We start from the raw sequence: 56,901 nt of genomic DNA, 5'->3' as shown, positions 1-56,901 counted from the left end.
CGCCGTGCTCACGCCCCGCTCAGGCGTGGCGCACGGCCTCGCCCAGCTTGAAGATCAGTTCGTTGATGGCCACGGGCTTCAGCATGTAGTCGAACGCGCCCAGTTCCATGCCCGTCAGCGCCGCGCCCAGGCTGGCATGCCCGGTCAGCAGCACCACCGGCACCTCGGGCCGCAGGGCCTTGATGCGCCGCAACGTCTCCAGCCCGTCCATGCCCGGCATCTTCACGTCCAGCACCACGGCGTCGTAGACGCCCTGCTCCACGCGCGCCACCGCGTCCGCGCCGTTGTCCGCCGTGTCCACCTCCATGCCGCGCCGCGCAAGCCGCTTGTGCATGAGGTCCAGAAATTCCGTTTCGTCATCCACGATGAGAATCTTCATGGCTCTGCCCCGTATGGTTCCCCAAAATCCTATGCTTCGCGCCGGTGGAAAGCGGGGCTCTGCCCCGCGCCCCGCAAGGGGACCGCGTCCCCTTGACCCCTTTTTGGGCTACTCCCCCCGTTGAAAAGTTTGGGGGGATGGGGGTCCGGGGGAAGGAGACCCTTTCCGAAGGGTCCCTTCCCCCGGTTGAATCGGCGCAGGCTCTACCGCAAGTTGAGCAGGGTATCCTGCGTGAAGGCGGGCGGCGCGGTGGGCAGAAGCACGGTGAAGGTGGCCCCGTTGCCGGGGGTGCTTTCCGCCACGATGCGGCCGCCGAGTTTTTCCATGATCGAGTAGCAGATGGCGAGCCCGAGGCCGGTGCCTTCGCCTGCCTTCTTGGTGGTATAGAACGGGTCGAAGATGTGTTCGAGCACGTCGGGGGAGATGCCGCCGCCGGTATCGGTGACGGCCACGAACACTTCATGGCCGCTTTCGGTGGCGCCGGTGCGCACGGTGATGACCCCGCCCTGGCCCACGGCGTCGATGGCGTTGTCCAGCACGTTCAGGATCACCTGCTGCACCTGGGCGGTGTCGGTGGTGATGGCGGGCAGTTCGGCGTCGAAGTCCTTGTGGATGGTGATGGAGCGGTGCAGGGCTTCGCTTTCCAGGAACTTCACGGTCTGCTCGGTCAGCACGTTGAGCGGCACGTTCTCCTGCATGGGTTCCATGCGGCGGCCGAAGCCCAGCATGCGGTGGGTGATACCCTTGGCCCGGTCCACGTGCTGTTCGATCTTGTTGGCGGCTTCCTCGATCTCGTTATGGTGGGCCATGCGCGCGGGGTCTTCCTCGGACAGCAGGTCGCGGATCCACCCGGCGTTCTCGCGGATGAGCATGAGCGGGTTGTTCACCTCGTGCGCCACGCCGGCGGCCAGCTTGCCGAGGGCGGCCATCTTGCTGGACTGCATGAGCGAGGCGTCGAGCATGGCCTGCCTGCGGTCGGCCTCGATGACCTTGTCCACGATGATCCGGGTGGTGAAGAAGGTGCCCAGGCAGATGACCACGGCCCCGCCCAGCAGGAACAGCACCACGATGAGTTGGGTGTGCACCAGCGGCGAAAGAGGTTCGCGCGGGTCGTCCATGACCACCAGCAGCCAGGGCATGTTTTCGAGCCAGGTCATCCCGGTGACCATGGGGCGGCCTTCGGTGTTGGCGATGGTGTCCACCACCACCCCGCGCTTGGCCCTGTCGGGCGTGGTCATGCGCAGGGCGGGCCGGGTCATGATGGCGCCGTTGTTGCGCGAATCGGATTGCAGGGTGCCGTCGGTGCCCAGCAGGAAGGCGTCGCTGTTGGTGCCGGAGTAGGCGCGGTGCAGCATGGCGCTGACCGCGGCGGAATCGATGGTGGCCCGCAGTATCCAGGCCCGGCCGTTCTCGCGGCGCATGACCGCGATGATGAAGTGCGGAAAGCGGCGGAACCCGGTGAACACGTCGCTGACGTACTGGCCCTTCAGCATCACCTCGTGGAACCACGGCTCGTCGCGGTAGTTGGCCGCCTCCAGCGAGTACGGCCCCACGTAGGCCACGTGCTCGCCCTGGTCGTTGATGACCCCGATGTCCACGTAGGAGCGGGCGTTGGACTGGATGACCCCGAAGATGGTGCCCAGTTGGGCGGGGTCGGACAGTTCGCCGAACGAGTGGGTCCAGGCCAGGCTCTTGATCTGCGAGACGCGCTCGGCCAGGAAGGTGTCCAGCGCGCGGCGCTTGCTTTCCGTCACCGCCTCGATGCCCGAGACCATGCGTTCGTGGTAGGTCTTGGAAAACTGCAGATGGATGAAGAAGCCCAGCGCGAAGAGCGGCACGAGCGAAAAGGCGAGCATGGCGAAGGTGAGCCTGCGCCGCAGCCTGGTGTATCCGCCGATGTCCATCCAGCCTCCGTGGGCGGGCCGCCCCGGCGAAAGGGGGGCCCGGAAAAAGGCCGCCTCGGGCGAGGGGTCTTGGGGCAAGGGAGGAAAGCGCCGCCCGGCAGCGGACGATACGTCGGCCACGGCGCGAAACCGTTGCGCGTGCGACACATTCGTTTCGGCAGCGGCACGTCGGCACGCCGGGGCGGCAACCCCTCTCCCCCGGTGGCACATCCGTGGAACACGGGCCGCGCGGGGGTCACCCCATGTGCGACAATTACCCGATCATCCAGCATTTTACAATCGCAAGGAGCGTCCGGACCGCCGGAACGGGGAAACATCCGTTTCGCGCCCCACCCGTTTCCGCCCTGTGGCCGGGGCCGCGCCCGGCGACGGGGGATCAGACCGGGGCGGCCGGGTCCACGGCCCGGCGCGGGCGCGCGGCTTCAACAGATGCGGCCTGATCGGCCTCTTCCAGCAGGCGGCGGCAGTCGGCCAGCATGGCCGCGCGCCGCTCGGCCAGTTGCGGACCGTCGTTCATAATCATGTCCAGTTGGCGGGTGTGGATGGTCATGTACCCGGCCACCAGCAGCATGCGCAGGGCCTGCACCTCGGGCAGGTTCTCGATGCGGGCCGACAGCGCGTCGCGCCGCACGGTGCAGGCAAAGCCGAATTCCTTCAGCAGCCCGGCCACGAATTCCACCCGGCGCACCCGGCGCTCGATGTTGGCGGCCCCGCCGCGCAACTGGAAGACCACGTAGTTCTCGGGGGTGCGTTCGCCCACCAGCGATTCCACGGCCACGAAATGGAACCCGAAGCGCGAGTGCAGGCTGCAATAGTTGCGCGAAACCATGAAGTAGTTGCGCTCGGTGAAGAACGCGGTCTGGGCCGCCGGGTCCAGATGCGGATTGGCCGTGGCCTCGAACATCACCGACAGGAACCCCTTGGCGTCCACCGGCGGCGGCCCCTGCCACGGCACGGCGTTCATGCCGCGCCACAGGGCGCGCATGGGCACCGAGGTTATCCGCGCGATGGGCACCAGCGGGCCGTTGACCTCGCCGTCGAAGCCGTCGTCCAGGTTGACCACCCAGAATTGCTTGGGCACGTCGCATTGCAACTGCTTGACCCGCTGCGGCGCGTGGCGCTGCTGCGAGCCGAAGCGGAACATCTCGGCCACGGCCTTTTCGTGGCAGAACCGCCCGAGATCATGGAAGGTGCGGCAGTTGGCCGACTTGAAGTCCGGCGAGTCCGGATCCAGGGTCAGGGGCAGCATGTGGTGGGCGGCGGCGTCCAGGGCCTGGAGCACCGGGCTGCCGGGCATGAAGTTGCATTCCGGCGGGGCCGATTCGACGAAGGCATCGACGCGGCCGGGGTAGATCACGCCCACGTCGCCGTGCACGGTGACCACGGCCCCCTGCTCCAGCAGGTCCAGCGGGCTGCCCTGCCGGAACGGCCCGAACACGGCGGGCTTGCCGAATTCGCGCGCCACGGCGGCCAGTTGGCTGGAAATGCGGCCCCGCTCGGCCACCACGGCCCCGGCGCGGTCCAGCAGCATGCCCCATTCGGCCAGGTCGCGCCGCACCACCAGCACCGCGCCGTCGGGGAAGGAGCGCACGTCGTCGCGTTCGCGCACGATGTGCACCGGCCCGGCCACCACGCCCGGCCCGGCGGTGACCCCGCCGTCCAGCAGGGCCGGGGGCGGACATTCGGTCTGGGCCGCGTCCTCGGCCTCCGATTCGGCGTAGCTTTCCGGCAGGTGCGAGCGCGGCGCGGGCAGTGGACGGGCATGCAGCAGCGAGACGGAGCCGTCCGGCTCCAGCAGCCAGTCGATCTCCTGCGGCAGGCCGTAGCGTTCCTCCACGGCCAGCGCCAGTTCGGCCACGGCGCGGGCCTCCGTGTCATTTAGAACCGGCAGAACCGGTCCGGCGTCCGCGCCAGTTCCGGGGGCGATGCTGCGCAGCCGAACCGAGCCGCCCGCGCGGCACACGTGGTAGGCGTCCACGTCGTGCGCGCCGTCCTCCACGGCCTCGGACAGACCGCGCGCGGCGAACACGTGCACCGAGGTGTCGCGGGCGTGCAGGGGGTTGCCGGTGTAGGCGATGCCCCCGGCCACGGGGTCTTCCACGGCAAAGCAGCCCACGCACACGCAGGTGCCCGCGTCGCGCAGGCCCCGGTTGCGGCGGTAGGCGATGGCCTGGGGCGAATACTTCAGGGCCAGGGTGGCGCGCAGCGCGTCGAGCACCCGCTGCCGGTCGGCGTCGTCAAACAGCGGGATGGACGGCCCCCACAGGGTCATGCCGCCCGCGTCGTCGTCGCCCCCTTCCCCCGCGCCGGTGGACCCCTGCGGCCACACCCGGCCGCGCAGCAGCAGGCGCATGTTGCGCCCCCGCGCGCCGGGACGGGCGGCCACACGGGTCCGCAGGGCGGACAGGGCGTCCATGAACGCGTCGGCCACCTCGCCGGGCACCTCGGCCGCCAGGATCAGCCCGGCGATGGAGGGCGAAAGGTCCATCAGGTTGTCCGGCCGGATGCCGCCCGATGCCTGCACCCGCCGCCCGATCTCCTCTTGCAGGCCCTGATGGCGGAACAGCCGCTGGCAGGCGGCGGCGGTGACGATAAACCCGTCGGGCACGCCGCCGCCCGGCCCGCCCGGTCCGCCAGACGCGCCGCCCCCGCGCGGAGCCAGGGCGTCCCGCAGCCCCCCCAGGCGGGTCAGGGCCGGGTCGGCAAGGTCGGGCTGGGCAAGGTCCGGATGGCCGAACGGCAGGGCAAGGGGGCCGTCCATGGTGGCCGGGCGGCCGTAGACGATGGCCGAGACCTCGGCCTGGATGGCGTCGAAGCGGGCGGAAAGCTCGGGGTAGCGGCCGGGGGCCAGTTCATCCAGCTGGCGGATGCACTGGAAGACCTGGGTGGTGATGCGGGTGCACAGCGAGCGCACCGTCTGCATGCCGAAGGGATGGACGCAGCACAGGGCCAGTTCCATCTCGGTCATCACTTCCTGGAGCTTGGCCCAGGCGTTGAGCACCAGCTTGAAGCGGTGATGGCGCGCCGCGAAGGCCTCTTCGGCGGCGGCGCGTTCCTCGTCCCGCCGCTTGCGGCGGAAGGGCAGCCAGCAGAACAGCCCCATGGCGTTTTCCCGGGTCGGAGTATGGTTTGGACGTTCCCTGCGGCTACGCGCCGCCGCGCCCGCGCGCCGCAGCCCTGCGGTCGAGCTGGCCCTGGGTGTAGGCGTCCTCTATCTTGAACAGCAGTTCGTCGAAATCCGTGGGTTTCATCAGGTAGCCGAAGGCCCCCAGGCGCATGCCCTCCACCGCCACCTCCATGTCGGCGTGGCCGGAGAGCATGATCACCTCCACCCCCGGAAATTCGGTGCGGATGCGCTCCAGCGCGCGCATGCCGCCCATGCCGGGCATCTTCACGTCCATGACCACCACGTCGGCCCCCTGGCGGGCCAGGTGTTCCAACGCTTCTTCGCCGCTGGCCGCCCGCGCGGCCGGAAAGCCGCGCTTGCCCAGGCGCAGGGCCAGCATTTCGGTGCTTTCGGGCTCGTCGTCCACCAGCAGGATGCGCGGCAGGGATCTGCCGGCGCCGGATTGGGCGTCACCGGATGAAGCGTCTGATGTCGGCGTGTCGGTCATGGGGCCTCCCGGCGTCAGGCTGGCGGTTCCCGGCCCTGAGGGGGGCGGGGCAGGTCCGCCCCGCCTTCCTACCGCTCTTTGGCATGGGCCACAAGGTGGCTTGACGCACGGCAGCGGTCCTCCCTCCCCGGCAGCCTCCCCGGCAGACCACGCCCCGGCCCGTCTCGTTGTTCCCGCGCGCGAATTGGGCTAGAACCGCCCCTGACCCACTGACACGACGGACACCGCAACCTTACATTCGGCCCACGGATTCGCCATGGTGAACTGGATACTGCCCCGGGTGGTGCGCTTTCGCCCCAGCCTGCGCGTGCGCATCGGCCTGCTGCTGGCCGCGCTGGCGGCCACGTCCATGGCCGCCGCCGCGCTGCCGCTGCTCATGGCCAGCGGGCGGCTGTCGCTGCCCACGCCCTTCGGCACCTGGACGGCGGACCCGGCCACCGACGCCCTGGGGCTGATGCTGCTGGTCCTGTTCCTGGCCGGGCTGCTGGCCGTGGTGGTGTTCCGCCAGGTGCTGGGGCCCATCCGCCGCCTGGCCCTGGAAGGGCTGGAGGACGCCGAGGCCTACGGCAACGAGGTGGAAGTGCTGGACCGCCGCCTGCGCCACCTGCTGGACACCATGCACCGCACCCAGGTGCAGCTGGAGGAAAGCCACGAAACCCTGCGCCAGACCGAAAAGCTGGCCCTGGTGGGCAAGCTGGCGGCCGGGGTGGCCCATTCCATCCGCAACCCGCTGACCTCGGTGAAGCTGCGCCTGTTCGCGCTGGAACGCAGTCTGAAGCTGGGACCGGACCAGCAGGACCAGCGGGAGGACTTCGAGGTCATCGCCGCCGAAATCCGCCACCTGGACGCCATCGTCACCAACTTTCTGGAATTCTCGCGCCGCCCGCGCCTGCGCATGCAGCCGGTGAGCCCTTCGGACGTGGTGGACATGACCCTGCAACTGCTCAAGCACCGCATAGAATCGTTCAACGTGGCGGTTTCCGTGCACCGCGCCGAACGCCTGCCCGAGGTGGACGGCGACGCGGAGCAGCTCAAGGAAGCGCTGGTCAACCTCATCCTGAACGCGTGCGAGGCCATGGGCTACGACGGCACGCTGGACATCACGGAAGAAAAGGGCATCATCAATCCGCTGGGCCGGGCCGTGGTCATCCGCATCGCGGACAGCGGCCCCGGCGTGCCCCAGCACATCCGCGAGGAAGTGTTCCAGCCGTTCTTCAGCACCAAGGAGGAAGGCACCGGCCTCGGCCTGCCCATCGCCCGGCGCATCTTCGAGGAACACGGCGGCTGGCTGCACCTGCACTCGGCGCACGGCAAGGGGGCCACCTTCGTCATCGTGCTGCCCGCCCGCAAGGACGACTCATGGCTAAGATCCTGATCGTCGACGACGAACTGCAACTGCGCCAGAGCTTCCAGCGCCTGCTGGCCGGGGAAGGCCACGACGTGCGCGCCGCGTCCACCGGCGAGCAGGGGCTGAAGCTGGTGCGCGAGGAATTGCCCGACCTCGTGATCATGGACGTGCGCATGCCGGGCATGGACGGCCTGACCGCCCTGCGCGCCATGCGCGAGATAGACGCCCGCCTGCCGGTGGTCATCATGACCGCCTATTCCACCACCGAGACCGCCATCGAGGCCACCAAGATGGGGGCCTTCGACTACATCCTGAAGCCCTTCGAGATACCGGACATCCTGGCGCTCATCGAGCAGGCCGTGGAGGCGGGCCGCCGCATGCGCGCCCGCGTGGACATGATGGCCGACGGCGCGGACGGCGAGGGCGGCGGGCAGGACCCGCTGGGCGAAGCCCTGGTGGGCACCGGCCGGGCCATGCACCAGGTGTACAAGGCCATCGGCCGGGCCGCGCCCACCGACGCGCTGGTGCTGGTGCGGGGCGAATCGGGCACCGGCAAGGAACTGGTGGCCCGCGCCGTGTACCAGCACAGCCTGCGCGGCCAGAAGCCGTTCCTGGTCATCAACTGCGTGGCCATTCCGGACACGCTGCTGGAAAGCGAGCTGTTCGGCTACGAGAAGGGGGCCTTCACCGGGGCCACCAACCGCCGGGTGGGCAAGATAGAGCAGGCCAACGGCGGCACCGTGTTCCTGGATGAAATAGGCGACATGCCGCTGGGCATCCAGGCCAAGCTGCTGCGCCTGTTGCAGGAAAAGCAGATCGAACGGCTGGGCGGCCGCCAGCCCATACCCGTGGACGTGCGCATCATCGCGGCCACCAACACCGACCTGGAAGCCGCCGTGGCCGACGGGCGGTTCCGCGAGGACCTCTACTACCGGCTGAAGGTGGTCACCCTGTGGCTGCCCCCCCTGCGCGAACGCAGCGAGGACATCCCCCCCCTGGCCCGGTATTTCCTGGCCCGCTTCTCGCGCGAGATGGACATGCCGAACCCCGGCATCACCCCCGAGGCATTGGCCTACCTGGAAGCGCAGCCGTGGCCGGGCAACGTGCGCGAACTCGGCAACACCGTGCAGAAGGCGCTGGTGTTCAGCCGGGGCGGGCCGCTGGGCGAGCCGGACCTGAAGCAGGCCCTGGAGGCCAGCCGGGGCATCCGGCCCGGCAGCGAAGGCCCGGCCTGCGACCTTTCGCTGGCCGCCGACCAGACCATGCAGGAGCTTATCCGCCGCACGCTGAGTGAAAGCGACAGCGACAACGTGTTCGATGCGTTGATGGACCACGTGGGGCGGCTGGTGGTGCGCGAGGCGCTGCACCTTACCGGGGGCAACCGCACCCGCGCCGCGCGCCTGCTGGGGCTTTCGCGCCCCACCCTGCTGGCCAAGATAGAAAAGTACGGGCTGCGCATCGAAACGCAGGTATCCTGAGACGTGGGGAGATGCGCCGGGAGGGGCGGCCCCGGCGATCCGGGGGCAGGAAACGGCGCGGCCCGCTCCGCATGCGGCGGAACGGGCTGATTGGGCGAACTCTCAGCCTCTTGTGCTGTGCCCGTTTCTCGGATAGTTGCAGGGCACGGGTCAAGACTGATATCTTATATTTATTGCAAGACCCGCCACCCAACCCGGGGGCCGATCACTCCCGAGACTACAAACAAATACGCATGCCTGTAAAGCCCGCCTTTCATCCTCTCTACCAGCAGGTCAAGGAATCGCTGATCCGCCGCATCGCCATCGGCGAATGGGCGCCGGGCACCTTCCTGCCCAGCGAACCGGCCCTGGCCGAAGAATACGGCGTCAGCCACGGCACCCTGCGCAAGGCGCTGAACGAGCTGACCGCCGAGCGGCGCGTGGTGCGCTATCAGGGCAAGGGCACGGCCGTGGCCACCTTCGACGCCGACGAGGCGTTGTTCCGCTTCTTCCGCATCGTCAGCTGCGAGGACAGGCGCACCCTGCCCATTTCGGAAGTGTACAGCGCAACCCCGGCCAACGCCGACGCCGAAGAGGCGGCGGCCCTGGACATTCCCGTGGGCGCGCCGGTGTTCCGCATCGAACGCGTGCGCTCGCTGGACGGCGTGCCGCTGCTCAACGAAAGCATCTCGCTGAACTGCGCGCGCATGCCCGGCATCGAGGCCATTCCGCACAACGCGCTGCCCAACACCCTGTACGATTTCTTCCAGAAGCGGTTCAACGTCACCATCGCCAAGGCGGATGAAAGCATCACCGCCGTGGCCGCCGACAGGACCGACTCCCAGCGCCTGGGCGTGCCCGTGGGGCACCCGCTGCTGGCCATCCGCCGCGTGGCCATGGACATCGAGGACAACCCGGTGGAACTGCGCCACACCCGTTGCGTGACCGCCAACTTCCACTACCGCACCAAGCTGTCGTAGCCGCGCGGGCCGCCGCCCGGCGCCGCGTGAAAGGGCCTTCCCGCCGGGGAAGGCCCTTTTGCGTTTCCCCGCGTGGCGGGGGTGCACCGCCGGGATGTTGCCGCCGGAAATCCTAGGGGCTGTTTCTAAATTGTCCTTTCGCCCGTTGGCTGCGTCAAACTTCGTCTGCCATGTCGGTCGAATACGGTAAGAGTATACTCCCTCATGGCAGGCTCGTTTTCCTTGCCAACGAACGAAAGTCCTAAGTTAGAAACAGCCCCTAGACCATGCCTGCGCGCCGCAGCAATTCCTCGTGCAGGGGCCGGGGCACGGGCACCCCTTCGCGCAGGGCGCGGCGCTGCAATTCGAACCGCCGGGCGCCGGGCAGGCGGGTGCCCGGCTGGTCCAGCACGTGGCCCAGCAGGGCGGCGGCCCGTTCGGCGAAATCGGCGCCGAAGGCATGCGGCGAAAGCAACACCATGCACTGTCCGGTGCGCGGCGGACCGCCTTCGGCGTCCAGGAACGACGTGGCCTCGAAGGCATGGTTGCTGCCGGTGAGCGACGCGGACAGCAGTTCCACCATCAGCGCCAGGGCCGCCCCCTTGGCCCCGCCAAAGGGCAGCAGCATGCCGCCCAGCGCCACGGCCGGGTCGGTGGTGGGCCTGCCGTCGGCGGCCACGGCCCAGCCCTCGGGGATGGGACGGCCCACGCGGGCCGCGTCCACGATGCGCCCGCGCGCCACGGTGCTCAGCGAAAGGTCCAGCACCAGCGGGTCCGGCCCGTCCGCTCCTGGCCCATCGGGGGAATCGGAGGAATCGGAGGAGCCGGGCGCGCCGGTTCCTTCCCCCCTGCCGGGCAGGGCCACCGGCGGGCAGGCGAAGGCCACCGGGTTGGTGCCGAACGAGGCGCGGTTGCCGCCCCACGGGGCCATGGCCGCCGGGGTGTTGGCGAACAGCAGCGCCACCAGCCCCTGCCGGGCCGCCCGTTCCACGTGCAGCCCGCCCACGCCGCAATGGTGCGAATCGGTCACGCCCATGACCGCGCAGCCCATCCGCTTCGCCAGGGGCACGGCCACGGCCAGCCCGGCGTCGATGGCCGGGTAGGCGAAGCCGCACGCGGCGTCCACGCGCACCACCGCCGGAAACGGCGTTTCCACGCGCGGCACGGCGTCGCCGCGCACCTTGCCCACCGCCGCCTGGTCCGCGTACTGCGGCAGGCGCGACATCCCGTGCGAGGGGATGCCCATGCACTCGGCCGCCACCAGCGCGTCGGCCACGCTGGCCGCGGCGTCGGGGCGCACGCCCACCCGTTCCAGCGCGGCGCGGCACAGTGTTGCGAGGTCTTCGGGCCTGACGATGACTGCCATGGTTGCTCCCGGGGCCGAGGCCCCTGTGTTGTTACGCGCGCAGCCGGTGCAACGCCTGCTCCAGTTGCGCGGCCATTTCCGACAGTTCGCGGATGGCCACGGCCGACTGCTGCATGCCGCCCGCCGTTTCCGCCGCGATGTCGCTGACCGACTGCACGGTGCGTCCGATCTGTTCGCTGGCGGCGGACTGCTGCTCCGCCGCCGTGGCTATGCCGTTGACCTGCGCGGCGGAGTCGCCCACGATGCGCACGATGGCGTCCAGCGCCTGGCCCGATTCGCGGGCGGACCGGGTGGCCTCGCCCACGGCGGCCACGGAGTGCTCCACCGCGTCCACGTTGCGCCGGGCCACGTCCTGGATGCCGCGCACGCTGCCGCCCACTTCCGCCGTGGCCTGCATGGTGCGCTCGGCCAGCTTGCGCACCTCGTCGGCCACCACGGCGAAGCCCCGCCCGGCGTCACCGGCGCGGGCCGCCTCGATGGCCGCGTTCAGCGCCAGCAGGTTGGTCTGGTCCGCGATGTCGGCGATCATCTCCATGACCTTGCCGATGGCCTCGGCCTTGACGCCCAGTTCCTGCATGTTGCGGCGCACCGCGTCGGAGCCCTCCGCCACCTTCTCGATGGCGGCGACGGTGCGGGCCACCACTTGGGCGCCCTCTTCCGCGTTGCGGCGCGAATCGTCGGACCCGCGGCTGGTGGCGGCGGCGCTGGCGGCCACCTCGGCCACGGCCGCGTTCATCTGGGTGATGGCGGCCAGGGTTTCGGCCATGCGCTGCTGCTGCACCTCGGCCCCCGCGCCCACCTGCTCGGCCTGGGCGGCCAGTTCTTCCGCGGCGGCGGCGATGCGCGCGGAAATGGCGTGGGCCTCGTCCGCCACCGAAAGCATGGTCCTGTTGGCCGATTCCACGCCCGTGCGGGCCTCGTCCGCCTGCTGCATGGCCAGGCGGGCCCGCTCCGACTCCTCGCGCGCCCGGCGCGATTCCTCTTCGGCGCTGGCAAGGTGGGCCTTCAGCGATTCCACCATGTCCACGATGTGGCCGTATACCCCCGTGTGCGGGCTGCCGTCGTCGATGGCGTAGTCGCCCTCGGTGACCCGGCGGGCGATGTCGGCCAGTTCGCCGGGGTCCTTGCCCAACTGGCGCATGGTGCCGCGCGGCAAAAGATACGCGATGACCGCGCCGACGCACGTGGCGGCCAGGGCCACCCCGGCCAGCAGCCAGGTGGCGGTGCGCGACGCGGCGGCCAGGGCCTGCCCGGCGTGCTCCATGGCTTCCCCGGCGGCGGCCTGGGCCGCCTCCAGCACCTGGCGCTGCTGCTCCAGCGCGGCGAAGCGCGCCTGCATGGTGCCCGCGCACAGGCCGAAGGCCATGCCGTACTCGTTCAGCAGCCCTTGCAACTGCCCCAGGCCCTCGGCCATGGCCGGGTCGTGCTGCCCCTCGCCCGCCAGCTCCAGTTGCTTGCGCACCTCGAACAGGTGGCGGTTCACCTTGCGCCGCAGGTCCTTGTCCGGCTGCACCAGAAACTGGCCCGCATGCACCCGCACGGTGCCGAAACCGGCCATGGCCGCGCCCAGGTGCCGGTAGGCGCCGAAGCGGGCCGCGTCGGGGGCGGCCTGCATGGCGGCGGAAAGCGTCTCTTCCAGTTTGGCTCCGGCGGCCTGCACGGCCTCGGCGTTGCGCACCAACCCCTCGCGCATGACCGAAATTTCCTGGGTGGAGGAAACCAGCTGCCCGAAGGCCGTCTTGAATTTTTCCAGGTTTTCCACCAGGGCCTTGCCGTCGGCGTCGGCCCATTCCTCGCTCAGGGTGCCCATGGCCCCGGTGACGATGGACAGGGCCCCGTCGAGATGCTGGCCGGTGACGTCGGCCTGCGCATCCTCTCCGAGCAGCATGTAGCGCCCCATGGACGCCTCGGCCGAGGACATGCGGCGCATGCCCGTCTCGATGGCCGTGGCGTACCCGCCATACCTGACCATGTCGTGCATCCCCCGCCACCCGATGCCGCCGACGACGACCGTCAGCAGGAGTACGGCCAGAAAGCCGAGATAGAGCTTGGTCTTCAGAAGCATGCTGCCCTCCGGAGTGTGTCTGCTGTTCCGCCGACGCGCCGCCGGAGGCGGAAATCCTCCACCGGCGCGCACCGCCGGTCCACACGGACCGGCCCCGCCTTGCTGCTGTTCCGCCCCCTTGCGTTGCAGGTTGCATGCATGCGGGCCGCTTGTCGGCCCAGGGCTCCCCATCCCCCCGGACGGGAGCCGCCTGCTTCTGTCGATGCCTCGCCGCCGGACCCGCCGCCATGAAGGCGGCGGGCGGGGCCGCACGGCCCGCCCGCCGCGTCAGGAGGAGGCAGGCATGCAATCCGTCTATTTTCTGTAGAAGAACGACGAGTTGGCGCTTTTCACCACGGCCACGCGCGGGTTCTTCATTCCGGCCAGCCAGCCGTCCACGGTCTGCTGCATGTCGCCGGGCACCAGATGGCATTCGCGCATCCGGTCCGGGTCCAGGTCGGAATGCACCACCACGTCGAAGCGGGTGGTGGACCGCGCGAACAGGAAGCCCTTGTGCGCGCCCATGCGGAACGCCCCGGATTCGAAGTCCTTCTTCAGCGAATGCGCGCAGGGAAAGCGCCGCACGTAGTCGTGGTACACCTCGTCCCCGATGCCCTGGCCGCATTGGGCCACCAGCAGCACCCTGGCCCCCGGCGCGGCGCACTGCACCGCCGTGTTCAGCCCCTTCTGGGCCTGGTACAGGCAGATGTCCTTGGGCGCGCCCCCGCACGAGGCGATGACGATGTCGTACGGCTCGTCGTAGGCCAGCCCGTACACCCCGGCCGTGACCTTGGCCGCGGCGCGCATGACCAGCGGGGGCCAGCCCGCCAGCACCGCCACCGGACGCTTGGCCGCGTCCAGCACCACGTTGACGGCCAGGGCCACCCCGGCCAGTTCGCCCGCCTCGTCCAGGTCGAGGCGCACGGGGTTGTTCTCTATGGCGCCCACGGTGGCGGCCGGGTCGCGCATCAGGCGGTGGTTGGCCTCGATCATGGCGGCCGAGGCGCAGCCGATGACCACGCCCTTGGCCCCGCCGGTGAAGCCCACGAACTGGTGCGCGTCCACCATGCCGATGACGATCCTCAGGTCCGCCGCGCCGTAGGCGGCGTTGACCTCCACCGGGGTGCCGCGCGTGGTGGCGCCGAAACGGGCCACCGGCGAATGCTCGGCGTCGTGGGCCACCACGCGGCAGCCCCGCAGGTCTTCCGGCAGCACGCGGGCAAGCTGGGCCTCGTCCGCCGGGGGATGCAGGCCGCCGCCCACCACCACCACCACGTCCTGCGGCTTCAGCGCGGGATACGCGGCGAACAGCCTGTCGAGCAGGGGCGGCAGCAGCAGGCGCACCGGCACGGGGCGCGTCTCGTCGGGCACGGCGATGGCCACGGAGCGCGGGGCCGGGCGGTCCTCCAGCCGGGGGCAGCCCAGCGGGTCGTCCAGGGTTGCATGCAGGGCGGCCAGGGGATCGGCCAACGGCTCCACGGGGTTCGGCTCGAACACGTCCACGTGGATGTCCTCGGGCAGTTCCAGGGGCACGTGGCCGTGCCCGTACTTCAGGTCGATGCGCATGGGTCGCAAACCTCTTGCATGAAATGTTGCCGCAACGGGATGCCCCGAAAAAGCCGAAGCCCCCGCCGCGCGGTACCGGCACGGGAACACGCACGACGGGGGCGGAACGGATGACGCCTACGGCCCACGCCGGGCAGCGGGCGCACGGAGGGTGGCGGGAGCGCCCAACAGCATCGCGCCCCCGTCACTCCGGGCCGCATCAGCCGTCATCGGAAACCCTGCCGCGCACCACGGCGCGGTGCAGGCGGGGATAGGCCAGCACGAGCGCGACCCCCAGGATCATGGCGCCGTATTCCACGACCGGAGTCTGGGGCAACACCGAATGCATGAACGGGTCGGTGACGATCATCTCGCCGCCCACCTTGCCCAGCACCGCAGCGCCGATGGTGATGATGATGGGGTAGCGCTCCATGAGCGTGGACAGCAGGTTCGAGGTGAACACCACGAAGGGAATGCTGAGCGCAAGGCCGAAGATGAGCAGGCCGAGGCTGCCCTTGGACGCGCCCGCCACGGCCAGGATGTTGTCCACGGACATGACGAGGTCGGCCACCACGATGGTGATCATGGCGTCGAACAGGCCCTTGCACTCGTGGCATTCCTTCTCTTCGCCGCCGCCTTCCATCAGCAGCTTGACGGCGATCCACAGGATGAGCGCGCCGCCCACCAGCTTGACGTAGGCGATGCCCAGCAGCTTGGCCGCGAAGAAGGTGATGATGATGCGCAGCAGCACCGCCGCGCCGGACCCGAGCAGGATGCCCATCATCTTCTGGCGATGGGGCAGGTTGCGCACGGCCAGCGCGATGACCACGGCGTTGTCCCCGGCAAGGACAAGGTCGATGAGCACGATGCTGAGCAGCGCGCTGAGAAATTCCCAGGTGAAGGCGATACCGCCGGGAAACAGGACTTCCATCATCTGACTCACTCCTTGGGATGATCCGCGAAAAAAGAGGCGCCCGGCGTGACGTACCCAAACGGCACGCCGGGCGCTTCAAGGCAGGGGTTAGTCGTCGCCGTCGGCCAGGGCCTCGGCTTCGCCGCTCTTGTACTGGGTCCACAGGCCGCGCACGAACGAGCCGATGGCCAGCACCATGAACACGCAGGCGATGGGACGGGTGAAGAACACCCCCCACGAGCCGCGCGACATGAGCAGCGACTGCGACAGCGAGGTTTCCAGCATCTGGGCCAGCACGCTGGCAAGCACCAGGGGGGCCATGGGGAACTTCAGCTTGCGCATCAGGTAGCCGATGATGCCGAAGATCAGGGTCACCCACACGTCGAACAGCAGGAAGCGGATGCTGTACGCCCCGAGCACCGCGAACACAAGGATCAGCGGCCCCAGCACGGGGAAGGGAATGAGGGCGATGCGCGCCCACATGCCCACCAGCGGCAGGTTCAGCACCAGGCAGATCAGGTTGCCCACGTACATGGAGGCGATGATGGCCCACACGAAGGTGGGGTCGGACTGGAACAGCAGCGGGCCGGGTTGCAGGCCGTACATCATCAGGCCGCCCAGCAGCACGGCCAGGGCCGGGCCGGTGGGCAGGCCGAAGGCCAGCAGGGGCACGAAGCCGCCGCTGGAGGTGGCGTTGTTGGCGCCTTCGGGCGCGGCCACGCCCTCGATGGCGCCCTTGCCGAAGCTTTCCGGGTTCTTGGACAGCCGCTTTTCCATGTCGTAGGCCACGAAGGTGGTCACGGCGGGGGAACAGCCGGGCAGCAGGCCCATGAAGAAGCCCACGATGGACGAGCGCAGCATGACCCAGCGGCAGCGGTACACGTCGGCCCACTTGGGCATCCATTCGACCTTGCGGTTGTCGAGCATGTAGGTGATGCGCTGCTCGACGTTGCAGAACACTTCGCCCAGGGCGAACAGGCCGATGATGACGCTGATGAAGTTGACCCCGGCCATGAGCTCGTCCGAGCCGAAGGTCAGGCGCCCCACGCCGGTCAGGGGGTTCTGGCCCACCAGGGCGGCGGTGAGGCCCAGGATGGCGCTGACCAGGCCCTTGAACAGCGCCTTGCCGGCCAGGCTGACCACCAGGGACAGGCCCATGACCATCAGGGCGAAGTATTCGGGCGGGCCGAAGTACAGGGCGAAGCCGGCCAGGGTGGGCGCGAAGAAGGTGAGGCCCAGCAGGCTGACCGTGCCCGCCACGAACGATGATATGGCCGATATGGCGAGCGCGGCTCCCGCTCTTCCCTGTTTCGCCATTTCGAAGCCGTCCAGGGCCGTGGGCACGGACGAGGCCTCGCCGGGAATGTTGACCATGATGGCCGTGGTGGAGCCGCCGTACATGGCCCCGTAGTAGATGGCGGCCAGCATGATGATGGCCGGGGTGGGCGGCAGGAAGGTGGTCAGGGGCAGCAGGATGGCGATGCCGCTGGAGGGGCCGATGCCGGGCAGCACGCCCACCAGGGTGCCCACGAAGCAGCCCACGAACGCCCACATGATGTTTTCGGGGCTCATGGCGATGGCGAACCCCTGGAACAGCAGGTCGAATGAGAAGAACATGCGCGGACTCTCCTATGCACCCAGCACGCCGAGCGGGAAACTAAGCGAGAGGTAGTGGATCATGAGGTAGATGAACACGGCAGTGCCGAGACCGGAGAGAATCCCGGCAAGCACGCTCATGCCGAGATAGGGCACGAGCACGGCGACGAAGATCATGCTGGCCACGGGCAGGCCCAGTATGTCGATGACGGCGATGTACACCACCAGCGCCACCAGGGTGACGCCGATGTGCCGCCACCCCTCGGCGTCCGGCCAGTCGATGGGAATTTCCTCGCCCTTGTAATTCATGGCCCGCACGACCAGCAGCACGCCGCCGATGGCGGTCAGCACGCCACACAGCAGCGGCAGCGCCTTGGACGGCAGGCGCTCGCCCATGAGGGCCGGGATGTTCATGGCCGCGATGGTCACGGCCACGCCCAACAGGCAGATGAAGATGCCGCTCACGATGTCGGCAGAGCGGAGTGTCCGCATAGAAGGCCCCCTCTCGGATGCACGAGGGGGGCGGGCCGGAGGCACCACCGGCCCGCCCCCCTCTTCGAGTTACTTTTTGATGGAGTTCGCCAGTTCGGTGTACTCGGCGGTCACCTTCTTGATGTACTCGACGCTGGCGGCATGGCCCATGGACAGGGGCACGAAGCCTTGGTCGCGCATTTCCTTCTGGATATCGGGATTGTTGGAGATTTCCAGGAAGGCCTTCTCAAGGGTGGCGATGGCTTCGGCCGGGGTGTTCAGGGGAACCCCCACGCCGCGGTCGATGGAGTCGACCATGTTGAAGCCCTTTTCCTTCAGGGTCGGCGCGTCGGGGAAGTGCGGGAAGCGCTGCTCGGTGGAGAACGCCAGCACGCGCAGCTTGTCCTTGAAGCGCACGAGGTCGTCGGAGTTGGCGAACACGGCGTCCACGTGGCCGCCGAGGATGGCGGTCATCTGGGGGGCCGAGCCGGTGAACGGCACGTAGCTGAAATGGACGTCCGCGAGCTTTTCAAGGCGCAGGGTGGCCATGTGGTGGCCGGAGAACGCCGCGGAGCCGCCGATGGTCACGCCGCCCGGATCCTTCTTGGCGGCGGCCAGCAGATCGTCAACGGTCTTGAACGGGCTGTCCGCGTTCACCGCAAGGCCGAGGGGCGTGCTCTGGAACATGGCCACGGGCACGATCTGCTCGGTCTTGTAGCCCACGTTCTGCTGCATGGGCTGCAGGATGATGTGCGGGGTGTTGATGGTGTAGAAGGTGTAGCCGTCGGGCTTGGTGCGGGTCAGTTCCTTCCAGCCCACCGCGCCGCCGCCGCCGACCACGTAGTCGACCACGATCTGCTGGCCCAGGCTCTGGTGCAGGTACTTCTGCTGGCGGCGGGCCTCACGGTCGGACTGTCCGCCCGGATCGAAGGTCACCACGTAGGTAAGCTGTTTGGTGGGAAATTTGTCTTCAGCGGAGGCGGAGGCGGTCCAGAGCATGGCGACGCACAGGAACGCGATGGCGAGGACGTTGCGGAGGCTGTAGCACCGGTTCTTCATGGCCTTTCTCCTGCCGGCCGGTCCGGCCGGGCTCGTTTGACCTGTTAACCTACAGTCCCAGACACGGAGGGGGAAACTCCCCCCGTGAACGACCACGGGGGGAGCAGGAGTACGAGACTAGGCGCTTTCGTACAGGCGGGTAAGCACGAACTCGCGGTGGCCCAGCACTTCGGCGGCGGTGTTGCGGCCGTTGGCGGTGCGGATGGCCATCTCCACCAGCTTGTCGCCCGCGCCGTCCATGGTCAGTTCCTTGCGCAGGATGCCGGAGACGTCCACGTCGATGTGCTCGCTCATGGTGCGCACCGTGCGCGGGTTGGCGCACAGCTTCACCACGGGAAGGATGGGGTTGCCGATGACGTTGCCCTGCCCGGTGGGGAACAGGTGCACCACGTACCCGGCGGCCGCGCACAGGGTGACCATTTCCGCCGCGGCGGACGAGGAGTCCATGAACCACAGGCCGGGGCCGGTGGGGGCTTCGGCCTTGTCCAGGCAGCCCACCACGGGGGCCTTGCGGCCGATCTTCTGGATGTTGCCCAACGCCTTTTCCTCGATGGTGGTCAGACCACCCTCGATGTTGCCCTTGGTGGGCTGCGAGTCGGAAAGGTCGCTGGTCTTGTGGTCGTCCACCAGCTTGGCGTAGCGGTCGAAGAAGAACTGGAACTGCTTGCGCACTTCGTCGTTGGCACAGCGCTCCGCCACCAGGTGTTCGCCGCCGGTCAGTTCGGTGGTTTCACCGAACAGCAGGGTGCAGCCCTGTTCGTACAGCTTGTCGAAGGCGCTGCCCACGGTGGGGTTGGAGGCGATGCCCGAGGTGGTGTCCGACTCGCCGCACTTGGTGGACACCCACAGGTCGCTGACCGGGCATTCCACGCGCTGCAGCTCGGAGGCCCAGTGCATGAATTCCTTGGCCTTGCGCGAGGCGTTGCAGATGGTGTTGTGGTCGCCGTTCTGCTCGATGGAGAAGCCCGCCACCGGCTTGCCGGTCTTGGCGATGCCTTCCACGATGCGGTTCGTCCACTGCGGCTCGATGCCGATGACCACCACCGCGGCCACGTTGGGGTTGCTGCCCATGCCGATCAGGGTCCGGAAGTGCAGCTCCAGGTCTTCACCGAACTGCAGGCGGCCATACGGGTGCGGCAGGGCCATGGTGCCCTTGACGTTGTTGGCGACGGCCTCGGAGGCGGCGTTGGAAAGGTCGTCCAGGGGCAGGATGATCACGTGGTTGCGCACGCCGACGCGGCCGTTTTCGCGGCGGTAGCCGAAGAAGGTATTCGCGGTCATGTTCCTACCACCTCTTGGTCTTGACGTTGTGGACGTGCAGGTGTTCGCCCTGCTTGATGGGAGCGACGACCTTGCCGATGTCGGTGCCGTACTTGATCACGGTGTCACCCACGGACAGGTCCTTCAGGGCCAGCTTGTGGCCGATGGGAATATCGTTGAGCACCTTGAAGGCGATGGTCTTGTCCTCTGCCATCACCCAGCCGGTCAGGTCCTGACCGGCCTTGACGCCTTCGACAACCACGACGCCGACGGAATCGCCGTCTTCGTGCACCAGAAATTGGATCGACATGGAGTTCCTCCTTGGGGAGCGTTGTTGAGGCATGTGTATGATGTCTTATGTAAGACTGTCAACGCGAAACTTGAGCTTTTTTGCCCAAGCCGCGCGACTTCACGCCAACAGGGCACAACACTTCATGTTTTTATGTCCCTCCCAGCCCTCCTTTCAGCAGGCTGGGGGTGGCGCTCCTTGTCATATTTTTCAACACGCTATTATTACTGATATTATCAATAATGATTGTGTGCTCGGTGAAATAAAGAACGATGCCGAGCCCTCGAATGGGGTGCTGGCTGACTAAACAATCAATATTGGCCCCTTGCAGTGGGCCGGTTCTGCCGGGCCGGGCAACCGCTGCGGCCCATGTGCTTTTTCTCCCATACGCCGTTGCCGTCCGGGAAATGCACATCGACCTATCTGGATGATTACCATCCACATGAACAGTCTGCACCACCAAATTTGCACTGCCTGTCACAACAGCACATCGGTATTATTGATTGCCGTATCGAGAGCGCGCACTCTTTTGGGGCGGATGTTTTTTGCGCGCGGGCAAGAAACGGGACGCGGACCCGTTTCCGGGTCCGCGTCCGCAAGGGGCGCCGCGCGTCAGGCGGTGCGCGCGGCGATGGGGAGGATGGCATGATCGGGGTGGCGGCACACGGACGCGGGACATACCGGCATGGGCTTGCGCTCCCCGTCGGCCGGCGGCGTCCGCGTGCCGCCAGATTGGCGTCCCCATGGCGGCGGTGCGCAGCCGCCATGGGGACACGCTCACGAGACTAGGCGCTTTCGTACAGACGGGTGAGCACGAACTCGCGGTGGCCCAGCACTTCGGCGGCGGTGTTGCGGCCGTTGGCGGTGCGGATGGCCATTTCCACCAGCTTGTCACCGGCGCCGTCCATGGTCAGCTCCTTGCGCAGGATGCCGGAGACGTCCACGTCGATATGCTCGCTCATGGTGCGCACCGTGCGCGGGTTGGCGCACAGCTTCACCACGGGCAGGATGGGGTTGCCGATGACGTTGCCCTGCCCGGTGGGGAACAGGTGCACCACGTACCCGGCGGCCGCGCACAGGGTGACCATTTCCGCCGCGGCGGACGAGGAATCCATGAACCACAGGCCGGGGCCGGTGGGGGCTTCGGCCTTGTCCAGGCAGCCCACCACGGGGGCCTTGCGGCCGATCTTCTGGATGTTGCCCAGCGCCTTTTCCTCGATGGTGGTCAGACCACCCTCGATGTTGCCCTTGGTGGGCTGCGAGTCGGAAAGGTCGCTGGTCTTGTGGTCGTCCACCAGCTTGGCGTAGCGGTCGAAGAAGAACTGGAACTGCTTGCGCACTTCGTCGTTGGCACAGCGTTCCAGCACCAGGTGCTCGCCGCCGGTCAGTTCGGTGGTTTCACCGAACAGCAGGGTGCAGCCCTGTTCGTACAGCTTGTCGAAGGCGTTGCCCACGGTGGGGTTGGAGGCGATGCCCGAGGTGGTGTCCGATTCGCCGCACTTGGTGGACACCCACAGGTCGCTGACCGGGCATTCCACGCGCTGCAACTCGGAGGCCCAGTGCATGAATTCCTTGGCCTTGCGCGAAGCGTTGCAGATGGTGTTGTGGTCGCCGTTCTGCTCGATGGAGAAGCCCGCCACCGGCTTGCCGGTCTTGGCGATGCCTTCCACGATGCGGTTCGTCCACTGCGGCTCGATGCCGATGACCACCACCGCGGCCACGTTGGGGTTGCTGCCCACGCCGATCAGGGTGCGGAAGTGCAGCTCCAGGTCTTCACCGAACTGCAGGCGGCCGTACGGGTGCGGCAGGGCCATGGTGCCCTTGACGTTGTTGGCGACAGCCTCGGAGGCGGCGTTGGAAAGGTCGTCCAGGGGCAGGATGATCACGTGGTTGCGCACGCCGACGCGGCCGTTTTCGCGGCGGTAGCCGAAGAAGGTATTCGCGGTCATGTTCCTACCACCTCTTGGTCTTGACGTTGTGGACGTGCAGGTGTTCGCCCTGCTTGATGGGAGCGACGACCTTGCCGATGTCGGTGCCGTACTTGATCACGGTGTCACCCACGGACAGGTCCTTCAGGGCCAGCTTGTGGCCGATGGGAATATCGTTGAGCACCTTGAAGGCGATGGTCTTGTCCTCTGCCATCACCCAGCCGGTCAGGTCCTGACCAGCCTTGACGCCTTCGACAACCACGACGCCGACGGAATCGCCGTCTTCGTGCACCAGAAATTGGATCGACATGAAATTCCTCCTTGGGGAGCGTTGTTGGAAACATATGTATGATGTCTTATGTAAGACTGTCAACGTGAAAAAGGGCTCCCCTTCGTCTTTCCTTCGGTTTTGCCCATTAATATTCTGATATTACAGTATTATTTTAAAATCTATCCCCTGTGCCGACAAAACAGGGCACCCCGCCGGAATACGGCGGAGCGCCCTGCACTGGCGCTGAGACATACGGCATGGCGTCGGGAAGGCAACGTCCCGGCATGGCCCAAGGCGGGGCGTCCCCCTACCCGGCCTGAGCCAGGATCAGTTCCACCTCGTCCACCGAAAGCCCGGTGGACCGGGCGATCTGTTCCAGGCTGCGGCCCTTGCGGTGACCGTTCAGGATCACCTCGCGCAGGAACTGCGGCGAACGGCTGATGCCCTCGGCCTGCTCCAGCAGGCGGCGCAGGGCGTCCGCCCTCTCCTCCAGCCGCCGGTCCAGGTGGCGCAACTGCTCCTGCCGCTGGGCGAAGGTGGCCACCAGTTCCTGTTCCAGTTCGGCGTTCTGGCGCAGCCGGTCCAGCAGTTGGGCCTGGTTGGCCTGGAGGCGGTTGAGCAACGCCTCGGACCTGCGCAGCCGCAGGAAGAACATCAGCAGCACGCCGAGCAGCGCCATTTCCACCACGCTGACGAGAATGATGATCCACAGGGATATGGTCATGAAGGTTCCGGTTGGGGTGGCCGCCGCATGGCCCGGTCGCGGGTGGGCGTGCGGTCAGACCTTGATGTTCAGGATGTTGCCGGACCACGGATCGTCGTCGGAGTCGGGAGCGCCGTCGTCCTCCTGCGCGGCGCGGGCCTTGCGCCGGGCCAGCAGCAGGGCGCGGCGGCGCTGGCGGTTGCGCTCGCGCTCGTCCACCACCGCGGCCTTGTCGCTTTCGCCGGTCTTCTGGACCTGCGAACGGTCGTGCTGCAACGCCTGGGCGGCGGCCTGCTGGGCGGCCGCCTGGGCCATTTCGGGGTGGGCCTGCGCCTCGTGGACCACGCGTTCGGCGTGGCCCATCTGGGCGATGACGACGGGAAGCGTCGGGTCTACGGACACGGCGGGTCCTCCATCGCCGCACGGGTTTCCGCGCGACGCCCCTGCGCGGGGTGGCGGCGGCTGACGGCGAAACCCGCTGCCGGGGCGGGTCGGCTGTCGGCGGGGGCGGCGGGCTGGGGGCTGCCTTCAGGCAGCCCCCTACTTGACCAGGTAGTTCTCTATCAGCAAATCCTCCAGCTTACCGATGCTGAGGTACTCGTTCATGATGGCCAGGATGTCCTTCTTCAGCGTTTCGGCGTTGGCCGCGTCGGTGAGGAAGGTCAGCGACTTGTTCTTCAGATAGTAGTACACGGCGTCGCGGATGGTAACCTTTTTGGCCTGCGCCTCGAACACCAGCTTCTGGTTTTCGGTGGGCGCCGAGAATTTGACGACCAGAAAGCGGATGTTGCCCTTGGCGTCCTTCTGCTCCACCCAGAACGGCTCCCAGGTCAGGATGGTCTGGACGGGACCGGCCGGTTCCGGCGGCGGCGCGGCCTGCTGGGGCACCACGATCTTCTGGACCTCGGGGGCGGGCGGAGGCGGGGCCTCCTTCTTGCGCAGCAGGAACCACGCCGTGCCGCCGCCCACCAGCAGCACGAGCGCGACGATAACGGCGATCACCAGCTTCCTGTTGGCCAGCAGCCGGGAAAGGTCGAGGCTGAATTTCTTCTTTTCGGGGGCGTCGCCTTCGGACGACAGGGACAGGGACTGGGCCACGGGGGGCGGCGGGGGCGGCGCCTTTTCCTCTTCCGGCAGCAGGAAGGGGGCGTCCTCCAGGTCCAGTTCGACCTTGTCCTCCACCGGGGGGCCCAGCGAACCGGCATCCAGCTGCCCGGCGTCCAGTTCCGCCTTGCCCGCCCCGTCGGGCAACAGGCCACCGCCCCCCAACGCATCGGGGGTGTCGGGAACGGCTGCGGTGACGATGGGCATGAGGAGCATGGTCTGGTCCCTCGCACGGCCCGCGCGCGGGCGCCGGGGTATCGGGCGTCCGGATCAGGCCCGGCCGGGGATCGCCGGCATGGGAAGACGCCGTGGCGGCATGCGCCGGAAGGCTCTGGAAGGTTGCGGGGCGGCGTGCGCGCCGTCCGTGCGGTCCGGCACAGCAAACGGGCGCAAGCCCGCCGGATGACGGTCCCGCGCCCGAAAGGAACGGCGGCCTACGGGAAGATCTTGTCGATCTTCTGCTTCATGGTCTCGGCGGTGAAGGGCTTGACGATGTAGTTGGAAACCCTGGCCTGCACCGCTTCGATGACGTTTTCCTGCTGGGCTTCGGCCGTCACCATCAGGAACGGCATGTCCGCGAATTCCTCGCTGGCGCGCACCTTGCGCAGCAGTTCGATGCCGGTCATCTTGGGCATGTTCCAGTCGGAAATGACGAACTCGATGCGGTCCTTGTTCAGGATTTCCCACGCGGTGGTGCCGTCGTCGGCCTCGACCACGTTGGTGAACCCCAGCTGGCGCAGGATGTTCTTGATGATGCGACGCATGGTGGAGAAGTCGTCCACCACGAGGACACGCATATTGGTGTCGTAGGGCATTGTGCGTACTCCTGGCCGACGGACGCCGCAGTCAGACGGTGCCGTGTTCTCCGTAGTGGTTCCTGAATTCCTTGCGCAGCCTGTTGAGCGCCTGGGAGTGCAGTTGCGAGACGCGCCCCTCGGTGATGCCCATGACCTCGGCTGTTTCGCGCATGTTCAGTTCGTCGCTATAATACAACGACAATACCAGCTTCTCCCGGGGTGTCAATTCGTCGATCAGCGCCGCCACCCGCTCTATGAGTTCCTGCGTCGCCGTGGTCTGGAACGGTTCGCCATCGCCCTGCACGGCCGCATCGGGCGCCAGCGAGTCCTGTATTGCATCCAGCGAAAGACACAACTGGTTCTGCAACGCCTCAAGACCCAGCCGTACATCCTTCTGGTCCAGTCCCGTGGCGTCCTGCAATTCGGCTTCGGTGGGATGACGTCCCTTTTCGTGCTCGATGCGCTGTATGGCTTCGTCCAGCTGCCGCACCCGCTGCCGCAGGCTGCGCGGAAACCAGTCCAGCCGCCGCAGCTCGTCCAGCATGGCCCCCCGGATGCGGCTTTCGGCGTAGGTCTCGAAGCGGATGCCCAGCTGCGGCCGGAACTTGCCCAGCGCCTCCATGAGGCCCAGGGTGCCCGCGCTGATCAGCTCGTTCAGCTCCACGTTGCGGGGCAGCTTGGCCTTCAGGCGCAAGGCCAGAAACCGCACCTTGGGCGCGTAGTGCCGGACTATCCGTTCCTGGTCGGCGCGCGGGAAGTCGCCCCAGGCGACGGCTCCCGATTCCAGCGCCTCCCAGGGGTTAGTGCCGGAAGAGGAGCTTTTTCCAGAAGAACTTGATGTTTCCATCGAGGCTCGCCGCCACGTCCCACGTTTGTACCGTCCGGGCCACCTCGCGCACCGCCGCGCAGGCCGGGCTGTCCGGCGCCATGACGCAGAAGGGGCGCTGGTTCACCACCGCCCTGCGCACCGCCGGGTCGCGCGGGACGAAGCCCGCGAGGTCCAGCGACACGCCGGAAAGAAAATGGTCGCACGCCTTGTACAGCCGGGTGAACATGTCGCGCGCGGTCTGCGCGTCGGGCACCATGTTCACCAGCACCTTGAAATGCTCCACCCCGTGGTTGAGCTTCATCACCTTGATCAGGGCGTAGGCGTCGGTGAGCGACGTGGGCTCGGGGGTGAGCACCACCAGCCGTTCCTGCGCCGCCAGGTTGAAATACAGCACGTTGTCGTTGATGCCCGCGCCGGTGTCCACGATCAGGTAGTCCACCGCGCCTTCCAGCGCGTCCATGGCCTCCAGCAGTTCCAGCTTCTGGCCGGTGGTGAGCGAGAGCATTTCGCTCATGCCCGACGAGGCGGGCAGGATGCGGAAGCCGTAGGGCGTGTCGCAGAGGATTTCCGAAAGGCTGACGCCTTCGTGGAACAGGTGGAACAGGTTCAGCCGGGGGGTCAGCCCCAGCACCACGTCCACGTTGGCAAGGCCCAGGTCCGCGTCCAGCAGGACCACGCGCTTGCCCTCCTGCGCGAGGCAGCAGGCCAGGTTGGCGGCGATGTTGGTCTTGCCGACGCCACCCTTGCCGGAGGTGACGGAGAATACCAGGGGGAGATCGGCGCTCATGCGATGCAAGCTCCAGTGGGTGCGTGCGGTGCCGGGCGCGCCGTGCGCGGCCGCCCGTGGATGCCGTGTGCCGTCGGGGCCGCCTGCGCCGCCGTCCGGGGCTCAACCTGACGGGGCTCAACCTGACGGGGTTCGGGCCGGGGCGCGGCCTGTTCCGGAGCATGTTCCGAGACATGTCCCGAAGCCTCGCCGGGCAACTGCCGCTTGAACAGCAGACGCCACAACGCCGCATCGCTTGCGGCAATCAGCGAATTGCGCATGCCGGGACCGTAGGAAAGGGCCGACACGGGCAGGCCGCAGGCCGCCGCCACGTTCACCAATGCCCCGAAGGTACAGGCTTCGTCCAGCTTCGTCCAGACAAGGCTGCCCGCCCCCTGGAAGGCATAGCGCGCCAGCAGCGCGGACATCTGGGCCGGGCCGTGATGCGGCGGCAGCACCAGATGCACCGCGACGCCACTGCCCGCCCCCGCGCCCGACAAGCCCAGAATCGCCAGCTGGCGGGCCAGGCTGCCGTCGCGCGCCACGCCCGGCAGGTCCACCAGGATGCGCCCGGCGTCGGGGCATTCGCGCAGGATGGCCGCGAATTCGGCGGCGCTGGAAGCCTCGCGGTACACCAGGCCGGAAAGCTCGGCATAGTGCTTCAGCAGCAGGCGGCCGTGGCCGCGCCCGCAGTCGGCGTTGACCAGCACGATTTTCAGGTCCGGCTTTTCATGGCGCAGGGCCAGCGCCATGCGCAGCATGGCCGTGGTCTTGCCCGCGCCGAACGGCCCGGCGAACACGTGGGCCCGCTGCGGCCATGCCGCAAGGCCCCAGCCCCGCACGGGCACGATGTCGGCCAGGGCCTCCAGCACGGATGCGCCGGAATCCGCCGCCAGCCTGCGGTGCAGGGTCATGGCCACGCCGTCGTCCACGCCTTCGCGCGTCAGGTATTCCAGGGCCACGCGCTGGCGGGGGGTCAGGTCTTCCATGCGCAGGGCGGGTTTCATCAGGGCTAACAGGTGTTCCTTCATCTGGCCCCATTCGCGGTGCCATTCCTCCCAACCGGGGGGGACGGAACCGCCAGGGCCGCCAGAGCCGCCAGACCCGAAGGAGGGGCCGCCCGCCCCAGCCGCGCCGGGCACGGCCGCGTGCTCGATGCCCACGGACATCTCGTGCCACGCGCGGCCGCCCTCGCGGCATTCGCGCGAGGACAGGATGACCGCGTCCGGGCCCAGTTCCGCCTTGACCTTCGCCAGCACCGCCGTCGCGTTCCGGCCTGTGTACGTCTTGATCTGCATCAGAGCATTTCGACCTTGAAGTTGTACCGTTGCAGAAAAATGCTCCCGGCGCGGACGGCGCCGTCCGCCTACTCGAAGGCCACGCTACCCACGGACTGCAACCGGATGTCGGCCGGAATCTCGGCCTGCGAAATCACGGCCACGTTGGGAAGAAAGCGCATCAGCAACTGGGCCAGGTGCGGCCTGGACACGGGCGAGGCCAGGATCACCGGCTGCCCGTCGGTGTTCACGGCCCGCTCCACCGCGCCGTTGACGCGCTGGATGAGCCGCTGGGCGATGCCGGGGTTGAGCGCCAGGTAGTTGCCGCCGTCGGTCTGGCGGATGGCTTCCTGCACGGTCTTCTCCACGGCCTGGTCCAGGGTGACGATGGGCAGGCCGCCCTCGCTGTCCATGTACGGCTTGACGATGGACCGGGCCAGGCGTTCGCGCACGTACTCGGTCAGGGTGTCGGCGTTCTTCACCGCCGGGCCGTAATCGGCCAGGGTTTCCGCGATGGTCAGCAGATCGCGGATGGAAACGTTCTCGCGCACCAGGTTCTGGAGCACCTTCTGCACCGTGCCCAGGGGCAGGATGCCGGGCACCAGTTCTTCCACGGCTTTCGGCGCATGCTTGGCCAGGTTGTCCAGCAGGCCCTGCACCTCCTGGCGGCCCAGGAAGTCGCCCAGGTGGCGCTTGAACACCTCGGTGAGGTGGGTGGCGATGACCGTGGAGGGATCGACCACGGTGTAGCCCGCCAGCATGGCCTCTTCCTTCTGCGATTCGGGTATCCACAGGGCGGGCAGATTGAAGGCCGGCTCGCGCGTCTCGATGCCCCGGATGCGGTGCTTGGCGTTGCCCGGATCCATGGCCAGGTAGTGGTCCACGAGGATCTCGGCCGAGGCCACCTGGTTGCCCTTGACCAGCACGCAGTACTGGCCGGGCTTCAGTTGCAGGTTGTCGCGCAGGTGCAGCGAGGGCACCACCACGCCCATGTCCAGGGCGAACTGGCGGCGGATGGAGCGGATGCGCGAGAGCAGGTTGCCGTTCTGGTCCTCGTCCACCAGGGGAATCAGGCCGTAGCCCACTTCCAGCTCCAGGGTGTCCAGGGGCAGCAGGGTCTGCACTTCCTCGGGGGTATCCAGCGAATCGCCCTTCTTCTTGCCCTTGGCCCCCTTGCCGCCCTTGGCGTCGGCGGCCTCCTCGGCCTGCCTGCCGCCCACCAGGCGCGACACGCCGTACAGCCCCGCGCCGAAGGTGAGGAACGGCAGCGTGGGCATGCCGGGCACCAGGGCGAACAGCACGAGCACCCCGGACACCAGGTTGAGCGCGCGCGCGTTGTACGACAGCTGGCCCACGAATTCCTCGCCCATCTTCGCTTCCGACGCCGCGCGCGACACGATGATGCCCGCCGCCGTGGACACGATGATGGAGGGAATGGTGGCCACCAGGCCGTCGCCGATGGTCAGCAGGGTGTAGGTGGTCAGCGCGTCGCGCCACTCCATGTCCTTCTGGAACACGCCGAGCAGTATCCCGCCGATGATGTTGATCAGCGTGATGAACATGCCCGCGTTCACGTCCCCCTGCACGAACTTGCCCGCGCCGTCCATGGCGCCGTAGAAGTCGGCTTCCTTGCGGATGTTGGTGCGGCGGGCGGTGGCTTCCTCTTCGTCGATGAGCCCGGCGTTCAGGTCGGCCTCGATGGCCATCTGCTTGCCGGGCATGGCGTCCAGGGTGAAGCGCGCGGCCACTTCGGCGATGCGCGTGGTGCCCGCGGTGATGACGATCTTGTTCAGGATGAACAGGATCATGAAAATGACCGCGCCGATGACGTAGTTGCCGCCCACCACGAACTCGCCGAAGGCCTGGATGACCTTGCCCGCCGCGTCGGTGCCTTCGTCGCCGTGCAGCAGGATGAGCCGGGTGGAGGCCACGTTGAGCGCCAGGCGCAGCAGGGTGGTGACCAGCAGCAGCGACGGGAAGATGGAGAATTCCAGCGGCGAGAGCATGAACATGGAGGTGACCAGGATCACCAGCGACAGCGAAATGCTGAGCGAAAGCAGCATGTCCAGGAAGAACGTGGGCAGCGGCACCAGCATCACGAACAGGATCGTGACGACGCCGCCCGCCAGCAGGATGTCGCCCTGCTTGGCGAAGCGCTGGTAGTCTATCTTGGGTGCGTATCCCGGTTTGGCAGCCATGTTCTTGACACCTGTCGGAGTTTGCGCGGTCTTGCTTCAGGTTCGCCGGCGGGGCCTTACGATGCCCGTCCCGCCTTGAATTTCCACAGGCTGGCCAGCACGGTGGCCACGGCCTGGAACAGTTCGGCGGGAATCATGTCGCCGACTTCCACCGCCTTATACAAAGCCTGTGCCAGCGGCTTGTTCTCGCGGATGGGCACGCCGTGCTCGCGGGCCACTTCCTTGATCTTCTGGGCCAGGTTGTCCGCGCCCTTGGCCAGCACGATGGGCGCCGGGGCCTCGGTGGCGTCGTAGCGCAGGGCTATGGCGAAGTGGGTGGGGTTGGTGATGACCACGTCGGCCTTGGGCACGTCCTGCAACATGCGCCTGGCCATCATCTGCATCATCTTGCGGCGCTGCTGCGAACGGACCACCGGGTCGCCCTCGGCCTGCTTGCGCTCGTCCTTGGTCTCGTCCTTGGTCATCTTCAGGTTTTCCTCATAGCTCCAGCGGGTGTACCAGAAGTCCGCCACGGCTATGATGGACATGGGCACCAGCGCGTAGCGCACCATGTCCCACCCGGTCTTGAGCATGTACGCGCTGACCCCCTGGGCGTCGGCGTAGTACAGCGGCAAAAAGTTGTGCATCTCGCGCCGGATGATGAGGTACGGCGCGACCCCGATGAACACCGCCTGCAACAGGCTCTTGCCCAGGCGCACCAGCGTGTCGGGCGAGGCGAACATGCGTTTCAGCGCGGAGATGAGGTTGAAGCGCGACCAGTTGAACTTGAAGACCTCGGTGGTCCACAGCTTGCCCACCTGAAGGCGCAGCACCAGCCAGGCCGTGAACCCGATGAACAGCATGATGGGCAGCAGCATGACCGCCAGTTCCCCGGCGATCCACATGAGCAGGTCGATGACGTTCTGCTGGTTGGGATGGAACCCGAAGGCGTTGCCCAGGAAATGCCGGAAGATGGCCTGCATGTCCTTGGCCAGGAAGTCGATGTAGAACAGAAGGCCCACCGAGCCCGCCAGAATGGTCAGGGTCTTGGTGAGTTCCTGCGACTTGGGGACGTTGCCCTTGCCGCGCGCCTTCTTGCGACGTTTCGGCGTCGCTTTTTCAGTCTTGCTCGGGTCGCGCTGCGCCATGGCAGCCCTCCGTCAGGGTTCGGTCAGCGGTCCACCAGCGGGCTGGCCGCCCGCAACAGGTGCAGCATCATGGGGTCCATGCCCACGATGAACTCGCGGATCTTGTCGGCCATGATGGTGAACAGCATGCCGATGAAGAAGAAGCCCACGGCGATCTTGAGCGGAAAGCCGATCATCAGCAGGTTCATCTGCGGGGCCGCGCGGGCCATGAGCGCCAGCGCCAGTTCCACCAGGAACAGCGAGACCAGCACCGGCGCGGCGATCTTGACCGCCAGCACGAACATGGAGCCGGACAGGGCCAGTATTTCCTTCACCAGCGAGGGGCCGAGCAGAAGGCCGCCGGGGGGCACCAGCTCGAAGGTGCGCACGAAGGCCCGGAGCATGTACAGGTGGCCGTCCAGCGCCAGGAAGGTGAGCATGGCCACCATGTACAGGAAGTGCGAGGTGATGCTGACGTTGGCCCCGGTCAGCGGGTCGGCCAGGGTGATCATGGTGAAACCCATCTGGGTGGCCAGCATCTGGCCGCCGGTCTGGATGCCCGCGAACAGGAAGTGCACGGTCATGCCCAGCATCAGGCCCAGGATCAGTTCCCCGGCCAGCAGCACGATGAGCGAAAAGGGATGCGCGGGCATCTGCCCGCCCGGCAGGGACACGTGCGGCCACAGGGCCAGGGTGAACACCAGGCACAGCGCCGCCTTGACCTGCACCGGGGCCGCCTCGCCCCCGAAGAAGGGCAGCAGGAACAGCACCAGGCTCACCCGCATGAAGGTGAGCAGGAAGCTGAGCATGGAGGCGGCGTCAAAGGCGAAGATGTCCATGGGCGCGGCAAAGCAAGATGCGGGCCATGGGCCGGGCTCCCATGCCGGGGCACGGCGGGGCGCGGCCGGGGGACCGGGGGCGGGGCCTGGACCGGGCCATGCCCAGAGAGGCCATCGACGGAAACCCGTCACCCCCTTTCCCCCATTTCCCCCATTTTCGTTGTCCCGCGCTGGACACACGGCCCCTTCGGGGGCATCCTGTGGGCATGCCCGGCACCCCCATGCGCTCCGTACGGGGCGCCCACCCCAAACGGTGAGATCATGCCAGACACACCCCCCGCAGACGACAGACATGGCGGGAAGGCCCGGCCGGCCAATCCGGCCAGTCCGGACGGTCCGGCCACCCCCGGCGCCCCCCCTCCGCCGCCCCCTTCCGGCCCCGCCTGTCCCGTGCCTCCGCGCGGCCTGGGCGACAGGCTGCTGTGCGCCGCCCTGCCCTTCGTGGAAAGCCTGCGCGGCTACAACGTCCAGATGCTGCGGGCCGACCTGCTGGCCGCGCTCACCGTGGCCGTGGTGGCCCTGCCGCAGTCCATGGCCTACGCGGTCATCGCCGGGGTGCATCCCAAATACGGATTGTACGCGGCCATCGTGCCGGTGATCGTGGCCGCGCTGTGGGGGGCCTCGCGCTATCTCATCGCGGGCCCCACCAACGCCATCTCCATGCTGCTCTTCGCCACCATGGCGGAAACCGTGGTCAACGGCGTGCCCCTGTCCGGCCTGCCGGAAGAGACGCGCATGGCCTACGTGTTCGGCGTGGCCATCCTGGCCGGGCTGCTCCAGGTGGTCATGGGGCTGGCCCGGCTGGGCGAACTGGTGCACTTCATCTCCCATTCGGTGATGGTGGGCTTCACGGCCGGGGCGGCCGTGCTCATCGCCGTGGGGCAGCTCAAGAACCTGCTGGGCGTGAGCATCGGCAATGCGCCCACGTTCCTCGAACTGGTCCTTTCCACCCTGCGCCACCTGCCCCAGACCAACCCGTGGGCGCTGGGCACGGGGCTGTTCGCCATGGCCGTGGCCCTGGGCATCGCGCGGGTGCGCCGCCGCCTGCCCGCCGCGTTCCTGGCCGTGGTGGCGTCGGGCGTGGCCGTGTGGGCGCTGGACCTTGGCGCGCACGGGGTGAAGGTGGTGGGGGCCATCCCGGCCGGGCTGCCGCCCTTCTCGCTGCCGCCCGCGCCCGACGCGCAGGTCATGCGCGACCTGTTCATGCCCGCCCTGGCCATCGCCCTGCTGGGGGTGGTGGAGGCGCTGTCCATCGCCAAGACCCTGGCGGGCGCGCGGGGCGAGCAGGTGGACGGCAGCCGCGAATTCGTGGCCCAGGGGCTGGCCAACATCTCCGCCGGGCTCTTTTCCGGCATTCCGGGCAGCGGCTCGTTCACCCGCAGCGCCGTCAATTTCGTGGCCGGGGCGCGCACCCGCTTCGCCGGGGCGCTTTCCGGCGTGATCACCCTGGTGGCGGTGCTGCTGCTGGCCCCGCTGGCCGCGTACATTCCCATCGCCGCGCTGGCGGGCATCCTGATGATCATCGCCTGGGGCATGATCGACAGGCACGGCATCGTCCTTGCGCTGCGGGCCACCCGGGCCGACCGCATGGTGCTGCTGGCCACCTTTGCCGCCACCCTGCTGCTGGACCTGGAAAAGGCCGTGTTCGTGGGCGTGCTGCTGTCGCTGGTGCTGTTCCTGCGCAAGGTGTCGCACCCGCTGGTGACGCGCATGGACGTCTGCGACAGCCCGGAGTTGCAGGGGCTGCCCGCCGGGCCGTGCTGCCCCAACCTGGCCGTGTACTCCATCGAGGGCACGCTGTTCTTCGGGGCCGTGGACGAACTGGAGCAGCGGCTGTACGAGTACGAGGACTTCGGCCACCGGGCGGTGATCCTGCACCTGCGCCAGGTGCACTGGGTGGACGCCACCGGGGTGCACGCCTTCCAGCAGTTTTTGCGCAAGTGCCAGCGGCGCGGCGTGGCGCTGGTGCTGAGCGGGGTGAAGCCCGCCGTGCGCGCGGTGTTCGAGCGCTCCGGGCTGGTGCCGCAGCTGGGCGCGGACAACATGGCGGAAACCCTGTCCGACGCGCTGGCCCTGTGCTACCGCCGCTACCTCAAGGGCGCGGTGTGCGACGCCTGCAAGGCGTCCAATCAGGGCCGCTGCCGCCGCGAACATCACGCCGGGGACGGCGGGGATAGTGGGGACAGCGGGGACGGCAGGGCATGAGCGAGCGCATCCGCCACGCGCCGGGGTCCGGAAGCGCCGGGCTGTCCGGCGGCTTCGGCGAGCGGCACGACCCGGAGCGGGCGGCGCGCTTTCGGCGCGCCCACCGGCCCGGCGACACGGTGCGCGGCACGTTCCTGCGCCCGGCGGCGCAATCGTCCGCCTTCGCCGCGTCGGGAGCCGACACCGGCGGGCTGGGCTGGGCCGACATCGAGGGCCAGACCCTGCTGGCCTCCATGCCCGCCTTTCCCCAGCCCGGCACGGAACTGCTGTTCAGGGTGGAGCGGGTGGAGCCGGACATCGTGCTGCGCCTGCTGGCCGAGGGCGACAACGCGGCCGTGCCGCCCCCATCCCCTGCCCGGCTGGCGGCGGACTACGCCGCCGCGCGCGACCGGCTGGACGCCCGGCTGGCCGGGGCGCTGTTTCCGGCGTGGAGCGCATCGGGCGCACCGGACCCGCCCGCCACCGCCGCCGCGCGCCATGGGGCCTTTGCCGCGCACGTGACCGAAGACGCGGAAACCGCCGCCCTGTTCCTGGCCTGCCAGCGTGCCCGGCTGGCCCTGCTGCCGGTGCTGCGCGCGGCGCACCCCGGCGTGACCCTGCTGCACCTGCCATGGCTGTGCCCCACGGCCCGCGCCCTGGACTGCGCGGTGCTGCCGCCGCGGCCGGATTCCACGGGCGGCGGGCTGACCCGGATACTGATGGGCGGACTGCCCGTCATGCCCGGCCTACCCGACCGGGCCGACGGGGCCGCGCTTCCACCCTTCCCCGGCCGCTTCCTGCTGCACGGCCTGCTGCGGGCCGCCACCCCGGAGGCTCCGGCGCGCCTGGCCTTCCGGGTCATGGCGGAGCATCCCGACAGTATCGGCGCGCTGCCGGAACCGCTGCTGTCCGCCTTGTCCGCGCCCCTTGAAACGGCCCTGTTGTCCACCGGCCCCCTGCCCGCCGGGCCGTCCGACCCGCTGGGCCTGCTGCTGGCCGCGCTGCACGGGGGGTCCGGCCTGCTGGCCTGACGCCGGGGTATCGACGGCTCCGCCTCCCCGTAACGGGGGGCGCGGGGGGCGTTGCCCCCCGGCCGCCGGAGGCGTACAAGACCCTCTCCGTTCCCGTTCACCCCAAACCGTCCACCCCGACCCGCACGACGCATGACCGACAACGCCTCCGCCGCCTCCCATCTCGCCGCCGCGCCGCCCCTGCGGCCCGACGCCCCGTGGCTGGCCCCCCTGGCCGGGTATTCCGACCTGCCCTTCCGCCTGCTGTGCCGCGAGCACGGCGCGGCCGCCTGCTGCACCGAAATGGTCAGCGCCAAGGGATTGCTGTACCACAGCCCCGGCACGCGCGACCTGCTGGCCACCACGCAACAGGATGCCCCCCTCATCCTGCAACTGTTCGGGGCCGACGCGGAGATCATGCGCCGGGTCATGCCGGGGCTCATGGAACAGGGCTTCCGCTGGTTCGACCTGAACATGGGATGCTCGGTGCCCAAGGTGGTCAAGACGGGCTGCGGCTCGGCCATGTCGCGCGACATGGACAACGCCCTGGCCGTGGCCCGGGCCATGGTCGAGGTGGCCGGGGAAGGCCGGGTGGGCTTCAAGATGCGCCTCGGCTGGCAGGCGGGCGAGGAGACCTGGCGCGAGATGGCCCTGCGGTTGCAGGACGCGGGCGCGGGCTGGATCACCCTGCACCCCCGCTTCGCGCGGCAGGGCTTTGCGGGCGAGGCGCGCCGGAGCGCCCTGCGCGAGCTTGCGGCCGCGCTGTCCATCCCGGTCGTCGCCAGCGGCGACCTGTTCACGGCGGCCGACGCGGTGCGCTGCGTGCGCGAGACCGGCGTGGCCACGGTGATGTTCGCGCGCGGGGCCATGAACAACCCCGCCGTCTTCGACGAATACCGCGTGCTGCTGGCCGGGGGCCAGCCCCCGCCGCCCGACGCGGACCGGCTGAAGGCGCTCATCCGCCGCCACCTGGAACTGGCCCTGGCCCATTCCGGCGAGCGCACCGCCCTGCTCAAGATGCGCACCTTCGTGCCGCGCTACGTGCGCCACATTCCCGGCGTGCGGGCGCTGCGCAACCGGCTGGCCTCGTGCCTGGACCGGGACCTGCTGGAAGAACTGCTGGAAACCCACCTCACCCCGCAGGCGTTCGCCGAAGACGGCGGCAGCGCCGGAGCGGCCACAACCGATCCCCACGGAGAGGCCCGGCCATGAAGATCATCCGCGCCCGCACGGCGGGCTTCTGCATGGGGGTCAGCCTGGCCCTGCGCAAGCTGGACCGCGAGGTGACCGAAAGCAATGCGCCCATCGCCACGCTGGGTCCCATCATCCACAACCCGCAGGTCATGGCCCACTACGAGGGGCGCGGGGTGCGCTGCCTGCGCGACACCGCGCAGGTGGCGCCCGGCCAGCGGGTGGTCATCCGCGCCCACGGCATCCCCGTGGCCGAGGAGGCGGCCCTGAAGGCCACCGGCGCTTCGGTGGTGGACGCCACCTGTCCCAAGGTCAAGCGCGCCCAGTTGGGCATTGCCGAGGAGCGCGGCCGGGGCGGCGCCCTGCTGCTGTTCGGCGAGGCCGACCACCCCGAGGTGCGCGGCCTTTTGTCCTACGCCGGTGAGGGGGCCATGGTCTTCGGCTCGCTGGACGAACTGAAGGGGCTGCCCCTGCGCGACGGCGTGGCCTACTTCCTGGCCGCCCAGACCACCCAGGACCGCGCGGCCTTCGAGGACGTGGTGGCCTGGCTGCGCCAGCGCCTGGGCCACGAGATTCCCGTGTTGCAGACCATCTGCGACGCCACGCGCAAGCGCCAGCAGGAGGCCGTGGACATCGCCCGCCGGGTGGAGGCCATGGTGGTGGTGGGCGGCTTCGACAGCGGCAACACCCGGCGTCTGGCCGACGTGGCCCGCGCCCAGGGGGTGTTCACCGTGCACGTGGAGACGGTGGATCAGCTGCCTGTGGACGAATTGCGGAAAAAATCGGTCATCGGGCTAACGGCCGGGGCCTCCACGCCGAAAAGTCTTATTGACGCGGTGCAGCGATTCCTGGAATCTTTGTAGATACGTTTCCATCGGCGCGCCGCATCACGAGAAACGCACCGCATCACGAGACGCACCGTACAAGGGGGGGACCATGTCCCAGACCAACATCCTGCTCGAAGCCGGGACCAACGAACTCGAGATCGTGGAATTCCACCTCGAGGAAAGCTCCACCGACCCCGCCACCCCCAATTACCGGGGCTATTACGGGGTCAACGTGGCCAAGGTGCTGGAAATCATCCGCATGCCCAAGGTCACGGGACTGCCCGAGGTGCAGCACCCCTCGGTGCTGGGGGCGTTCAACCTGCGCTCGCACATCATCCCGCTGGTGGACCTCAGCCAATGGCTGGGCAAGCAGCGCGCGGAAAGCGAACCGCCCAAGGTCATCGTCACCGAATTCAACAACGTGACCACGGCGTTCATGGTGTCCGGCGTCAACCGCATCCACCGCATCAGCTGGGAAGAGGTGGAGCCGCCCAACCGCTACGTGGCGGCGCTGTCCAACAATTCCATCACCGGCGTGGTCAAGCTGGAAGGGCGGATCATCTTCATCCTGGACCTGGAGAAGATCGTGGCCGACCTGAACCCGCAGCTCGGCCTGCGCCTGGACGAGGCCGTGGACTGGTCGGCCAACACCCGCTACCGCGCCCTCATCGCCGACGACTCGGGCCTGATCCGCGAAATGCTGAAGGACCTGATGCAGAAGGCCAACTTCGAGGTGGAGGCCGTGAACAACGGCCGAGAGGCGTGGGAACGGCTGGTCGAAATCAAGCGCAAGGCGGAGCAGGACGCGCGCCCCGTCACCGACTACGTGCAGGTGCTGGTTTCGGACATCGAGATGCCCAGCATGGACGGCCACAACCTGTGCAAGCAGGTCAAGGAGGACCCGGCGCTGAAGAATCTGCCGGTGGTGCTGTTCTCGTCGCTGATCACCGACAAGCTGCGCCACAAGGGCGAATCGGTGGGCGCGGACGACCAGATTTCCAAGCCCGAGGTCACGGCCCTGGCCAAGCGCTGTCTGGCGCTCATCGAGGCCGCCAAGTAGCGCGCGGCCACAGGGCCGCGCCACACGACGACGCCACGCAGGGGCGGTCCGCACGCAAGGCGGGCCGCCCCTGTTCGTGACTGCACCCCGGAGCGGTTGCCGGGGAGCGCCCGAACCTACAGGGTCTGCTCCACCGACGCCACGGTGATCACCAAGGCCGCGCGGGCCCACTTGAACCGGGCGATGGCCTCGAATTCCGGACCATCGGTACGAAAGGCCGCCGTGCCCCGGATCAGGAAGCCCGTTCCCGGGCCATTGCGGCCCGCCACCTTGCGGCTGCCCAGGGTCATCAGTACCCGGGCGTCGCGGGAGACATTGGCCTCGGTCTTGCGCATGCCGCCCACGGGCACGACGATGCGGGCGCCGTCCAGCACCTTCAGGTAACTGTTCCAGGTGTTGACGAGATGCGGCCCGTCCTCGCCCTGGGTGGCGATGGCCACAACCCCTTCGTTCTTCAGCACTTCGAACATCGTTTCCGGTATCATTTCGGTATCCTCCCGTACTTTGTGCGCCACCGGACGCGGCCCGGCGCAGAGTCCACCGGACATGCGACCGGCGATGGCCGGCCATGCCGGCCCGCGTGACATGCCGATCATTGTACCGGAAAACGGACGGGGGTACAGGTGCAGTTTCCGGAAATCCGGCGGGGGCGGGGGTGGGCTACGGCAGGTCCGCCTCGTCCACCTTCCAGGGGCCGGTCCAGTCCGGCAGGGCCGTGAACCGTTCACCGCCGGGCAGGGCCAGGCGCACGGCGTGCAGCAACATGCCGTTGTCGCAGGCGGGGCCGCCGTACTTGCGGTCACCCATGACAGGATGGCCGCGCCCGGCCAGTTGCACCCGGATCTGGTGGGTGCGCCCGGTATGCAGGCGCACCAGCAGCAGCGAGGCCGCATCGCCGCGCCGCAACGGGGTGACGGTGCAGGCGGCGTCGCGGCCCAATTCCGCCAATTCCGCCGGTCCCGCCGCTCCTGCCGGGGCCACCCGGCGCACCTTCTCGCGACCGGGCGCGCCCTGCTTCTCCAGCCGGTCGCGCAGGGTTTGCGCCCCCTCATGGGGCCAGTACCCGGCCACCCAGGCCAGGTATTCCTTCACCAACCCCTCGCGCGCGGCAAAGGCGTCGGACAGGGCGCGCAGCCGGGCGTAGCTGGTGGCCACCAGCAGCAGGCCCGAGGTGTCGCGGTCCAGCCGGTGGGCGGGCGTGGGCAGAAAGTCCGCCCCGGCATGGTGCGCGGCCAGCCGGGCGGTGACGCAGTCGTCGTGCCCGGTGCCCGGCTGCACCGCAAGGCCAGCGGGCTTCAGCAGCACCAGCAGCCCTTCGGCGCGGCCGACAATGAGAAGGGGGGGAGGGAGAGGAAGGGGAGGAACTACGGGCAGGGGCGGCACGGCCTTTCCGGGCACATCACCGGACGAGCGGCCCGGCTCACGGTCCGGCGCTGCGGCTGCTCCCCCATTCCCCTCCGCCAGGGCAAAGGGCGGCACCCGCACCACGTCGCCTTCGGCCACCCGGTCGAAGGGCTTGCAGCGCCCCCCGTTGATGCGCACCTGCCCGGTGCGCACCCAGCGCTGGATAGCCGACTGGGGCGCGCCGCAGCGCCGTTGCAGGTACTGCACCAGCTTCTGCCCCGCCTCTGCGGCGGTGACCACGAGCGGTTCGGCCATGGGTCGCGGTTCCGTGGGTTGAAGGTTGCGCCGCCGGGCCGGGCCGTCGGGCCAGTTCCGGCCACCCTACGCGAACGCCCGGCGGGTGCATGGCATCCCGCCGGGCGTGGTGATCGCGCAAGGCCCCCGCCGGGGCAGGGCCGTGCCCGCAAGGGCTACTGCTGTTCGTTCTCGGTCTTGTCCGGGGCCGTGCTGGGGTCGGCCTTGGACAGGTCGAGGGGATAGGCCAGCAGCATGGTCTTGCGGCTTTCCAGGCCCAGGGCGCCGGGGTGGGTGTTCACGCACAGCACGATGTCGGTCACGCCGTCGTTGTTGAAGTCGCCCACGGTGAAGTCGGCCACGGAGCCCTTGATGCGGCGGGTCTTCCATTGCAGGTTCAGGCCCACGCCGTCCCAGTACAGGGCGTGGATTTCGCCCTGCGGGAAGAAGCGGTAGCGCTCGAAGAACTGCGCGGCGGTGGAGATGGGCCGGTTGACCAGCAGTTCCCAGTGTTCGTCGCGGTCCAGGTTCACGGCGTACATGCGCAGCGGCACGAAGTAGATGTTCTTCAGCTGCACGCGGTCCTTGCCGAGGCCGGGCATGGAGGGTTCCTCGGGAATGCCCTTGGACGAACCGGAATAGTTCTCGTCGGTCTCGGACAGGCGGGCGCCGCGGTCGGTGTGCACGCGCAGCCGTTCGTTCTCGGTCAGGATGACGCACTTGTCGCCTTCGCCCTTCCCGCCGGGCAGGTAGGTGAAGTTGAACACGTTGGCGCCTTCGGGCAGGTCCAGACGCTTGCCCATGACCAGCTGGTCGCCGGTCTTGAGCATTTCGTACACGCCGGGCTTGAACAGGCGGGGGTTGTCGCCGCGCTGGCCGATGAGCGTGGGAATGTAGTCCGGGGGCAATTTTTCCACGTTCAGGTAGAAGCGCACCCGGCGCATGACTTCGGTGAACTGGCCGTTCCTCCAGTTGAGGATGAACGATTCCGGCTCGCCGTCGTTGTTGTAGGCGCTGACGACGATTTCCTTCACGCCGTCGCGGTTCCAGTCGATGGTGCGGATGTTCAGGCATTCCGCCATGCCCGGCGAGCGGTATTCGCCCATGGGGATCAGGCGGCCGTTGTCCCAGCGGTAGGCGTAGACCACGTGGTCGTCCAGCATGAGGATTTCGTTCTTGCCGTCGCCGTCAAGATCGTCCACCACCATGCCGATGGCCGAATAGTTCAGCGCCTGGCTGCGGATGCGGCTGTCGCCCTCGGGGGCGCCCGCGTAGCGGAACTGCGGGTTCAGGTACACCTGCTGGGGCTGCGTCTCGTTGTGCACCAGCTCGGGGTTCATCTGGTTGACCGCCTTGGGCGCGGCGGCGGCGGGGCCGCCCTCGCCGGGGCGCTTGAACACTTCGGCGTTGATGGAGTCGGCCACGCCCTTCAGGGCGGGGATGAGCCCGGCCACCTTGGCGTTGGCGGACTTGGGCCATTCCTTGCCGTCGCGGTCGCGCACGCGCACGTCCAGGCTGCAATCCTCGCCCACCACGGTCACGCTGCCCCACACGGCATAGTCGGCGCCCAGCGAAGCCTGGGCGGCCCTGGCCTGGGTTTCGCTTTCCGGGGGGGTGACCTTGGCGGAGGCTTCCTTGGAAACGGGATGGAAGTTGTCCTTCCAGTACAGGCGCGAGGTGAGCATCTCGGGGATGGCCCGCTCGAGATACTTGTAGCCGGCGGGGCCGTTGACCTTGAACGGCAGCACGGCGAAGCTCTTGGGGGCCGGGGCGGCCATGGCGGTGGCGGCGGAAAGCAGCAGGGCAAGCACGAGCGCCGCCGAGCGCATGAGCAGTTGCATCAGGTTCTCCTTGGTTCAAGGGCGCATCCCCGCGCGCATCCCGGAAGGGGAAGGGGGATTGCCTTGGCGCTGAACGCTCTCATAATATCTCTTGATGGCCGAAGCAACCATAAGGTAGGAGCGGCGCTGTGCCGTACGGCCCGGGCCGGGCCGGGCGCCGGAGCCACCTTGGCACGGCAATGTTGCCAGCGTATTGCCGGGGTGTTGCCGCCCAGTCGTCGCCCAGTCGCCGCCCTCCAACATCTTTACCCCACGCCGCATGACCGCACCCGCCGCCCGCTCCTTCCGCATCGTGTGCCCGCCCGCGCAGGTGCCCCTGGTCGAGGACCTGCTCCGCGCGCAGGGCTACGCCTTCGACCCGGAGCCGTTCTCTCCGTGGTGCCGCCGCCTCACCGGGGAACCGCGCCCCCTGGGCGGCAGCCTGGCCGCATTCTTCGGGCTGATCTACATCCAGGACCGCTCGTCCATGCTGCCGCCGCTGGCGCTGGCCCCGGAGGCCGGGGCCGCCGTGCTGGACATGTGCGCGAGCCCCGGCAGCAAGACCGGGTTCCTGGCCCAGTTGGCGGGGCCGCACGGGCTGGTGGTGGGCAACGAGCCCAACCACACCCGTCTGGCCACCCTGCGCCAGAACCTGTTCACCCTGAACCTGCTCAACGCGGTGACCTGTTCGCACCCCGGCGAAGCGCTGCCCCTGCCCGACGGTTCGTGGACGCGCATCCAGTTGGACCCGCCGTGCTCCGGCTGGGGCACGGTGGAGCGCAACCCCTCGGTGCTCAGGCTGTGGCAGGGCGACAAGGTCAAGCCGCTCATCGGCATCCAGCGGCTGCTGCTGGCAGAGGCCGCGCGCCTGCTGGCCCCCGGCGGCCGGGTGGTGTTTTCCACCTGCACCACCAACGTGCACGAGAACGAGGCCCAGGTGCTGCACGCTCGCGACGAACTGGGGCTGGAAATCGTGCCGCTGGCCCCGCCGCCAGGCTTCGTGTTCGCCGAGCCGGAACTGCCCGGCTGCGACGGCACCCTGCGGGTGGACCCGGAACGCTCGGGCGCGCAGGGCTTCTTCATCGCCTGCCTGCGCAAGCCCGGCCCCAAGGGACAGGATGGCGACGCCGGTCCCCTTGCCCCCTGTCCGCCCCTGCCCGACACGGAGCGGGTGCGCGCCGACACCCTGCCCCCCTCGGCCTGGCCCGACGCCGGGCTGGATCCGGCCCTGCTGCCTGACGGCGTGGTGGCCCCCTTCGGCGACACCGCCTACTTCCTGCCCCGGCCCGCGCTGGAACGGCTGCCCGCCGCATTGCGGTGGCGCGGCTACCCGCTGGGCAAATGGGGCAAGGACGGCATCCGCCCCTCGCCCCGGCTGCGCGCCCTGATGCCCCTCCCCCTGGCGTCCTGCCCCGCCAATGCGGAACGTTACGTTGACGGCGACATCGCCATGCTGCACATGGACGACCCGGCGGACATCGCCGGGCTGCTCACCGGCCGCAGCATCGACGCCCCGCGCAACGCCGTCACCGCCCTGCTCCACTGGCGCGGCCTGCCGCTGGCCCGGCTGCGCGTGAAGGGCGGGCGGGCCCTGTGGGCGGAACGCTGACCGCGCCGGGCAACCGCAACGCCGCACGGCGGAAACCGCAACCCACGTCCGCCCCGACATGTTTCCCGGTCAGGCCGGAGCGTCCCGCGCGCCATCCGGCCCCCCCGCCCCGCCGGAAGGCCCCACAGCCAGAATGAAACCGTTGCGCAAATCGGGCTTGTTGTAGGCCAGCGGCGTGCCGTCCAGCAGGGTGACCACGCCGCCCGCCCCTTCCAGCAGCGCCTGGCCCGGCGCGGTGTCCCATTCCCAGGTGGGGTGCATGCACGGAAAGACGTGCGCCACCCCTTCCGCCACCAGACAGAACTTCAGCGGCCCGCCCGCCTGCATGCGCCGGTGCGGGAACAGCCCGGCCCGCAGCCTGTCCTGCGCCGCCGGGTCGGGGGGCATGGGCACGGGCGCGGGCGCGGGCGCGCCGGACCGGCCGGGAAAGGCCGCCGAGCGGATGTCCGGGTGCGCGGCCAAGTAGGCGTCCAGCCGGGGAGTGCGGCGCACCCGGCCCTGCATCACCGTGGCGCGGCGCGGAAACGTGCGCGCGGCGCGCACCGGTTCCGGCGCGGGTCCGTGTTCCACCCGCCACGCGCCGTACCCCCGCCCGCCGTACCAGGTCACCCCCAGCGCCGGAAAATGCAGGATGCCCGCCGTGGGGCGTCCCCGCTCCACCAGGGCCACGCACACCGCGAAGTCGCCCTCGCCGTTCAGGAAGCCGCGCGTGCCGTCCAGCGGGTCCACCAGCAGGAAGCGCGGCCAGCCCGCGCGCTCGGCATGCGGGGGGATGCGCCCCTCCTCGGACAGCACGGGCAGGTCCGGCCGCAGCCGGGCCAGCCCTTCGGCCAGCACCGCCTGCGAGGCGTCATCCGCCTCGGTGACCGGAGAATCGTCGGCCTTGCGGCGGATGTGCGGGACGGCCCCGCCGCACCAGTCCAGGATGACCGCGCCCGCCGCCTCCACCAACGGCAGCAGGTCCAGCAGGGGAAAGACCGTGTCGCGGCCCGCTGCGCCTTCCCGGTTTCCGTCGGCCATCACCCCTCCGCATGCATGGGCATTTTCAGGATTTCGTGCTACAGGGCGGCCATGCGCACCGCACACTCCGTCGGCATGAACCGGCGCGCGCACCCCACCGCCCCAGCCCCCGCCGTTCCGCAACGCACCGGAACGCGCGGCGCGGCGCATTGCGCCCGCCGTTCCGGCCTCGCCCATGCCGCCGCCCAAGCCATGATACGGCGAACCGCGCTGGCCGTCCTGCTGCTGTCCGTTGTGGCACTTGCGGGCTGCGCGGGCAAGCAGCAGATCATCATCGACGCCCCGCAGGAATCCGTGGTCCGCCAGCAGACCCCGTCCGCGCCGTCGCAGGCCCTGGTGCGCACCGCCCGCTCCGCCCTGGGCGTGCCCTACCGCAGCGGCGGGCGCACCCCGGCAGAGGGCTTCGACTGCTCGGGCTTCGTGTGGTGGACCTTCCGCCAGCACGGGGTGGACCTGCCCCGCACCAGCGAGGAGCAGGCCGCCTGCGGCAACCCGGTGCCGCCCGGCGGCGAGCTGCGCCCGGCCGACATCATCGTGTTCCGCACCGGGTCCGGCCCGCTGGGCCTGCACACGGCCATCTACACCGGGGGCGGACAGTTCGTGCACAGCCCCAAGCCCGGCGGCATCGTGCGCGAGGAAAGCCTGACCGTGCTCTACTGGCAACGCGCCTTCATCTCCGCGCGGCGCATCCTGCACCCGGCGGAGCAGACCGCCGCCGCCCAGCCCTGAGCGCGGGCAGCCCGTTCCCGCCCCCGCCCTCCGGAAGATCCTCCGCCTCCCCGGCACGACGCCCCGAAACAGAAACGGCCGCACCCCGAAGGATGCGGCCGTTCGCGTCCGGACGCGATAAGCTGCGAATGCTACTTGTTCAGGCCTTCGACCAGGGTCTTGGCGGCCATGAACTTCACGGCCTTGCGGGCCGGAATGGAAATGCTCTGACCGGTCTGGGGGTTCCGGCCCGTGCGGGCGGCCCGCTCGGTGACCGAGAACGCGCCCACGCCGGGCAGACGCACGCCGGCGCCGTTGGCAACGCCATCGGAGAGCACGCGGCAGAACGCGTCATAGGCCTTCTCGGCGCTCACCTTGGTCACGAACACGTCGGGCAGCGCCTCTTTGAGGGCGGCAACAAATTCAGCCTTGGTCAACATCAGGATGTCCTCCTTGCGCTATGCGGATTTCCCCCCGTAACCAAACCACGGTCAGCATGTCCCACCCTATGCAGTGACCGCGTTTTCTTGTCAATCGTTTCACGCCCCGCAACGCAAGGAAACACGCCATTTTCCTCATCCGTCCCCCCGTTTTGTTGCGCTTGGTTCGCATTGCGTATAGAAGACATGATGCACACGGCCCCAGAGCAACAGGCAATGCGCATGCCGTCGGGCAGCGCATCCGCCACAACGCCACGGGAGCACACCATGCCGGACACCGCACCGCGCGATACCGCACAGATGACGCAGGCCCCCGCCGACGACCTGCTGACCATAGCCGACATCGCCCGCCGCCTTTCCCTGCCGGAATCCACCGCGCGCTACTACTGCAAGCGCTTCGCGGCATTCATGCCCACCGTGGGCGACGGCCGCCGCCGCCGCTACCGTACGGGTACCCTGACCATCATCGAGGCCATCATCGAGGCCATGCACACCGCCCGCACCGCCAGCGCGGTGGAGGCCATCCTGGCCCGGCGCTTTCCCCGCAATGCCGCCGTGCAGCCCGCACCCGTCCGGGCCGGGGCTGCGGACGGAGTTTCCGCAACAAGCCCCACCGCAACGCCCCCCCAGCCGGTACGGCCGCTGCCCGTGGCCGAAGGCGCACCCGCCGTCCCGCCGGTGCCCGCCGGGAGCCTGGAACCGGGCCAGGCGCTGTACGCGCTCATCGAGCACCAGACCCGCGCGCTGGACACCATCGCCGCCGCCCTGTCCACCCTGGCCGCCCGGCAGTCGGCCCTGGACCTTCTGGCCGACCTCGCCCGCACCGCCGAAGGAGAGGTGGGCGCCATCCGCAAGGATGTGGCAACCCTGCGCCTGCTGCTGGATTCCTCGGAAAAGATCCACCAGCAGGACCTGGACCAATTGCGCGACTGGCTGGGCCGGGTCATCGCCGACCGGCGGCAGCGCGTGCGCGAGCAGGTGTAGCCGCCGGATGCGGCCGCGCAGGGGCACGGCACGCCTGCACCTTCCAATGCGAACTACCGGACGGCGTTCCATCCACATCCCCCCCCCCCGCGAGGTTCACATGCCCGGCATGCTCCGCCCCACTCATTTCCAGCGCCTGCGGTTCCGGCTGCCCGCCTTGCTGCTGTGCGCCCTGTGCCTGGCCGCCCCCGGACTTGCCCCCGCCGCCAGGGCCGACGCCGTAAACAACGTGTTCCGCTACGTGTGCGCGCCGGAACTGGGCCTCATCGACGTGGAGGCGGGCGGCCTCAACGGCGGCGACGTATACGCGGCGCTCACCGGCGATGACATGCGCGCCCTGTTCGACCGGTACGGCTTCGCGCTGGTGGACTTTCTGATCGAGCGCGACAAGGACGATTTCGTCGTCGACCTGCACGAACTTGCCAAGGAATGCCACATCGGAGGCAAGACCTACCAGGTGCGCATCAAGGGTGCCGTGGGCAACGTGAACGGCAACGGCATGTGCGGGGAATGCGCCTCCATCCGTCTCACCGTGCTGGAGGACGGCAGGCCCCTGGTCAGGGACGTGCCGTTCGACACCATGGGCCCGCTGGACGAACCCACCGACCCGGTGCAGCGCATCCGCCTGCGCCCCAACGAGGGCTATCTGCTGGTGGACCACGACGTGCATTTCCTCAAAGACCTGCTCGCCCACCCCTTGGACGAGTCCATGGTGGACGCCATGCGCCTGAAGCGGCGCCTGCCAAAGCCCGCAGACTAGGCAGGCTTGCGCCCCCCCCCCCCGGCCAACTCCGCCGTTTTCCCCACCTGCCGATTTCGCACATCTTTTTTTCCACCCGTTATTCCGGCGCATTATGCCGTATTACGAAATGACGTCAGATCGTCGCATCATGCGTCCGCCCTGTGTCCGCGCCACCTTGCCGCCCCCGCGCACTGACTGTGGAAAAATTCTAGACTCTGGATTTTCCCGTTCCGGCGGGTTACACTGCGGTCTGGTCACAACTGCATCCACGGAAATTTTTTCCATTCAAATTCAACATATTACAAAAATATTACCGGAAAACAGCCACATGACAGCGCCAGCGAACCCACCCCTGCCGATCCCGCCGTCCATGCCCGATGACCTGCCCGACGTGGCCCTGAACCCCAACGCCAAGGTCGTGCTGGCCAAGCGATACTACCGCAAGGGCCCGGACGGACAGCCCTTCGAGGAAGCCCGCTCGCTGTTCTGGCGCATCGCCGGGGCCATCGCGGCGGAAGAGGGCAAGTACAGGAAGTCGCCCTACAAGGCGGACGCGCTGGCCCGTGAATTCTACGACCTGATGACCGGCTGGAAGTTCCTGCCCAACTCGCCCACCCTGATGAACGCGGGCACCGACCTGGGCCAGCTTTCGGCCTGCTTCGTGCTGCCCGTGGGCGACTCCATCGAGGAAATCTTCGACGCCGTGAAGCACGCCGCCATGATCCACAAGTCCGGCGGCGGCACGGGCTTTTCCTTCTCGCGCCTGCGGCCCAAGGAAGCCCGCGTGGGCTCCACCGGCGGGGTGGCCTCCGGCCCGGTGTCCTTCCTGCGCATCTTCAACACCGCCACCGAGCAGATCAAGCAGGGCGGCACCCGGCGCGGGGCCAACATGGGCATCCTGCGCATCGACCACCCGGACATCATCGAGTTCATCCGCGCCAAGGAGCGCGACGGCGAATTCAACAACTTCAACCTGTCCGTGGGCCTGACCGAAGCCTTCATGAAGGCCGTGGAGGCCGACGAGGAATACGACCTCGTGGCCCCGCACACCGGCCAGGTGCGCGAACGCCTGAAGGCCCGCAAGGTCTTCGAGATGCTGGTGCAGAAGGCCTGGGAAAGCGGCGATCCGGGCATCGTGTTCCTGGACCGCATCAACCGCGACAACCCCACCCCGAAGCAGGGCGAGATCGAGTCCACCAACCCCTGCGGCGAACAGCCGCTGCTGCCCTACGAGGCGTGCAACCTGGGGTCCATCAACCTGGCCGCGTTCTTCGTGCCCGGCACCGCCACAGCCAGGGAAGGCGGCCTGCCGCATCCCTCGCCGGACAAGGCCATCGACTGGGCGGAACTGAAGCGGGTCATCCACCTTGGCGTGCGCTTCCTGGACAACGTCATCGACGCCTCGCGCTTTCCGCTGGAGCGCATCACCGAGACCGTGCACCGCAACCGCAAGATCGGCCTCGGCGTCATGGGCTGGGCCGACCTGCTGTTCCAGTTGGGCATTCCCTACGACAGCCAGGAGGCCATCGGCCTGGGCGAGCGGGTGATGCAGTTCGTGCAGGACGAAGGCCGCGCCGCCTCCAAGGTGCTGGCCAAGGAGCGCGGTCCCTTCCCGGCCTACGAGGAATCGACCTTTGCCGGGCGCGACATGGGCCCCTACCGCAACGCCACGGTGACCACCATCGCGCCCACCGGCACCCTGTCCATCATCGCCGGGTGCTCGTCGGGCATCGAGCCGTTGTTCGCGTTGTGCTTCTCGCGCAACGTCATGGACGGCGAACGCCTGGTGGAGGTCAACCCCCACTTCGAGGCGGCCCTGGTGGCCACCGGCAGCCACAGCAAGAAGCTGATGGAGGCCGTGGCCGAAAAGGGCTCCATCCAGGCCATGGACCACCTGCCCGAAGACCTGCGCCGGGTGTACGTGACCGCCATGGACATCGCCCCGGTGTGGCACCTGCGCATGCAGGCCGCCTTCCAGAAGTACACCGACAACGCCGTGTCCAAGACCGTGAACCTGCCCAATTCGGCCGGCATCGACGACATCCGGGCCATCTACTGGATGGCCTACGAGCAGGGCTGCAAGGGCGTCACCGTGTACCGCGACGGCTGCAAGTCCGTGCAGGTGCTGTGCACCGGCGAAGGCGAAAAGAAGGACGACGGCAAGGACGACGACCACAAGAGCGCCGTGCGCCAGCGCCCGGACGTGGTCTACGGGTTCACCCAGAAGGTGCCCACGGGCCTGGGGGCCATGTACCTCACCGTCAACGAGGCCGACGGCAAGCCCTTCGAGGTGTTCGCCACCATCGGCAAGTCCGGCCGGTCCATCACCGCCAAGGCGGAGGCCATCGGCCGCCTGGTGTCGCTGGCCCTGCGCTCCGGCGTGGAAGTGCGCGATATCGTGCAACAGCTCAAGGGCATCGGCGGCGAACACCCGGTGTTCCAGAAGAAGGGCCTCTTGCTGTCCATCCCCGACGCCATCTCGTGGGTGCTGGAAAACCGCTACCTCAAGGGCGAACTGCCCCCCCACGGACCGGTCAACGACCTGGACAAGCAGCGCTGCCCCGACTGCGGCGAGGAACTGGTGTTCCAGGAAGGCTGCTACATCTGCCCCGGCTGCGGGTTCACGAAATGCGGGTAGGAAAAATCAGGTAAGAATAACCGGGGGAAGGGACCTTTTGAAAAAGGTCCCCTTCCCCCGGACCCCCATCCCCCAAAACTTTTCATTTGGGCTCTCCCATATTTTTCATCCGGTCACGCCCCCCGCATTGCCCCTTGCCCATTGCCCCCTTGCAATGTCGCGCGGGCTTTGCTTTGATGCGGCCAGCATGCTCAAGGTCAGCCACCTGTCCCATTCCTTCGGCGCCCACTGGGCGCTGAAGAACGTGTCCTTTTCGCTGGAGAAGGGCGAATTCCTGTTTCTTTCCGGGCCGTCGGGCGCGGGCAAGACCACGTTGCTGCGCCTGCTGCACGGAGCCCTGCCGGTGCAGCGCGGCGCGGTTTCCGTGGCGGGCTTCGACTTGGCGCGTCTTTCCGGCCGCACGGTGCCAATGCTGCGGCGGCAGGTGAGCGTGGTGTTCCAGGACTTCAAGATCCTGCCGGAGCGCAGCGTGTACGCCAACGTGGCCCTGCCGCTGGAAGTGCGCGGCCTTGCGCCCCAGCACGTCGGGCGGCGCGTGCGCGCCGTGGTGCGCGCGCTGGGGCTGGAAAACCGGCTGGACACGCCATGCGGCGAACTCTCCGGCGGCGAGCAGCAGCGGGTGGCCGTGGCCCGGTCCATCGTGGTCAACCCGCAGGTGCTGCTGGCCGACGAGCCCACCGGCAACCTGGACCCGGAACTGTCGCTGCGGCTCATGGACATCTTCATGCAGTTCCACGCCTACGGCACCACCGTGGTGCTGGCCACGCACAGCCCGGAACTGATCCGCCGCCATTCGGACGCGCGCCTGCTGCGGCTGGAGGACGGCATGATCACCCACGCCAACTGGCCGGGCGGCGAGGTGTTCCGCTGCGCCGACGGCGGCCTGCATCTGGGTGATGGCAGCGATGGGCGGGGCGGCATGGACCCCTGCGGGCTGGACGCGCCGGGCGTTCCGGGCGGTTCCGGGCATTCGGACGACGGCGGCACGGGCAGCGCCCCCGGCGGACGTCGCGGCGGAAGGCTGTCGCTGTGATGCGCACCTTCTTCCGTTTGCTGGGCCGTGGCGTGGCCGATCTGTTCCTGCACCCGTGGGCGCAGTTGCTGTCCATGGCGGCGGTGACCCTGGTGGTCTTTCTGTCCGGGCTGTTCCTGATGGCCCTGGCCACGGTGGACGCGGAACTCAGCGCGTCGCGCGGGGAAACGGTGTACCAGGTGTACTGGCGGCCCGGCACGGACATGGCCCACGTGCGCGGCCAGTGGGAAGAACTGCGCCACCTGCCCTGGCTGGCCAGCCTGGAAACCTACAGCCCCGATGAAGCGCTGGACGCCCTGGCCCGCCGCATGGGCGAGACCGGCGCCGCCGGCGGACCCGACATCGGCTTCCTGTCCGGCAAAAGCCCCTTGCCGCCCACGGCCCTGCTGACCTTTGCCCCGCGCGAGGCCGAGCCGGAAAAATGGGCCGCCGACACCCTGGCCTACCTCAAGGCCCTGTCCGGCGTGGAGCGCGTGGCCGCATCGCCCCTGCGCGACGAACTGGGCAAGGCATGGCGTTCGGCCAGCCGCTTCGTGATCTGGCCCACCGTGGGCTTTCTGGGCGTGGTGCTGGCGCTGGTGGTGGGCAACACCGTGCGGCTCACCCTGTCCACCCGCCGGGAGGAAATCGAAATCCTGCAACTGGTGGGCGCGCGCAACTGGTACATCCGCCTGCCCCTGGTGGTGGCGGGCGCGTTGCAGGGGCTGCTGGGCGGCGGGCTGGCCTGCCTGCTGCTGCTCCTGATGCACTGGCGCTTCCGCACCGCGCTCAACGTGCCGCCCCTGCTGCTGGAACTGCGCCTGCCCCCGCCGGAACAGGCCGTCCTGCTGCTGGCAGTGCCCGTGCTCATGGGCATCCTGGGTAGCTGGATTGCCGTCCGCAGCCGGTAGGGGTAGAAATTTCCACGGGTGACCGGGACCCCGGCCCTGCTGCCTGCCAGACGGACGCGCCATGCGCCTTCCGATTGCCGCCGCAAGCCGATGCCCCCGCTCCCCAGCCCCCCTCTCCCCGAGGCATTTCCCTTGGGGCGACCCAGCCACGCGGCCATACCCCCGCAGGCTGACGGCGGACGCCACACCACTTCGCGCCGCCATCCCCCCCAATCAAAAAGTTTTGCGGGGAGGAGAGGGGGTGCGGGGGAGAGGAGGGACGCTTTTCCAAAAGCGTCCCTCCTCTCCCCCGCGTATCCACCTGCCCAACGACGCATACAATGAGGACGCAGACAATGCGCAGCAAGAAGATGACCCATGGATTGGAAAAGGCCCCGCACCGTTCGCTGCTGCATGCCTTGGGGCTGACGCGCGAGGAGATCGAGCGGCCCCTGGTGGGCGTGGTGAACGCGGCCAACGAGGTGGTGCCGGGCCACGTGCACCTGCACACCATTGCCGAGGCGGTGAAGGCCGGGGTACGCGCGGCGGGCGGCACACCCATGGAGTTTCCGGCCATCGCGGTCTGTGACGGCCTGGCCATGAACCACGAGGGCATGCACTTTTCGCTGCCGTCGCGCGAGATCATCGCCGATTCCATCGAAATCATGGCCACGGCGCATCCGTTCGACGCGCTGGTGTTCATCCCCAACTGTGACAAGTCGGTGCCGGGCATGCTCATGGCAATGCTGCGGATGGACATTCCGTCCATCATGGTCAGCGGCGGCCCCATGCTGGCGGGCGGCACCCTTGCGGGCCGCACCGACCTGATCAGCGTGTTCGAGGCCGTGGGCCGCGTGCAGCGCGGGGACATGACCATGGCCGAACTGGACGAGATGACCGAAACCGCCTGCCCCGGCTGCGGTTCGTGCGCGGGCATGTTCACGGCCAACACCATGAACTGCATGGCCGAGACCATGGGCCTTGCGCTGCCGGGCAACGGCACCATCCCGGCGGTGACGGCGGCGCGGGTGCGCCTTGCCAAGCACGCGGGCATGAAGGTGATGGAACTGCTGGAAAAAAACATCACCCCGCGCTCCATCGTCACCCCGCACGCGGTGGCCAACGCCGTGGCCGTGGACATGGCCCTTGGCGGCTCCACCAACACGGTGCTGCATCTGCCCGCCGTGTTCGGCGAGGCCGGGCTGGACCTGACCCTGGACATCTTCGACGAGGTCAGCCGCAAGACCCCCAACCTGTGCAAGCTCTCGCCCGCCGGACACCACCACATCCAGGACCTGCACGCGGCGGGCGGCATCCCGGCGGTGATGGCGGAACTGGGCAAGAAGGGGCTGGTGGACACCTCGGTCATGACCGTCACCGGCAAGACCCTGGCCGAAAACCTGGCCGACCTGAACGCCCGCGTGCTCAACCATGACGTAATACGTTCCGTTGACGCTCCGTATTCGGTGCAGGGCGGCATCGCCATCCTCAAGGGCTCGCTGGCTCCGCAGGGCGCGGTGGTCAAGCAGTCGGCCGTGGCGCCGGAAATGATGGTGCGCGAGGCCGTGGCCCGCGTCTTCGATTCCGAGGGCGAGGCCCACGCCGCCATCCTGGGCGGCAAGATCAACAAGGGCGACGCCATCGTCATCCGCTACGAAGGCCCGCGCGGCGGCCCCGGCATGCGCGAGATGCTTTCGCCCACGGCGGCCATCGCGGGCATGGGCCTGGGGGCGGACGTGGCCCTGATCACCGACGGCCGCTTCAGCGGCGGCACGCGCGGCGCGGCCATCGGCCACGTCTCGCCCGAAGCGGCCGACGGCGGCAACATCGGGCTGGTCAAGGAAGGCGACCACATTCGCATCGACATTCCGGCCCGCAAGCTGGACCTGCTGGTGGACGAGGCGGAACTGGCCGCCCGGCGCGAGAACTTCGTGCCCCTGGAAAAGCCGGTAACCTCGCCCCTGCTGCGCCGCTACGCCCGCCAAGTGACCAGCGCGGCCACCGGAGCCATGTTCCGCAAGTAACCTGCACGCCGCTCTCCTGCCCTTTCGCGGCCCGTCGCACCACCCGGTGCGGCGGGCCGTTTGCGTCGTGGCGGGGGAAGCTGCCACCCGCACGGAATTTTCATCCCCACCCTTGACACTCCATCACTATATCCGTATTTCCTGATTCATTGCTGGTTATCATCCCCGGGCACGGCAGCACGCTGCATGCTCGGACGTGGAAGGGAAACGGAAACCGGTGCGAATCCGGTACAGGCGCGCTGCCGTGTTCGGGCATGCCGTCCGCGCCCACCGTCACCGCCATCCCGGCTTCCCCTTCGCCCGCACGGGCGGAGGGGCAACCGGACCACGGCGCAACGGGAAGGGCGCGGGCCACGGTCCCGCACCGCGCGGCACCCTCGCCAGGGGCGCTCGCGCGGCTTCGGAACCTCTCACCCACCGCCCGTCAGTCGGAAGACGTCCCCTCCGCACACAGCCCAAGGCCGCGCGAACCGGACCCCGGCATGCGCCACCGTATCGCGGTGGCGCTCGCGAACTGGAATCACCTGTCTTCACGCATTCCGGAGGTGGCAATGCGTACCCACACCCTTGGTTTTCCGCGCATCGGCGGCAACCGCGAACTGAAGAAAGCCGTCGAGGACTACTGGAAAGGCGCCGCCACGCGGCAGCAACTGGAGGACGCCGCGCGCGCCATCCGCCTGCGCAACTGGACCATCCAGCGCGAGGCGGGCATCGACGTGGTGCCCGTGGGCGACTTCGCCCTGTACGACCACATCCTGGACGCCGCCCTGCTGCTGGGCGTGGCGCCCCCGCGCTTTCGCGACGGGGACGCGCCCCGCGACATCGACCTGATGTTCCGCATGGCGCGCGGCCAGGGCGGCGACAACCCTGTGGCCCCGCTGGAAATGACCAAATGGTTCGACACCAACTACCACTATCTGGTCCCGGAACTGGACGCGGACACCGCCTTCGCGCCCGACGCCGCCCCCCTGCTGGCGCAGATCGACGAGGCGCTGGGCGCGGGCTTCACCCCCAAGGCGGTGCTGCCCGGCCCCATGACCTTCCTGTGGCTGTCCAAACGCGTGGACGGCGGCACCCGCTGGTCGCTGCTGCCCGCCCTGCTCGACGCCTACGGCGCGCTGCTGCGCGACCTGGCCGCCCGCTGCCCGCTGATCCAACTGGACGAGCCCATCCTGTCGCTGGATCTGCCGGAGGACATCCGCTCGCGCTTCGTGCCCGCCTACGCCCGGCTGCGCGTGGCCGCGCCCGAGGCCACCCTGGTGCTGGCCACCTACTTCGCGCCGGTGGGCGACAACCTGCCCGTGGCTCTCTCCCTCCCTGTTGACGTGCTGCACCTGGACCTGGTGCGCGGGCCGGAAGACCTCGACCCCGCGCTGGACATCCTGACCCGCGCCCCCCGGAACGCCCCTGACTCCTCTCTGCCGCAATCCGGCATTGCGCTTTCCCTGGGGGTGGTCAACGGCCGCAACGTGTGGCGCGTTGACGCGGACAAGGCCGCCGCGCCGGTGCGCGCCGCCGTGGCCGCCCTTGGCCCGGACCGGGTATGGGTGGCCCCTTCCTGCTCGCTGCTGCACAGCCCCGTGGATCTTGACGCGGAAACCGGGCTGGACCCGGAAGTGGCGCAGTGGCTGGCCTTTGCCACGCAGAAATGCGCCGAGGTGCGTCTGGTGGCCGACATGTGCGACCTGAACGGCCGCGCCGACGCGCCGGAAACCGCCGCCGCCCTGGCCCGCAACCGGGCCGCGCTGGCCTCCCGCGCCGCCAGCCCCGCCATCCATGACCCGGCCGTGGCCGCGCGCGTGGGCGACGTCACCCCGGAAATGGGCTGGCGCGCCACGCCCTACCCCGGCCGCATCGCCGCCCAGCGCGCCGCGTTGCGCCTGCCCGTGCTGCCCACCACCACCATCGGCTCGTTCCCCCAGACCGCCGACATCCGCGCGCAACGCCGCAAGCTGCGCACCGGCCAGATCACCGAAGACCAGTACGACGCCGCCATGCGCGAGGCCATCGCCACCGCCATCCGCGAGCAGGAAGCCCTGGGCCTGGACGTGCTGGTGCACGGCGAGCCGGAGCGCAACGACATGGTGGAATACTTCGGCGAGCAGTTGCGCGGGTTCTGCATCACCGCCAATGGCTGGGTGCAGAGCTACGGCACCCGCTGCGTCAAGCCGCCCCTGCTCTACGGCGACGTCTCGCGCCCCGGCCCCATGACCGTGCGCTGGATCACCCACGCGGCGTCGCTTACCCCCAAGCCGGTCAAGGGCATGCTCACCGGCCCGGTGACCATCGCCTGCTGGAGCTTCGTGCGCGACGACGTGCCCCGCGCCGCCGTGTTCCGCCAGCTGGCCCTGGCCATCCGCGACGAGGTGGCCGACCTCGAGGCTGCGGGCATCGGCGTCATCCAGATCGACGAGCCCGCCCTGCGCGAAGGGCTGCCCCTGCGCCGCGCCGCCCACGCCACCTACCTGGACGCCGCCGTGGGCGCGTTCCGCCTGGCGTCCTCCGGTGTGCAGGACGCCACCCAGATCCATACCCACATGTGCTACTGCGACTTCCACGACATCATCGACCACGTGGCCGCACTGGACGCCGACGTGATCAGCCTGGAAGCCAGCCGCAGCCGCATGGAACTGCTGGACGTCTTCGCCACCCACGCCTACCCCAACGAGGTCGGCCCCGGCGTGTACGACATCCACAGCCCGCGCGTGCCCTCCGTCGACGAAATGGAACACCTGCTCCGCGCCGCCGCACGCGTCCTGCCCCTGGACCGGCTGTGGGCCAACCCCGACTGCGGCCTGAAAACCCGCGACTGGCCCGAAACCCGCGCCAGCCTCGCCCACCTCGTGGCCGCCGCCGAGCGGGTGCGGGGCAACGCATAACAGGCAAAACCATTGAAGAATAACCGGGGGAAGGAACCTTTTGAAAAAGGTTCCTTCCCCCGGACCCCCTACCTCCCAAACTTTTTACTTGGGGGCCACGCTCCGCAATACGGAACCGCAACATCCCAACGCCCTGCCTTGCGCTGCCCCCCCATAGATCGGAAGAGCGTCGTGTAGGGAAAGAGTGTTCTGAAACGTGTAGA

General features: G+C 68.6%; 46 protein-coding genes and 1 pseudogene. 17 read left to right on the top strand and 30 right to left on the bottom strand.

From position 1 onward, the window contains the following. Window positions 1-19: 19 nt before the first annotated feature. From ACR4XJ_RS05995 to ACR4XJ_RS05980, 4 genes are all read right to left on the bottom strand, one after another. The gene (locus ACR4XJ_RS05995; protein ID WP_333505016.1) at window positions 20-379 is read right to left on the bottom strand and encodes a response regulator; all 360 of its coding nucleotides are present in this window, start codon (window positions 377-379) and stop codon (window positions 20-22) included. Between the two features lie 203 nt (window positions 380-582). Continuing rightward, window positions 583-2,283: a sensor histidine kinase gene (locus ACR4XJ_RS05990; protein WP_434754360.1), complete on the bottom strand. Its 1,701-nt coding sequence runs from the start codon at window positions 2,281-2,283 to the stop codon at window positions 583-585. Window positions 2,284-2,659: 376 nt separating this feature from the next. Beyond that, complete coding sequence (locus tag ACR4XJ_RS05985; RefSeq protein ID WP_434754359.1) at window positions 2,660-5,386, bottom strand: PEP/pyruvate-binding domain-containing protein; 2,727 nt, start codon at window positions 5,384-5,386, stop codon at window positions 2,660-2,662. A gap of 43 nt (window positions 5,387-5,429) precedes the next feature. Next, window positions 5,430-5,897 (bottom strand): response regulator, encoded by a 468-nt coding sequence (locus tag ACR4XJ_RS05980; protein ID WP_434754358.1) that lies wholly within the window; start codon window positions 5,895-5,897, stop codon window positions 5,430-5,432. A 256-nt stretch (window positions 5,898-6,153) separates the two neighbouring features. Between ACR4XJ_RS05980 and ACR4XJ_RS05975 the strand changes: the two genes are divergently transcribed. The 3 genes from ACR4XJ_RS05975 (at window position 6,154) to ACR4XJ_RS05965 (ending at window position 9,682) form a co-directional block, all read left to right on the top strand. Then, window positions 6,154-7,272 (top strand): sensor histidine kinase, encoded by a 1,119-nt coding sequence (locus ACR4XJ_RS05975; protein WP_434754357.1) that lies wholly within the window; start codon window positions 6,154-6,156, stop codon window positions 7,270-7,272. After that, window positions 7,257-8,723 (top strand): sigma-54-dependent transcriptional regulator, encoded by a 1,467-nt coding sequence (locus ACR4XJ_RS05970; protein ID WP_434754356.1) that lies wholly within the window; start codon window positions 7,257-7,259, stop codon window positions 8,721-8,723. The genes ACR4XJ_RS05975 and ACR4XJ_RS05970 overlap by 16 nt, the downstream gene beginning before the upstream one ends. A 233-nt stretch (window positions 8,724-8,956) precedes the next feature. Next, window positions 8,957-9,682 carry a GntR family transcriptional regulator gene (locus tag ACR4XJ_RS05965; protein WP_434754355.1) on the top strand — a complete coding sequence of 242 codons (726 nt, stop codon included), beginning with the start codon at window positions 8,957-8,959 and terminating at the stop codon, window positions 9,680-9,682. A gap of 259 nt (window positions 9,683-9,941) precedes the next feature. Here the strand turns inward: ACR4XJ_RS05965 and ACR4XJ_RS05960 are convergent, their stop codons facing one another. The 21 genes from ACR4XJ_RS05960 to fliR all read right to left on the bottom strand — a co-directional run bounded on the left by ACR4XJ_RS05960 (window position 9,942) and on the right by fliR (window position 32,022). Then, window positions 9,942-11,027, bottom strand: coding sequence for an Ldh family oxidoreductase (locus ACR4XJ_RS05960; protein ID WP_434754354.1), 1,086 nt, complete (start codon window positions 11,025-11,027; stop codon window positions 9,942-9,944). A 31-nt stretch (window positions 11,028-11,058) separates the two neighbouring features. Continuing rightward, a complete protein-coding gene (locus ACR4XJ_RS05955; RefSeq protein WP_434754353.1) occupies window positions 11,059-13,092 on the bottom strand; it encodes a methyl-accepting chemotaxis protein in 2,034 nt (677 codons plus the stop codon). A gap of 294 nt (window positions 13,093-13,386) precedes the next feature. Then, window positions 13,387-14,637, bottom strand: a complete 1,251-nt coding sequence (gene larA / locus ACR4XJ_RS05950) for a nickel-dependent lactate racemase (protein WP_434754352.1) — start codon at window positions 14,635-14,637, stop codon at window positions 13,387-13,389. 199 nt (window positions 14,638-14,836) lie between these two features. Next, on the bottom strand, window positions 14,837-15,550 hold the full coding sequence (locus ACR4XJ_RS05945; RefSeq protein ID WP_434754351.1) for a TerC family protein: 714 nt from the start codon (window positions 15,548-15,550) through the stop codon (window positions 14,837-14,839). Window positions 15,551-15,637: 87 nt separating this feature from the next. After that, window positions 15,638-17,146 carry a tripartite tricarboxylate transporter permease gene (locus tag ACR4XJ_RS05940; RefSeq protein ID WP_434754350.1) on the bottom strand — a complete coding sequence of 503 codons (1,509 nt, stop codon included), beginning with the start codon at window positions 17,144-17,146 and terminating at the stop codon, window positions 15,638-15,640. A 12-nt stretch (window positions 17,147-17,158) separates the two neighbouring features. After that, window positions 17,159-17,617, bottom strand: a complete 459-nt coding sequence (locus ACR4XJ_RS05935) for a tripartite tricarboxylate transporter TctB family protein (protein WP_434754349.1) — start codon at window positions 17,615-17,617, stop codon at window positions 17,159-17,161. A 69-nt stretch (window positions 17,618-17,686) separates the two neighbouring features. Next, window positions 17,687-18,655, bottom strand: coding sequence for a tripartite tricarboxylate transporter substrate binding protein (locus ACR4XJ_RS05930; protein ID WP_434754348.1), 969 nt, complete (start codon window positions 18,653-18,655; stop codon window positions 17,687-17,689). A 117-nt stretch (window positions 18,656-18,772) separates the two neighbouring features. Then, the gene (locus ACR4XJ_RS05925; RefSeq protein ID WP_434754347.1) at window positions 18,773-19,936 is read right to left on the bottom strand and encodes a UxaA family hydrolase; all 1,164 of its coding nucleotides are present in this window, start codon (window positions 19,934-19,936) and stop codon (window positions 18,773-18,775) included. Window positions 19,937-19,940: 4 nt separating this feature from the next. After that, window positions 19,941-20,225, bottom strand: coding sequence for a UxaA family hydrolase (locus ACR4XJ_RS05920; RefSeq protein WP_434754345.1), 285 nt, complete (start codon window positions 20,223-20,225; stop codon window positions 19,941-19,943). 764 nt (window positions 20,226-20,989) lie between these two features. Then, window positions 20,990-22,153 carry a UxaA family hydrolase gene (locus ACR4XJ_RS05915; protein ID WP_434754346.1) on the bottom strand — a complete coding sequence of 388 codons (1,164 nt, stop codon included), beginning with the start codon at window positions 22,151-22,153 and terminating at the stop codon, window positions 20,990-20,992. Between the two features lie 4 nt (window positions 22,154-22,157). Next, entirely contained in the window at window positions 22,158-22,442 is a 285-nt protein-coding gene (locus tag ACR4XJ_RS05910; RefSeq protein WP_434754345.1) for a UxaA family hydrolase, read from the bottom strand. Between the two features lie 268 nt (window positions 22,443-22,710). Then, entirely contained in the window at window positions 22,711-23,127 is a 417-nt protein-coding gene (locus tag ACR4XJ_RS05905) for a hypothetical protein (protein ID WP_434754344.1), read from the bottom strand. 54 nt (window positions 23,128-23,181) lie between these two features. Then, window positions 23,182-23,508, bottom strand: a complete 327-nt coding sequence (locus tag ACR4XJ_RS05900; protein ID WP_434754343.1) for a hypothetical protein — start codon at window positions 23,506-23,508, stop codon at window positions 23,182-23,184. A gap of 138 nt (window positions 23,509-23,646) precedes the next feature. Further along, complete coding sequence (locus ACR4XJ_RS05895; protein ID WP_434754342.1) at window positions 23,647-24,426, bottom strand: flagellar basal body-associated FliL family protein; 780 nt, start codon at window positions 24,424-24,426, stop codon at window positions 23,647-23,649. Between the two features lie 218 nt (window positions 24,427-24,644). Then, window positions 24,645-25,025, bottom strand: coding sequence for a chemotaxis response regulator CheY (locus ACR4XJ_RS05890; RefSeq protein ID WP_035067496.1), 381 nt, complete (start codon window positions 25,023-25,025; stop codon window positions 24,645-24,647). A gap of 31 nt (window positions 25,026-25,056) precedes the next feature. Further along, window positions 25,057-25,854, bottom strand: a complete 798-nt coding sequence (locus ACR4XJ_RS05885; RefSeq protein ID WP_434754341.1) for a FliA/WhiG family RNA polymerase sigma factor — start codon at window positions 25,852-25,854, stop codon at window positions 25,057-25,059. After that, a complete protein-coding gene (locus ACR4XJ_RS05880) occupies window positions 25,808-26,623 on the bottom strand; it encodes a MinD/ParA family protein (RefSeq protein WP_434754340.1) in 816 nt (271 codons plus the stop codon). Before ACR4XJ_RS05880 ends, ACR4XJ_RS05885 begins: the two co-directional genes overlap by 47 nt. Then, window positions 26,620-27,900, bottom strand: coding sequence for a flagellar biosynthesis protein FlhF (locus ACR4XJ_RS05875; RefSeq protein WP_434754339.1), 1,281 nt, complete (start codon window positions 27,898-27,900; stop codon window positions 26,620-26,622). The genes ACR4XJ_RS05880 and ACR4XJ_RS05875 overlap by 4 nt, the downstream gene beginning before the upstream one ends. 68 nt (window positions 27,901-27,968) lie before the next feature. After that, window positions 27,969-30,077: a flagellar biosynthesis protein FlhA gene (gene flhA / locus ACR4XJ_RS05870; protein ID WP_434754338.1), complete on the bottom strand. Its 2,109-nt coding sequence runs from the start codon at window positions 30,075-30,077 to the stop codon at window positions 27,969-27,971. A 56-nt stretch (window positions 30,078-30,133) separates the two neighbouring features. Continuing rightward, window positions 30,134-31,204, bottom strand: a complete 1,071-nt coding sequence (flhB, locus tag ACR4XJ_RS05865; protein WP_434754337.1) for a flagellar biosynthesis protein FlhB — start codon at window positions 31,202-31,204, stop codon at window positions 30,134-30,136. A gap of 23 nt (window positions 31,205-31,227) precedes the next feature. Then, complete coding sequence (gene fliR, locus ACR4XJ_RS05860; protein ID WP_333504992.1) at window positions 31,228-32,022, bottom strand: flagellar biosynthetic protein FliR; 795 nt, start codon at window positions 32,020-32,022, stop codon at window positions 31,228-31,230. Window positions 32,023-32,283: 261 nt separating this feature from the next. Here fliR and ACR4XJ_RS05855 point away from each other — a divergent pair, with 261 nt between their 5' ends. From ACR4XJ_RS05855 to ACR4XJ_RS05835, 5 genes are all read left to right on the top strand, one after another. Then, window positions 32,284-34,227, top strand: a complete 1,944-nt coding sequence (locus ACR4XJ_RS05855) for a SulP family inorganic anion transporter (protein ID WP_434754336.1) — start codon at window positions 32,284-32,286, stop codon at window positions 34,225-34,227. Further along, a complete protein-coding gene (locus ACR4XJ_RS05850; protein ID WP_434754335.1) occupies window positions 34,224-35,237 on the top strand; it encodes a hypothetical protein in 1,014 nt (337 codons plus the stop codon). The genes ACR4XJ_RS05855 and ACR4XJ_RS05850 overlap by 4 nt, the downstream gene beginning before the upstream one ends. Window positions 35,238-35,369: 132 nt before the next feature. Then, the gene (locus tag ACR4XJ_RS05845) at window positions 35,370-36,428 is read left to right on the top strand and encodes a tRNA dihydrouridine synthase (protein WP_434754334.1); all 1,059 of its coding nucleotides are present in this window, start codon (window positions 35,370-35,372) and stop codon (window positions 36,426-36,428) included. Further along, window positions 36,425-37,270: a 4-hydroxy-3-methylbut-2-enyl diphosphate reductase gene (ispH, locus tag ACR4XJ_RS05840; RefSeq protein ID WP_434754333.1), complete on the top strand. Its 846-nt coding sequence runs from the start codon at window positions 36,425-36,427 to the stop codon at window positions 37,268-37,270. The genes ACR4XJ_RS05845 and ispH overlap by 4 nt, the downstream gene beginning before the upstream one ends. Before the next feature lie 73 nt (window positions 37,271-37,343). Continuing rightward, window positions 37,344-38,294, top strand: coding sequence for a chemotaxis protein (locus tag ACR4XJ_RS05835; RefSeq protein ID WP_434754332.1), 951 nt, complete (start codon window positions 37,344-37,346; stop codon window positions 38,292-38,294). 116 nt (window positions 38,295-38,410) lie between these two features. Here the strand turns inward: ACR4XJ_RS05835 and ACR4XJ_RS05830 are convergent, their stop codons facing one another. The 3 genes from ACR4XJ_RS05830 to ACR4XJ_RS05820 form a co-directional block, all read right to left on the bottom strand. Then, on the bottom strand, window positions 38,411-38,779 hold the full coding sequence (locus tag ACR4XJ_RS05830; RefSeq protein ID WP_434754331.1) for a pyridoxamine 5'-phosphate oxidase family protein: 369 nt from the start codon (window positions 38,777-38,779) through the stop codon (window positions 38,411-38,413). 175 nt (window positions 38,780-38,954) lie between these two features. After that, window positions 38,955-39,953, bottom strand: a complete 999-nt coding sequence (locus ACR4XJ_RS05825; protein WP_434754330.1) for an RluA family pseudouridine synthase — start codon at window positions 39,951-39,953, stop codon at window positions 38,955-38,957. Window positions 39,954-40,108: 155 nt separating this feature from the next. Continuing rightward, entirely contained in the window at window positions 40,109-41,773 is a 1,665-nt protein-coding gene (locus ACR4XJ_RS05820; protein WP_434754329.1) for an FG-GAP-like repeat-containing protein, read from the bottom strand. 259 nt (window positions 41,774-42,032) lie between these two features. Between ACR4XJ_RS05820 and ACR4XJ_RS05815 the strand changes: the two genes are divergently transcribed. Beyond that, window positions 42,033-43,361, top strand: coding sequence for an RsmB/NOP family class I SAM-dependent RNA methyltransferase (locus ACR4XJ_RS05815; protein WP_434754328.1), 1,329 nt, complete (start codon window positions 42,033-42,035; stop codon window positions 43,359-43,361). A gap of 69 nt (window positions 43,362-43,430) precedes the next feature. Here the strand turns inward: ACR4XJ_RS05815 and ACR4XJ_RS05810 are convergent, their stop codons facing one another. Next, window positions 43,431-44,381 (bottom strand): 3'(2'),5'-bisphosphate nucleotidase CysQ family protein, encoded by a 951-nt coding sequence (locus ACR4XJ_RS05810; RefSeq protein ID WP_434754327.1) that lies wholly within the window; start codon window positions 44,379-44,381, stop codon window positions 43,431-43,433. 192 nt (window positions 44,382-44,573) lie between these two features. Here ACR4XJ_RS05810 and ACR4XJ_RS05805 point away from each other — a divergent pair, with 192 nt between their 5' ends. Further along, window positions 44,574-45,110 (top strand): C40 family peptidase, encoded by a 537-nt coding sequence (locus ACR4XJ_RS05805; RefSeq protein WP_434754326.1) that lies wholly within the window; start codon window positions 44,574-44,576, stop codon window positions 45,108-45,110. Window positions 45,111-45,241: 131 nt separating this feature from the next. On the opposite strand, the gene ACR4XJ_RS05800 is transcribed toward ACR4XJ_RS05805, so the two are convergent. Then, complete coding sequence (locus tag ACR4XJ_RS05800) at window positions 45,242-45,529, bottom strand: HU family DNA-binding protein (RefSeq protein ID WP_007525258.1); 288 nt, start codon at window positions 45,527-45,529, stop codon at window positions 45,242-45,244. A 267-nt stretch (window positions 45,530-45,796) separates the two neighbouring features. Between ACR4XJ_RS05800 and ACR4XJ_RS05795 the strand changes: the two genes are divergently transcribed. The 7 genes and pseudogenes from ACR4XJ_RS05795 (at window position 45,797) to metE (ending at window position 56,698) form a co-directional block, all read left to right on the top strand. Beyond that, window positions 45,797-46,513, top strand: coding sequence for a MerR family transcriptional regulator (locus tag ACR4XJ_RS05795; protein WP_434754325.1), 717 nt, complete (start codon window positions 45,797-45,799; stop codon window positions 46,511-46,513). A 100-nt stretch (window positions 46,514-46,613) separates the two neighbouring features. Then, complete coding sequence (locus ACR4XJ_RS05790; protein ID WP_434754324.1) at window positions 46,614-47,273, top strand: hypothetical protein; 660 nt, start codon at window positions 46,614-46,616, stop codon at window positions 47,271-47,273. A 352-nt stretch (window positions 47,274-47,625) separates the two neighbouring features. Beyond that, on the top strand, window positions 47,626-49,893 hold the full coding sequence (locus ACR4XJ_RS05785) for a vitamin B12-dependent ribonucleotide reductase (RefSeq protein ID WP_434754323.1): 2,268 nt from the start codon (window positions 47,626-47,628) through the stop codon (window positions 49,891-49,893). 187 nt (window positions 49,894-50,080) lie between these two features. After that, window positions 50,081-50,770 (top strand): annotated as a pseudogene (ftsE, locus tag ACR4XJ_RS05780) (cell division ATP-binding protein FtsE); the annotation flags it as partial. A gap of 155 nt (window positions 50,771-50,925) precedes the next feature. Further along, the gene (locus tag ACR4XJ_RS05775) at window positions 50,926-51,816 is read left to right on the top strand and encodes a cell division protein FtsX (protein WP_434754755.1); all 891 of its coding nucleotides are present in this window, start codon (window positions 50,926-50,928) and stop codon (window positions 51,814-51,816) included. Between the two features lie 335 nt (window positions 51,817-52,151). Continuing rightward, the gene (gene ilvD, locus ACR4XJ_RS05770) at window positions 52,152-53,819 is read left to right on the top strand and encodes a dihydroxy-acid dehydratase (protein WP_434754322.1); all 1,668 of its coding nucleotides are present in this window, start codon (window positions 52,152-52,154) and stop codon (window positions 53,817-53,819) included. Between the two features lie 551 nt (window positions 53,820-54,370). Beyond that, entirely contained in the window at window positions 54,371-56,698 is a 2,328-nt protein-coding gene (gene metE, locus ACR4XJ_RS05765) for a 5-methyltetrahydropteroyltriglutamate--homocysteine S-methyltransferase (protein ID WP_434754321.1), read from the top strand. The last annotated feature ends 203 nt before the right edge of the window (window positions 56,699-56,901 follow it).

The sequence above is a fragment of the Nitratidesulfovibrio sp. D1 genome, from assembly GCF_051133415.1.
Taxonomy (GTDB): Bacteria; Desulfobacterota; Desulfovibrionia; order Desulfovibrionales; family Desulfovibrionaceae; genus Cupidesulfovibrio.
Note: the sequence above shows the minus strand (reverse complement) of the source record. Positions and strands in the feature narration are given on the sequence as shown.

What these genes read in the sequence shown, in the direction of transcription:
- ACR4XJ_RS05935 (WP_434754349.1), bottom strand. Translation starts at nt 17,617, where the DNA reads ATGCGGACACTCCGCTCTGCCGACATCGTGAGCGGCATCTTCATCTGC.
- flhB (WP_434754337.1), bottom strand. Translation starts at nt 31,204, where the DNA reads ATGGCGCAGCGCGACCCGAGCAAGACTGAAAAAGCGACGCCGAAACGT.
- ACR4XJ_RS05835 (WP_434754332.1), top strand. Translation starts at nt 37,344, where the DNA reads ATGTCCCAGACCAACATCCTGCTCGAAGCCGGGACCAACGAACTCGAG.
- ACR4XJ_RS05805 (WP_434754326.1), top strand. Translation starts at nt 44,574, where the DNA reads ATGATACGGCGAACCGCGCTGGCCGTCCTGCTGCTGTCCGTTGTGGCA.
- ACR4XJ_RS05990 (WP_434754360.1), bottom strand. Translation starts at nt 2,283, where the DNA reads ATGGACATCGGCGGATACACCAGGCTGCGGCGCAGGCTCACCTTCGCC.
- ACR4XJ_RS05815 (WP_434754328.1), top strand. Translation starts at nt 42,033, where the DNA reads ATGACCGCACCCGCCGCCCGCTCCTTCCGCATCGTGTGCCCGCCCGCG.
- ACR4XJ_RS05810 (WP_434754327.1), bottom strand. Translation starts at nt 44,381, where the DNA reads ATGGCCGACGGAAACCGGGAAGGCGCAGCGGGCCGCGACACGGTCTTT.
- ACR4XJ_RS05910 (WP_434754345.1), bottom strand. Translation starts at nt 22,442, where the DNA reads ATGTCGATCCAATTTCTGGTGCACGAAGACGGCGATTCCGTCGGCGTC.
- ACR4XJ_RS05830 (WP_434754331.1), bottom strand. Translation starts at nt 38,779, where the DNA reads ATGATACCGGAAACGATGTTCGAAGTGCTGAAGAACGAAGGGGTTGTG.
- ACR4XJ_RS05955 (WP_434754353.1), bottom strand. Translation starts at nt 13,092, where the DNA reads ATGCTTCTGAAGACCAAGCTCTATCTCGGCTTTCTGGCCGTACTCCTG.
- ACR4XJ_RS05945 (WP_434754351.1), bottom strand. Translation starts at nt 15,550, where the DNA reads ATGATGGAAGTCCTGTTTCCCGGCGGTATCGCCTTCACCTGGGAATTT.
- ACR4XJ_RS05775 (WP_434754755.1), top strand. Translation starts at nt 50,926, where the DNA reads ATGCGCACCTTCTTCCGTTTGCTGGGCCGTGGCGTGGCCGATCTGTTC.
- ACR4XJ_RS05875 (WP_434754339.1), bottom strand. Translation starts at nt 27,900, where the DNA reads ATGCAGATCAAGACGTACACAGGCCGGAACGCGACGGCGGTGCTGGCG.
- fliR (WP_333504992.1), bottom strand. Translation starts at nt 32,022, where the DNA reads ATGGACATCTTCGCCTTTGACGCCGCCTCCATGCTCAGCTTCCTGCTC.
- ACR4XJ_RS05850 (WP_434754335.1), top strand. Translation starts at nt 34,224, where the DNA reads ATGAGCGAGCGCATCCGCCACGCGCCGGGGTCCGGAAGCGCCGGGCTG.
- ACR4XJ_RS05980 (WP_434754358.1), bottom strand. Translation starts at nt 5,897, where the DNA reads ATGACCGACACGCCGACATCAGACGCTTCATCCGGTGACGCCCAATCC.
- ACR4XJ_RS05995 (WP_333505016.1), bottom strand. Translation starts at nt 379, where the DNA reads ATGAAGATTCTCATCGTGGATGACGAAACGGAATTTCTGGACCTCATG.
- ACR4XJ_RS05905 (WP_434754344.1), bottom strand. Translation starts at nt 23,127, where the DNA reads ATGACCATATCCCTGTGGATCATCATTCTCGTCAGCGTGGTGGAAATG.
- ACR4XJ_RS05965 (WP_434754355.1), top strand. Translation starts at nt 8,957, where the DNA reads ATGCCTGTAAAGCCCGCCTTTCATCCTCTCTACCAGCAGGTCAAGGAA.
- metE (WP_434754321.1), top strand. Translation starts at nt 54,371, where the DNA reads ATGCGTACCCACACCCTTGGTTTTCCGCGCATCGGCGGCAACCGCGAA.
- ACR4XJ_RS05785 (WP_434754323.1), top strand. Translation starts at nt 47,626, where the DNA reads ATGCCCGATGACCTGCCCGACGTGGCCCTGAACCCCAACGCCAAGGTC.
- ACR4XJ_RS05855 (WP_434754336.1), top strand. Translation starts at nt 32,284, where the DNA reads ATGCCAGACACACCCCCCGCAGACGACAGACATGGCGGGAAGGCCCGG.
- ACR4XJ_RS05790 (WP_434754324.1), top strand. Translation starts at nt 46,614, where the DNA reads ATGCCCGGCATGCTCCGCCCCACTCATTTCCAGCGCCTGCGGTTCCGG.
- ACR4XJ_RS05845 (WP_434754334.1), top strand. Translation starts at nt 35,370, where the DNA reads ATGACCGACAACGCCTCCGCCGCCTCCCATCTCGCCGCCGCGCCGCCC.
- ACR4XJ_RS05915 (WP_434754346.1), bottom strand. Translation starts at nt 22,153, where the DNA reads ATGACCGCGAATACCTTCTTCGGCTACCGCCGCGAAAACGGCCGCGTC.
- ACR4XJ_RS05985 (WP_434754359.1), bottom strand. Translation starts at nt 5,386, where the DNA reads ATGGGGCTGTTCTGCTGGCTGCCCTTCCGCCGCAAGCGGCGGGACGAG.
- ACR4XJ_RS05800 (WP_007525258.1), bottom strand. Translation starts at nt 45,529, where the DNA reads ATGTTGACCAAGGCTGAATTTGTTGCCGCCCTCAAAGAGGCGCTGCCC.
- ACR4XJ_RS05975 (WP_434754357.1), top strand. Translation starts at nt 6,154, where the DNA reads ATGGTGAACTGGATACTGCCCCGGGTGGTGCGCTTTCGCCCCAGCCTG.
- ACR4XJ_RS05890 (WP_035067496.1), bottom strand. Translation starts at nt 25,025, where the DNA reads ATGCCCTACGACACCAATATGCGTGTCCTCGTGGTGGACGACTTCTCC.
- ACR4XJ_RS05820 (WP_434754329.1), bottom strand. Translation starts at nt 41,773, where the DNA reads ATGCAACTGCTCATGCGCTCGGCGGCGCTCGTGCTTGCCCTGCTGCTT.
- ACR4XJ_RS05930 (WP_434754348.1), bottom strand. Translation starts at nt 18,655, where the DNA reads ATGAAGAACCGGTGCTACAGCCTCCGCAACGTCCTCGCCATCGCGTTC.
- ACR4XJ_RS05920 (WP_434754345.1), bottom strand. Translation starts at nt 20,225, where the DNA reads ATGTCGATCCAATTTCTGGTGCACGAAGACGGCGATTCCGTCGGCGTC.
- ispH (WP_434754333.1), top strand. Translation starts at nt 36,425, where the DNA reads ATGAAGATCATCCGCGCCCGCACGGCGGGCTTCTGCATGGGGGTCAGC.
- ACR4XJ_RS05960 (WP_434754354.1), bottom strand. Translation starts at nt 11,027, where the DNA reads ATGGCAGTCATCGTCAGGCCCGAAGACCTCGCAACACTGTGCCGCGCC.
- ACR4XJ_RS05880 (WP_434754340.1), bottom strand. Translation starts at nt 26,623, where the DNA reads ATGAGCGCCGATCTCCCCCTGGTATTCTCCGTCACCTCCGGCAAGGGT.
- flhA (WP_434754338.1), bottom strand. Translation starts at nt 30,077, where the DNA reads ATGGCTGCCAAACCGGGATACGCACCCAAGATAGACTACCAGCGCTTC.
- ACR4XJ_RS05825 (WP_434754330.1), bottom strand. Translation starts at nt 39,953, where the DNA reads ATGGCCGAACCGCTCGTGGTCACCGCCGCAGAGGCGGGGCAGAAGCTG.
- ACR4XJ_RS05970 (WP_434754356.1), top strand. Translation starts at nt 7,257, where the DNA reads ATGGCTAAGATCCTGATCGTCGACGACGAACTGCAACTGCGCCAGAGC.
- ACR4XJ_RS05885 (WP_434754341.1), bottom strand. Translation starts at nt 25,854, where the DNA reads ATGGAAACATCAAGTTCTTCTGGAAAAAGCTCCTCTTCCGGCACTAAC.
- ACR4XJ_RS05940 (WP_434754350.1), bottom strand. Translation starts at nt 17,146, where the DNA reads ATGTTCTTCTCATTCGACCTGCTGTTCCAGGGGTTCGCCATCGCCATG.
- ACR4XJ_RS05925 (WP_434754347.1), bottom strand. Translation starts at nt 19,936, where the DNA reads ATGACCGCGAATACCTTCTTCGGCTACCGCCGCGAAAACGGCCGCGTC.
- ACR4XJ_RS05795 (WP_434754325.1), top strand. Translation starts at nt 45,797, where the DNA reads ATGCCGGACACCGCACCGCGCGATACCGCACAGATGACGCAGGCCCCC.
- ACR4XJ_RS05895 (WP_434754342.1), bottom strand. Translation starts at nt 24,426, where the DNA reads ATGCTCCTCATGCCCATCGTCACCGCAGCCGTTCCCGACACCCCCGAT.
- ilvD (WP_434754322.1), top strand. Translation starts at nt 52,152, where the DNA reads ATGCGCAGCAAGAAGATGACCCATGGATTGGAAAAGGCCCCGCACCGT.
- larA (WP_434754352.1), bottom strand. Translation starts at nt 14,637, where the DNA reads ATGCGCATCGACCTGAAGTACGGGCACGGCCACGTGCCCCTGGAACTG.